Origin of the sequence: Moraxella boevrei DSM 14165 (genome assembly GCF_000379845.1) — a bacterium.
GTDB lineage: Bacteria > Pseudomonadota > Gammaproteobacteria > Pseudomonadales > Moraxellaceae > Faucicola > Faucicola boevrei.
Genome location: NZ_KB903770.1, coordinates 1 through 57,671 on the forward strand (window position 1 = coordinate 1; position 57,671 = coordinate 57,671).

At 39.4% G+C, this 57,671-nt stretch carries 54 protein-coding genes (1 of these 54 running past the window's edge); 23 read left to right on the plus strand and 31 right to left on the minus strand.

All coding sequences use genetic code 11. The features are described from left to right. The 6 genes from A3G3_RS12760 to yajC form a co-directional block, all read right to left on the minus strand. A partial coding sequence (locus A3G3_RS12760; protein ID WP_040630983.1) for a hypothetical protein occupies positions 1-607 on the minus strand: 607 nt, incomplete at its 3' end. A 136-nt stretch (positions 608-743) separates the two neighbouring features. Further along, complete coding sequence (locus A3G3_RS0100010; RefSeq protein ID WP_019518487.1) at positions 744-1,085, minus strand: AzlD domain-containing protein; 342 nt, start codon at positions 1,083-1,085, stop codon at positions 744-746. Between the two features lie 21 nt (positions 1,086-1,106). Then, complete coding sequence (locus A3G3_RS0100015) at positions 1,107-1,778, minus strand: AzlC family ABC transporter permease (protein WP_026212750.1); 672 nt, start codon at positions 1,776-1,778, stop codon at positions 1,107-1,109. A 110-nt stretch (positions 1,779-1,888) separates the two neighbouring features. Next, positions 1,889-3,088 (minus strand): protein translocase subunit SecF, encoded by a 1,200-nt coding sequence (secF, locus tag A3G3_RS0100020; protein ID WP_051076903.1) that lies wholly within the window; start codon positions 3,086-3,088, stop codon positions 1,889-1,891. A 90-nt stretch (positions 3,089-3,178) separates the two neighbouring features. Further along, positions 3,179-5,074: a protein translocase subunit SecD gene (gene secD / locus A3G3_RS0100025; RefSeq protein ID WP_026212751.1), complete on the minus strand. Its 1,896-nt coding sequence runs from the start codon at positions 5,072-5,074 to the stop codon at positions 3,179-3,181. A gap of 87 nt (positions 5,075-5,161) precedes the next feature. Then, positions 5,162-5,500: a preprotein translocase subunit YajC gene (gene yajC, locus A3G3_RS0100030; protein ID WP_019518491.1), complete on the minus strand. Its 339-nt coding sequence runs from the start codon at positions 5,498-5,500 to the stop codon at positions 5,162-5,164. A 286-nt stretch (positions 5,501-5,786) separates the two neighbouring features. Here yajC and A3G3_RS0100035 point away from each other — a divergent pair, with 286 nt between their 5' ends. Beyond that, entirely contained in the window at positions 5,787-6,266 is a 480-nt protein-coding gene (locus A3G3_RS0100035; RefSeq protein WP_019518492.1) for a hypothetical protein, read from the plus strand. A 117-nt stretch (positions 6,267-6,383) separates the two neighbouring features. Here A3G3_RS0100035 and A3G3_RS0100040 read toward each other — a convergent pair whose 3' ends face one another. After that, positions 6,384-6,692, minus strand: coding sequence for an HU family DNA-binding protein (locus A3G3_RS0100040; protein WP_019518493.1), 309 nt, complete (start codon positions 6,690-6,692; stop codon positions 6,384-6,386). Between the two features lie 434 nt (positions 6,693-7,126). On the opposite strand from A3G3_RS0100040, the gene A3G3_RS0100045 reads away from it, so the two are divergent. The 6 genes from A3G3_RS0100045 to A3G3_RS0100070 are packed head-to-tail and all read left to right on the plus strand — an operon-like array spanning position 7,127 to position 12,192. Next, complete coding sequence (locus tag A3G3_RS0100045; protein ID WP_019518494.1) at positions 7,127-7,837, plus strand: hypothetical protein; 711 nt, start codon at positions 7,127-7,129, stop codon at positions 7,835-7,837. 49 nt (positions 7,838-7,886) lie between these two features. Then, the gene (locus tag A3G3_RS0100050) at positions 7,887-9,089 is read left to right on the plus strand and encodes an oligosaccharide flippase family protein (protein ID WP_019518495.1); all 1,203 of its coding nucleotides are present in this window, start codon (positions 7,887-7,889) and stop codon (positions 9,087-9,089) included. Beyond that, positions 9,090-10,085: a glycosyltransferase family 52 gene (locus A3G3_RS0100055; RefSeq protein ID WP_019518496.1), complete on the plus strand. Its 996-nt coding sequence runs from the start codon at positions 9,090-9,092 to the stop codon at positions 10,083-10,085. Beyond that, a complete protein-coding gene (locus tag A3G3_RS0100060; protein ID WP_019518497.1) occupies positions 10,078-10,923 on the plus strand; it encodes a beta-1,6-N-acetylglucosaminyltransferase in 846 nt (281 codons plus the stop codon). Before A3G3_RS0100055 ends, A3G3_RS0100060 begins: the two co-directional genes overlap by 8 nt. Then, positions 10,920-11,729: a glycosyltransferase family 2 protein gene (locus A3G3_RS0100065; RefSeq protein WP_019518498.1), complete on the plus strand. Its 810-nt coding sequence runs from the start codon at positions 10,920-10,922 to the stop codon at positions 11,727-11,729. Before A3G3_RS0100060 ends, A3G3_RS0100065 begins: the two co-directional genes overlap by 4 nt. 13 nt (positions 11,730-11,742) lie before the next feature. Further along, positions 11,743-12,192, plus strand: coding sequence for a hypothetical protein (locus A3G3_RS0100070; protein WP_019518499.1), 450 nt, complete (start codon positions 11,743-11,745; stop codon positions 12,190-12,192). A 1-nt stretch (position 12,193) separates the two neighbouring features. On the opposite strand, the gene mnmD is transcribed toward A3G3_RS0100070, so the two are convergent. Genes mnmD through ispZ form a run of 3 tightly spaced genes read right to left on the minus strand, consistent with a single transcriptional unit; the run spans position 12,194 to position 15,211 of the window. Further along, positions 12,194-14,278, minus strand: a complete 2,085-nt coding sequence (gene mnmD / locus A3G3_RS0100075) for a tRNA (5-methylaminomethyl-2-thiouridine)(34)-methyltransferase MnmD (RefSeq protein ID WP_019518500.1) — start codon at positions 14,276-14,278, stop codon at positions 12,194-12,196. Further along, entirely contained in the window at positions 14,278-14,646 is a 369-nt protein-coding gene (locus A3G3_RS0100080; RefSeq protein WP_019518501.1) for a hypothetical protein, read from the minus strand. The genes mnmD and A3G3_RS0100080 overlap by 1 nt, the downstream gene beginning before the upstream one ends. A gap of 10 nt (positions 14,647-14,656) precedes the next feature. Then, positions 14,657-15,211 carry a septation protein IspZ gene (ispZ, locus tag A3G3_RS0100085; protein ID WP_019518502.1) on the minus strand — a complete coding sequence of 185 codons (555 nt, stop codon included), beginning with the start codon at positions 15,209-15,211 and terminating at the stop codon, positions 14,657-14,659. An 86-nt stretch (positions 15,212-15,297) separates the two neighbouring features. On the opposite strand from ispZ, the gene A3G3_RS0100090 reads away from it, so the two are divergent. The 4 genes from A3G3_RS0100090 to guaB all read left to right on the plus strand — a co-directional run bounded on the left by A3G3_RS0100090 (position 15,298) and on the right by guaB (position 18,808). Next, the gene (locus A3G3_RS0100090; RefSeq protein WP_026212752.1) at positions 15,298-16,224 is read left to right on the plus strand and encodes a PHP domain-containing protein; all 927 of its coding nucleotides are present in this window, start codon (positions 15,298-15,300) and stop codon (positions 16,222-16,224) included. Next, positions 16,224-16,379 carry a hypothetical protein gene (locus A3G3_RS14370; protein WP_019518504.1) on the plus strand — a complete coding sequence of 52 codons (156 nt, stop codon included), beginning with the start codon at positions 16,224-16,226 and terminating at the stop codon, positions 16,377-16,379. The genes A3G3_RS0100090 and A3G3_RS14370 overlap by 1 nt, the downstream gene beginning before the upstream one ends. 144 nt (positions 16,380-16,523) lie before the next feature. After that, a complete protein-coding gene (locus tag A3G3_RS0100105) occupies positions 16,524-17,108 on the plus strand; it encodes a cob(I)yrinic acid a,c-diamide adenosyltransferase (RefSeq protein ID WP_019518505.1) in 585 nt (194 codons plus the stop codon). 230 nt (positions 17,109-17,338) lie between these two features. Next, on the plus strand, positions 17,339-18,808 hold the full coding sequence (gene guaB / locus A3G3_RS0100110) for an IMP dehydrogenase (RefSeq protein WP_019518506.1): 1,470 nt from the start codon (positions 17,339-17,341) through the stop codon (positions 18,806-18,808). Between the two features lie 292 nt (positions 18,809-19,100). Here guaB and sixA read toward each other — a convergent pair whose 3' ends face one another. The 4 genes from sixA to A3G3_RS14375 are packed head-to-tail and all read right to left on the minus strand — an operon-like array spanning position 19,101 to position 21,567. Continuing rightward, entirely contained in the window at positions 19,101-19,565 is a 465-nt protein-coding gene (gene sixA / locus A3G3_RS0100115) for a phosphohistidine phosphatase SixA (protein WP_019518507.1), read from the minus strand. Positions 19,566-19,581: 16 nt separating this feature from the next. Next, positions 19,582-20,823 carry an NAD(P)H-dependent glycerol-3-phosphate dehydrogenase gene (locus A3G3_RS0100120; protein WP_019518508.1) on the minus strand — a complete coding sequence of 414 codons (1,242 nt, stop codon included), beginning with the start codon at positions 20,821-20,823 and terminating at the stop codon, positions 19,582-19,584. A gap of 3 nt (positions 20,824-20,826) precedes the next feature. After that, positions 20,827-21,390, minus strand: coding sequence for a nitroreductase family protein (locus A3G3_RS0100125; RefSeq protein WP_019518509.1), 564 nt, complete (start codon positions 21,388-21,390; stop codon positions 20,827-20,829). Positions 21,391-21,399: 9 nt separating this feature from the next. Beyond that, the gene (locus A3G3_RS14375) at positions 21,400-21,567 is read right to left on the minus strand and encodes a hypothetical protein (RefSeq protein ID WP_019518510.1); all 168 of its coding nucleotides are present in this window, start codon (positions 21,565-21,567) and stop codon (positions 21,400-21,402) included. A gap of 299 nt (positions 21,568-21,866) precedes the next feature. Between A3G3_RS14375 and tkt the strand changes: the two genes are divergently transcribed. The 4 genes from tkt (at position 21,867) to A3G3_RS0100160 (ending at position 27,752) form a co-directional block, all read left to right on the plus strand. Continuing rightward, complete coding sequence (gene tkt / locus A3G3_RS0100135; RefSeq protein ID WP_019518511.1) at positions 21,867-23,864, plus strand: transketolase; 1,998 nt, start codon at positions 21,867-21,869, stop codon at positions 23,862-23,864. A 72-nt stretch (positions 23,865-23,936) separates the two neighbouring features. Beyond that, positions 23,937-24,653 carry an SMI1/KNR4 family protein gene (locus A3G3_RS12765; RefSeq protein WP_019518512.1) on the plus strand — a complete coding sequence of 239 codons (717 nt, stop codon included), beginning with the start codon at positions 23,937-23,939 and terminating at the stop codon, positions 24,651-24,653. Between the two features lie 348 nt (positions 24,654-25,001). After that, on the plus strand, positions 25,002-26,414 hold the full coding sequence (gene cysS / locus A3G3_RS0100150) for a cysteine--tRNA ligase (RefSeq protein WP_019518514.1): 1,413 nt from the start codon (positions 25,002-25,004) through the stop codon (positions 26,412-26,414). Between the two features lie 144 nt (positions 26,415-26,558). Continuing rightward, complete coding sequence (locus tag A3G3_RS0100160; RefSeq protein WP_019518516.1) at positions 26,559-27,752, plus strand: amino acid aminotransferase; 1,194 nt, start codon at positions 26,559-26,561, stop codon at positions 27,750-27,752. 87 nt (positions 27,753-27,839) lie between these two features. On the opposite strand, the gene A3G3_RS0100165 is transcribed toward A3G3_RS0100160, so the two are convergent. Then, positions 27,840-29,708 carry a SurA N-terminal domain-containing protein gene (locus tag A3G3_RS0100165; RefSeq protein ID WP_019518517.1) on the minus strand — a complete coding sequence of 623 codons (1,869 nt, stop codon included), beginning with the start codon at positions 29,706-29,708 and terminating at the stop codon, positions 27,840-27,842. A gap of 275 nt (positions 29,709-29,983) precedes the next feature. Here A3G3_RS0100165 and A3G3_RS0100170 point away from each other — a divergent pair, with 275 nt between their 5' ends. From A3G3_RS0100170 to A3G3_RS0100190, 5 genes are all read left to right on the plus strand, one after another. Then, on the plus strand, positions 29,984-30,682 hold the full coding sequence (locus tag A3G3_RS0100170) for an FFLEELY motif protein (RefSeq protein ID WP_019518518.1): 699 nt from the start codon (positions 29,984-29,986) through the stop codon (positions 30,680-30,682). 84 nt (positions 30,683-30,766) lie between these two features. Then, positions 30,767-31,678, plus strand: coding sequence for a bifunctional demethylmenaquinone methyltransferase/2-methoxy-6-polyprenyl-1,4-benzoquinol methylase UbiE (gene ubiE / locus A3G3_RS0100175; RefSeq protein ID WP_019518519.1), 912 nt, complete (start codon positions 30,767-30,769; stop codon positions 31,676-31,678). 105 nt (positions 31,679-31,783) lie between these two features. Then, on the plus strand, positions 31,784-32,470 hold the full coding sequence (locus A3G3_RS13845; RefSeq protein WP_019518520.1) for a hypothetical protein: 687 nt from the start codon (positions 31,784-31,786) through the stop codon (positions 32,468-32,470). Positions 32,471-32,610: 140 nt separating this feature from the next. After that, on the plus strand, positions 32,611-33,630 hold the full coding sequence (locus A3G3_RS0100185) for a helix-turn-helix transcriptional regulator (protein ID WP_040631012.1): 1,020 nt from the start codon (positions 32,611-32,613) through the stop codon (positions 33,628-33,630). A gap of 69 nt (positions 33,631-33,699) precedes the next feature. After that, a complete protein-coding gene (locus A3G3_RS0100190; RefSeq protein ID WP_019518522.1) occupies positions 33,700-34,656 on the plus strand; it encodes a TerD family protein in 957 nt (318 codons plus the stop codon). Positions 34,657-34,681: 25 nt separating this feature from the next. On the opposite strand, the gene A3G3_RS0100195 is transcribed toward A3G3_RS0100190, so the two are convergent. The 15 genes from A3G3_RS0100195 to tsaA all read right to left on the minus strand — a co-directional run bounded on the left by A3G3_RS0100195 (position 34,682) and on the right by tsaA (position 49,287). After that, a complete protein-coding gene (locus A3G3_RS0100195; protein WP_019518523.1) occupies positions 34,682-35,092 on the minus strand; it encodes a diacylglycerol kinase in 411 nt (136 codons plus the stop codon). Positions 35,093-35,143: 51 nt separating this feature from the next. Further along, positions 35,144-36,721, minus strand: a complete 1,578-nt coding sequence (creC, locus tag A3G3_RS12775) for a two-component system sensor histidine kinase CreC (RefSeq protein ID WP_019518524.1) — start codon at positions 36,719-36,721, stop codon at positions 35,144-35,146. Between the two features lie 17 nt (positions 36,722-36,738). Further along, a complete protein-coding gene (locus tag A3G3_RS14385) occupies positions 36,739-36,891 on the minus strand; it encodes a hypothetical protein (protein WP_156802053.1) in 153 nt (50 codons plus the stop codon). Between the two features lie 253 nt (positions 36,892-37,144). Continuing rightward, positions 37,145-37,483, minus strand: coding sequence for a hypothetical protein (locus A3G3_RS0100205; protein WP_156802054.1), 339 nt, complete (start codon positions 37,481-37,483; stop codon positions 37,145-37,147). Positions 37,484-37,523: 40 nt separating this feature from the next. Then, positions 37,524-38,612, minus strand: coding sequence for a tRNA preQ1(34) S-adenosylmethionine ribosyltransferase-isomerase QueA (gene queA / locus A3G3_RS0100210; protein WP_019518526.1), 1,089 nt, complete (start codon positions 38,610-38,612; stop codon positions 37,524-37,526). A 16-nt stretch (positions 38,613-38,628) separates the two neighbouring features. Then, on the minus strand, positions 38,629-38,760 hold the full coding sequence (locus A3G3_RS14795; protein ID WP_267283243.1) for a hypothetical protein: 132 nt from the start codon (positions 38,758-38,760) through the stop codon (positions 38,629-38,631). Positions 38,761-38,931: 171 nt separating this feature from the next. Next, on the minus strand, positions 38,932-39,489 hold the full coding sequence (locus tag A3G3_RS0100225) for an acyl-CoA thioesterase (protein ID WP_019518529.1): 558 nt from the start codon (positions 39,487-39,489) through the stop codon (positions 38,932-38,934). A 101-nt stretch (positions 39,490-39,590) separates the two neighbouring features. Further along, positions 39,591-40,085: an META domain-containing protein gene (locus A3G3_RS0100230; RefSeq protein ID WP_019518530.1), complete on the minus strand. Its 495-nt coding sequence runs from the start codon at positions 40,083-40,085 to the stop codon at positions 39,591-39,593. Positions 40,086-40,157: 72 nt separating this feature from the next. Further along, entirely contained in the window at positions 40,158-41,531 is a 1,374-nt protein-coding gene (locus A3G3_RS0100235; protein ID WP_019518531.1) for an MATE family efflux transporter, read from the minus strand. Between the two features lie 105 nt (positions 41,532-41,636). After that, the gene (locus tag A3G3_RS0100240) at positions 41,637-42,704 is read right to left on the minus strand and encodes a DUF3426 domain-containing protein (RefSeq protein ID WP_019518532.1); all 1,068 of its coding nucleotides are present in this window, start codon (positions 42,702-42,704) and stop codon (positions 41,637-41,639) included. Between the two features lie 148 nt (positions 42,705-42,852). Then, positions 42,853-43,767 carry a 50S ribosomal protein L11 methyltransferase gene (prmA, locus tag A3G3_RS0100245; RefSeq protein WP_019518533.1) on the minus strand — a complete coding sequence of 305 codons (915 nt, stop codon included), beginning with the start codon at positions 43,765-43,767 and terminating at the stop codon, positions 42,853-42,855. Positions 43,768-43,836: 69 nt separating this feature from the next. Further along, a complete protein-coding gene (gene mrcB / locus A3G3_RS0100250) occupies positions 43,837-46,320 on the minus strand; it encodes a penicillin-binding protein 1B (protein ID WP_019518534.1) in 2,484 nt (827 codons plus the stop codon). A 234-nt stretch (positions 46,321-46,554) separates the two neighbouring features. Next, the gene (locus A3G3_RS0100260; RefSeq protein WP_019518536.1) at positions 46,555-47,739 is read right to left on the minus strand and encodes a D-alanyl-D-alanine carboxypeptidase family protein; all 1,185 of its coding nucleotides are present in this window, start codon (positions 47,737-47,739) and stop codon (positions 46,555-46,557) included. 182 nt (positions 47,740-47,921) lie between these two features. Further along, on the minus strand, positions 47,922-48,332 hold the full coding sequence (locus A3G3_RS0100265; protein WP_019518537.1) for an MCR_0457 family protein: 411 nt from the start codon (positions 48,330-48,332) through the stop codon (positions 47,922-47,924). Between the two features lie 214 nt (positions 48,333-48,546). Continuing rightward, the gene (tsaA, locus tag A3G3_RS0100270; protein ID WP_019518538.1) at positions 48,547-49,287 is read right to left on the minus strand and encodes a tRNA (N6-threonylcarbamoyladenosine(37)-N6)-methyltransferase TrmO; all 741 of its coding nucleotides are present in this window, start codon (positions 49,285-49,287) and stop codon (positions 48,547-48,549) included. 215 nt (positions 49,288-49,502) lie between these two features. Between tsaA and A3G3_RS0100275 the strand changes: the two genes are divergently transcribed. Further along, complete coding sequence (locus A3G3_RS0100275) at positions 49,503-50,282, plus strand: ferredoxin--NADP reductase (protein WP_026212756.1); 780 nt, start codon at positions 49,503-49,505, stop codon at positions 50,280-50,282. 119 nt (positions 50,283-50,401) lie between these two features. On the opposite strand, the gene A3G3_RS14575 is transcribed toward A3G3_RS0100275, so the two are convergent. Further along, positions 50,402-51,094 (minus strand): hypothetical protein, encoded by a 693-nt coding sequence (locus tag A3G3_RS14575; RefSeq protein ID WP_019518540.1) that lies wholly within the window; start codon positions 51,092-51,094, stop codon positions 50,402-50,404. Positions 51,095-51,224: 130 nt separating this feature from the next. Between A3G3_RS14575 and A3G3_RS0100285 the strand changes: the two genes are divergently transcribed. Together A3G3_RS0100285 and A3G3_RS0100290 are read left to right on the plus strand one after the other, a co-directional pair. Beyond that, positions 51,225-55,262 carry an exodeoxyribonuclease V subunit gamma gene (locus A3G3_RS0100285; protein ID WP_019518541.1) on the plus strand — a complete coding sequence of 1,346 codons (4,038 nt, stop codon included), beginning with the start codon at positions 51,225-51,227 and terminating at the stop codon, positions 55,260-55,262. A 22-nt stretch (positions 55,263-55,284) separates the two neighbouring features. Beyond that, positions 55,285-57,671, plus strand: the 5' portion of a protein-coding gene (locus tag A3G3_RS0100290) for a UvrD-helicase domain-containing protein (protein ID WP_019518542.1). 1,834 nt of this gene lie beyond the right edge of the window; 2,387 of the gene's 4,221 nt are visible here — the first part of the coding sequence; it begins with the start codon at positions 55,285-55,287; the stop codon falls past the right edge of the window.

A 57,671-nucleotide genomic window follows, 5' to 3' on the forward strand; every position in this document is an offset into this window, starting at 1 on the left:
TAGGGCTGATAGTTTCTACAGGCGGTTTTGGTGCAACAGGTGGTTTTGTTTCTTCTTCTGTTGGTGCTGGTTTGGTTGTTTCGTCTTTGGGTGGCTGTACTGGTTTTGAAACTTTGTTCTTTTTACCTGCACTAACTGCTACGCCAGCGACACTAATACCGCCAACTACCCCCAATATCGTACCTGTACTTATGCTTGCATTAATGGCGGATGTGGTAGTGGTTGCCCACCATGCTGATGTTGTAGGATTTGCTCCCAAATTTTGGATTTGAGCGAGATTTTGCGGTAATTCGTTGAGTAAATGACTGTTAGAAAAATACTGGTAATAGCTTCCATCTTCTGCCAATCCTAAAATATTGGCATTATGTTGATAATAATTTTCTAAAATTAAGTCTATTTGTTTACTATCTTCAAACGATAATAATAAATCGTCGCCCGTACGTTTGGCAATCACTTTTTTTGGGGCAAGTCCTGTAGTTTGGTCAATTAATTCATAATTTACATTAGATTGTGCTTGGATTTTATCAACCAAACTGTCTTTGCTTTGCAATACTTTTTGTGCAAGGGTTTTGTTGGCGGTGTTGGTTTTAACGATGATATTTTTCATAAAAGCCCTAAGTGTTAAAAATATTAAATAATGGTTGTAGATTATTAAATTATAACGAGTATTGGGCAGTTTAACAACAAAAAAGGGGGTAAATGTTCTTTTTATAAGATTAAAGGTTATTTTTGTACCAAATTTATTAGCTTAATCGTTGTAGAAAAACATTCACAAAGAGAATACCAATAATCATACTCACAAACATCTGTTTCCAAATATGATAGCTGATGAGTACTAAAATCAATGCTAAAATTTGGGCGGTTAATAATGGCGATAGGCTAAATTGTTGATTTTTGTCAAGCCAAGTTAGCGATGTTAAAATCAATAAGGTCATTACTGCCAAAGGTAACCCCTTGTTCACAGCCAATAATAATGGTGAATTGAGTAATTTTTTTGGTAAAAAAGTTGGCATTAAGCGGATAATAAAAGTTACTATCGCCATGCTTAATACAGATAAAATAAAATAAAGTTGGGTATTTTGCATAAAAGTTTCCGTTGGAATTTGTTAGCGATGTTGCCAAAAAAAACGGGTGATAATCATCAAGCTACTTAGCACAATGCCACCGAGCAATACCCATGACGGCATCAGCCATATCGCAACCAAAAAGGCGATACAGGCAAAAACAATCGGATAAACTGCCTTTACGCTTTTAAATTGTTCATATGCCAAAATCGCAAATAAACACACCAAGGCAAAATCCAAATTTGGTACTAAGTCATTTAAACCTGCACCGACCACCAAGCCTAAAATCGTACCAACTAACCAATAACACCAATTTAACACACTAATCGGTAAAATTAGCTGAATGCGTTGTTGTGGCGTTAATGTGGTTAATAATGAAAAAGTTTCGTCGCTTAAACAAAATAAACAAATCAAGCGTGCGGTTTTATGCGTGGGGAGTTGATGAATAATCGGAATGCCGTAAAATGCCATGCGTAAATTAATGGCAAAAGTGTTACTGGCATGGGTAAAAATACCGACACCACTCGCCAATAGCGGAATAGATGCGTATTGAGCCACCCCTGCATACAGAATAACACTGGAAAAAATTGCCAACCATGCAGGTAAGCCCGCTGCCACGAATAGCACACCATAGGCAATCCCTGCAGGAATATAACCCATTGCGACAGGCAAGGTTAATCTTAAGGCATCTCGCCAATCAGAAGTTGCTATCATGTGAATAAATTTTTAGAATGATTAATATTTTAATAATAAAAATTTTTTATGATGTTATTTTTTCAAAGTCAAAAATACCCCGTTAATCAACAGGGTGTTTTTATTTATGATTAAGATTTATTTAAGTTATTTGGGTTAAGTTCTAACACTTCAGCGTCATAAATTGGGGCGTTGCGGTCTTCAAAGACCACTTCTTCTTCCACAAATTCAGGCTTAACTTCCACGATAAAGTCTTTACGGCTCATGCCCATCCACAGCGGAATAGTGGCTGCGATATAGATAGATGAAAATGTTCCCAAAATCAAACCAATAAATAACGCCACCGAGAACCACCGCAAACTTTCGCCACCCAAAAATAACATGGCTAACACCACTAACAACACGGTTGAGATAGTCATAAAAGTACGGCGTAACGTTTCGGTTAGTGATAAATTGATGATTTGGGTTGGGCTAATGCCACGCACACGGCGGAAGTTTTCACGAATACGGTCAAATACCACAATGGTATCGTTGATAGAATAACCAATCAATGACAATACGGCGGCCAGAACCGTCAAGTCAAACGGCCAGCCAAATAATGCAAACAAACCCACGGTAATAATACTGTCGTGGAATAACGCCAGTACCGCACCAAATGCGAGTTTGGATTGGAAACGCACCGCCACATACAGGAACATACAAATCAATGCAACCGCCGTTGCACCAAAGGCACTTAGGTAAATTTCATTACCGACTTGGCTACCCACCACGTCAAGGTTTTTGATAGTGGCATTATTGTTTGGCAAATCAAGGGCTTTGTCTAAAGTTGCACTTAAACCGTCAATTTTTTCTTGGGGTGGCAAGCGTAACAAAATTTCTTTGTTGCTACCCAAATATTGTACTGCACCGTCATTAATTTGGTGGCTTTGTAAAGCGGACTGCACTTGGGCTTGCTCTACAGGTTGTTCATACACCACGTTCGCTGACACACCGCCTGTAAAGTCTAAACCTAAATTTAAGCCTTTGGCAAAAATCGCAATCAACGTAATAATCGTTAAAATTGCCGAAAAAATCGCAAACGGTTTGGCAACTTTCATAAAGTCAATGATACGCCGTCCGATTAGGGTTTTTTCACCACCAAAATCTTGCCCAAAATCATCATTTGCTACATTTGGATTTTCTACCAATTCAGTCGTAACTGGAGTTTGTGCAGGCATTTCAGTTGTTTTTGGATTTTTGCTTAAATTTTTGTTTACCCCTTTACCATTACGGCGTGGGGTACGGCGTTCACGTTTCACGCTTTTATCTTGGGAGACTTGATAAACCCCCATGTGTTGCAATTTTTGTTTAGCGTTTTGTTTGTCAACGCTGTCGGCATTGTCTAAGTCTAAATCTAAATTTTCGTTACTCATGTTAGCTCCTTAACCAATGCTCAAACGTTTGACAGATTTGCGATAGCCATAAAAAATTTGCACCAGTGCACGAGTTACCGTAACCGAAGTAAAAATTGAACTGGCAATACCAATCGCAAGGGTTACCGCAAAGCCTTTAATCGGGCCTGTACCAATGGCAAACAGAATAAACGCCACCAATAACGTGGTAATTTGTGCATCAAAAATACTGGTAAACGCACGATTAAAACCTGCGACAATCGCTGATTTTGGTCTTACACCACTGGCGAGTTCTTCCCGAATACGCTCAAAAATTAATACGTTCGCATCCACCGCCATACCGATAGTTAACACGATACCTGCAATCCCTGGTAAGGTCAATGCTGAACCCAAAACGGACATAATTGCCAAAATCATCATCAAGTTAAATGCCAACGCAATATTGGCAATCAAACCAAACACACGATAAAATACGAGCATAAATAAGAAAACCAATAAATAACCAACTTGTGTCGAGAAAATCCCTTTTTCAATGTTGTCTTGACCGAGTGAAGGTCCAATCGTACGCTCTTCTACAAAGTACATCGGTGCTGCCAACGCTCCTGCACGCAATAATAACGCCAATTCGGATGCTTCGGCATTATTGTCTAAGCCTGTGATTTGGAATGTTGAACCAAATACGCCTTGAATGGTTGCTTGGTTAATAATACGGCTTTCAGAGTAGGGCGTACGTACTTCTTTGGTTTCACCTGTGGTTGGGTCTCTTTCAAAGCTAACACGTTGTTTATTTTCAATAAATAACACTGCCATCTGTTTGCCCACTGACTTTGCGGTAGTGCTTTGCATGAGTTTACCGCCTTGATTATCAAGGGTAATACTCACTTGGGGCATACCATTTTGGTCAAGCCCTGCTTGGGCATCTTGGACATTTTGACCTGTTACCACAGGCTGACGTTCTAACAAAGATTTTTGTGGGCTGTCCACTTCACCAAAAGAATAGCTTTCTGTCCCTGCAGGTAAAATTTGGGTTGGATTGGCTTGCCAGCTGTTATTTTCATCGGCAACCATACGAAACTCAAGATTTGCCGTACGTCCAATCACCCGTTTGGCTTCGGCGGTATCTTGCACCCCCGGTAATTCTACCACGATACGGTTCGCCCCTTGCGATTGTACCACCGCTTCGGCAACGCCTAGCTCATTGATACGATTTCGCATGGTGGTTAAGTTTTGGGTAACCGCATCTTGGGAAATCTGTGCTAAGGCGGTTTCAGTCAAGGTCATATTAATACTTGCACCGCTATCGCTAATCACAGGTTGCAAATTATAACTCGCCCCAAAACGGCTACGCAGGAGATTTAACGCTTTATCACGTTGGGCATTATCGGCAAATACCAATCCAAGCCCATTATTAACGATTTTCAACTGACTAATCGCCACTTGTTGTCCACGCAACTCATTTTTTACGTCTTGACTCACTGCTTCTAAACGTTGGTTAATGGTCTTACTCATGTCTACTTCCATGACAAACCGTACGCCACCACGCAAGTCAAGCCCTAGTTTAACAGGATTTGCACCGATTTTGCGTAGCCATTCAGGTGTGGTTTGAGCAAGGTTTAACGCTACCACATAATTATCGCCAAGCTTTTCACGAAGAACTTGTTGGGCTTTAATTTGGGTTTCGCTAGACTCATCTGCCATTCTTAACAACGCTGAACTACCGTCAAAGCTATTATTAACGGTCTTGATACCTTGATCGTTGAGAATTTGTTCAGCTTGAGTTAACACATCATTGGTTAACACCGTACTGGCAGACGAGCCTGTTACTTGCACCGCAGGTTTATCAGGATAAAGATTGGGTAAGGCATAAATGCTACTAATCAACAGTATAATGCCAATTAACACATATTTCCAAGCAGGATATTGCATAACGTGAACTTCTTAATAGTGAAAATAAAAAGGTTTTGCGAAAAAATTAACAGCTAAAAATTTATCATTTTTTAATAATATTTTAAATTATTTTAAACTATCAATCGTACCAACAGGCAACACCGAAATAATAGACGCACGTTGCACCATGACATCTTGGGTCGCATTTAACGCAATCACCGCATATTCACCTTGGGTACGTTTTACCTTGCCCATTAAACCGCCTGCAAACACCACTTCATTGCCTTCTTTAATCGCATCAATCATCTGACGATGCTCTTTGGCACGACGGCTTTGCGGACGGATAATCATAAAATAAAAAATCGCAAAAAACGCAATCGGTAATAACAACTGCATAAACATTGACGGAGCAGACGCCGTTCCCGTTGCAGGTTCAGCAAAAGCAGACTGAATAAATAACAACATAATACAACCTTAAAAATAAAATAAACAAAATAACTGACAATAATAACCGATTTATGGCTATTAATAAATAAATTAAAAGTAAAACCGGTAAAAAATTATCAAAAAAATTAAAAAACCAAAAAAAAGTTGATAAAATTTTGCCCAATTTTTAGCATTACAGCGAATAAATAACCAAATCGCTGATAAAATATAACAAATCCTTAACAATCAATTGGCAAAATATGCTATGCTACTTGTAACAAATTATTTCTTTTTTTAATATTTTTTGCCAGGAAAGTGAAACTGCATGAATAAATCCATTTTTAACGCAATTAACCCTACAACTAGTTTAACAGTTTTTATGCTTGGTTTAGGTTTAATGAACAATGTTGCGTTTGCTAACATCAGCGAAGGTGATGTAGAGCAATTTGCCCAACAAATGCACCAATCCGCCAATAGTAAAAGCATCGCCCAAGTCAGTCGCCTTATCAGTGATGATGCGTTAATCTCTATCTCTCGGCGTGGGACGACCAGTACGCTTGACAAATCTAGCTATCTAAACCTACTACAAACCAACTGGGCAAAAGCTACCGATTATCACTACACAATCCGTATTAACAACGTGATTAGCACAGGCAATCAAGCCAAAGCCGACATTGTTACCACCGAAGTTATCACCGAAAACGGCAAAACGCTCAATATGACCACCACGTCCCGAGCCACCTTCAGCCAAACCCCAAGGGGGTTAGTATTAAGCCGTGCGATTAGTCAACTAACCATTCAATAATTTTTAATAAAATTTAAAAAATAAAATAATTTTTACATCATCTTTTAAAACATTGTCTCATAAAAAAACGCACATATTCATGTGCGTTTTTATTTTAACAATTATCGAAATGATAAATTATTTCTTTTTAGCTTTTGTAGGAGCTTTTTGTGCAGGGTTTACCGCATCTTTTAAGCCTTTACCTGCTTTAAAACTTGGTACTTTGCTGGCAGGGATTTGCATTTCGGCACCTGTTTGTGGGTTACGACCTGTACGAGCCGCACGCTCTTTGACAGAGAATGTACCAAAACCAACCAATGCGATGCTATCGCCTGCTTCTAGTGCTTCACCAACGGTGCTGATAAAGGCGTTCAGAGCGTCTGCTGATTGAGCTTGGCTTAAACCTGATTTTTTTGCAATGCTTGCAACTAATTCTGACTTGTTCATAAGGGTATCCTTTGTTGTCGTGGTACAATCAACTTGTACATAAACTAATTTTACAAAAAACCAAAAAAGATTTAGCATTTTTGCGTTGTTAGGGATTATAAGTAAAGTTTTGCCAATAAACAAGTGTTTTTCAAAAGTTTTTTAAAAAAAAGACACATTTTGTGAAAATTTTTGCAAAAAATTGATAAAAAAATGTATGGCCTTGGCAAAAAATTATCTCAACGGCTTATAGATTAAGGGTTTACGCAAAAATAAGCAAGCAAATTTTGTAATTTTTTGCCAATTTTCTACAAAAAAATTAATTTTTCACATTTTTTGCCTATTTTTTACCAAAAAAAACGTTTTTTAACGAGTTTTCATCATTATTCTATTGTACTTAGGTCTTTGGCAATGTATCATTATGACAATTTTTTTGTTTAGAGTGAAAAGCGACCGTGTCTGATGATTTAACCAAAACTGATAGCCAATTACCGCCGATTTCGCAAATTGGTGGTAATCGTGAGCAAAATCCTGAACCTAACGCACAAACGCTCAGTAAAACAGCGTTAGGTGTGGTACTTGTATTGTTAGAAACCTTGCTTGCATTGTTACTGCGGTTTGATGCCAATTTGCGTCAAGTGATGTATCCGCTTGCTCAGCGAAATTTGGTGCTGTGTATCCGTAGTTATGTGCCACACGTGACGATTTATGCAACATTTACCGTCAATGGTGTTTTGTTAGACAGTGAATTACGTCCCAATCAGCAAGTGGACGTGACAATTAATGGTTTTAGTTTTCAAGTGTTACAGGCATTGTTTGGTAATAAACCATCGGTGCTAAAACAGTTACAATTTCGGGGTGAGTCTGCTGATGTTATTGATGTTAAAGCGTTTTTCACCGCCGTTGCGATTAGTAAAGTGGTGCAAGAGCTGATTGCTAAATTTAAAGGAAAATCTAAAGATAAGCCTGAAAAGCCGAAAAGAAGCGTTGAAGAATACCAACAAAAAATCGAAGAGCAAAAACAACAGATCAATGCGTTAACCGTCAAAATCGCCGAAGCCGAAACCGCTTTATTACAAGTAAAAAGCCAAAATAAAATCCTAAAAATCAGTCTCGGCGTGGCGGTGCTTATCATTGTAGTGCTTGCGATTGTTGCCATGCGATAATTTAAAAGCAACAACTTGAGAATCGTCAAATAAAAATCCTATTAAAATCATGAGGTTGTTAAAAGATAGCGTCATTTATGTCATTGGCGAAATGCTTGCAAAAGCCGTTCCCTTTTTGTTGTTGCCGTATCTGACACGCACGCTTGGTACGGATGGTTTTGGTGAATTATCCTACTATCTGTCACTATCGGCATTTTTGCTTATCGGCATGAGCTTATCGCAAAACGGCTCGCTAAGTCGTTATTATTATGTGTACGGCAAGCAGGGTTTAGGCAGTGTGCTGTTGGCAGGTGGGCTATATAGTTTTGCGTGGTTAATAGGTGGGGGGATGCTGAGTTGGTTGCTTGGCAATGATTTGCTATGGTATTGTTTTAGCATGACTTTTTTGCAGACCTTACTCCAAAATCAGCTCGCCTTACGCCAATGTCAAAAATTACCATTGCATTATTTTGGCGTACAAATTACCTTGAGTATTGCTAACTTACTATTAACCATTATTTTATTTAATCTATTTAATCAAGATGTCAAAATGCGGTTAATTGCCATTAATTTGGCGTATTTATTTAGTTTTACCGTGGCATTTTTGTTGACAAAACGGCAATTTAACTTAACGTTTCGCCCAACTCGCCAACGCTTGATACTAGCCATGCAGTATCTGCTTGGACTGGGTTTGCCATTGTTACTTCACGCTTTGAGTTATACCACCAAAGGGCAGCTTGACCGTATTTTGATTTATCAACAATTTAGCGAACATGAGTTGGGTATTTACTCGGCAGGCGTACAGATTGCCAGTAGTCTAAGCATTGTGATTATGGCAATTAATACTGCAAGTATTCCTTATCTGTACGAAAACTTAAAAAACAATAACATTAATTTAGCCAAACTTCACCGATTTTTTTGGTTTAGCCTAAGCATACCACCTATTATCACCGCCATTACGTGGCTCGTGCCTGATGTGGTATATGCGTGGGTATTGGGGGGAGATTTTGTTGCCAGTCGTTATTATACAGTGGTGTTTTTTTTGGCGTTTGCTTTGACGATACCGTATTTGTTGTTGGTGAATTTCTTATTTTATCATGGTAAAAACCGCTATATTGCCACCAGTTCGGTGCTATCAACGCTCGTGTATTTAGTTGCTTTGTGGGGATTTAGTCAAATAAAGTTGATTTATGTGCCATTTGCAAGCGTGCTAAGTAATTTGGCAATTTTGCCATTATTATATTATTTTACAATAAAAGTGAATAAAAACTAAATGAAAACGAATTTGATTATTTGTATGACACCGCTCCAAGTACTGATAGCGTTACGCATTATTGAAGCACACGCAGGCGATTTTATCGGCATTTATTTGGCAGAAACGGATAATGACAAACACCGTTTTTATAGTGAAAAATTGGCAGACAGATGCCAACGCCATGCCTATTTGAATTTAAATAACAATGATGAAGCACAAAATAATTGTCAAAAACTATCGGCAAAATTTCAGCATTTTACAAAAATCAAAGAAATATTGATTGGTTTAAATGTCTGGCAACAACCTGTGGCAACGGTATTTTTGGCAAATTTGGATTTAATTGTCACGCAATATATTTTAGCAAAAGTAAATTATATTCGCTTGCATAGTTTTGATGACGGCACAATTAATATTTTTCCGACCAGTCGTTATTTTTTGCCAAAACAGCAAAGTTTTGCTAAGTGGCTATTTAAAAAAATGTTAGGAATTAAAGATGATAATCTTGCCAAAATTTTAGCAAAAATATCCAAACATTACACAATTTTTCTAAATAAAACCAATATTGTTGCTAATCCAATAACGATAAATTTGTTTAGCCAAACTTATCAAAATATTCCAAAAATTAATAAAGTAGTACGTATTTTACTCGGACAACCGTTTGATGATATTATTGGGGAAAAAAACTATCAAACCATGATTTTGCAAACAGTTAATACCTATCAAATTGATTATTTTTACCCGCATCCACGGGAAAAAAATCGTTTTGATGATGTATTAAATGTGATTAATACTCAAATGATTATTGAAGATTATCTAATTAATCAGCTTGAACAACAGCCTAATACGAGATTTGAGATTTACACCTTTACCAGCACTGCTATTTTTTCGTTACAAGCCTTGTCAAGGGTAACGGTCTTCGCGATTTTTCATAATATTTTGCAAGCGGATTTTACCCAAAGTTATACGTTTTTACAGACACAAGGCATTACAATTTTGGGAAAAGATAATGACTAAAGTTACCCGAAAACATGCCTTACTAGTCCAAGCTCATAAAAATTTGGATTATTTTATTCAGCTTGCCAATGATGAAAAAAATCTAAATGTTTATGTACATTTGGATAAAAAATCTGCTGAATTTGAATGTTTAAAAAATCAAGATTTGCCTACCAATTTTTATATCCTTGAGGACAGCATTTCGGTGATTTGGGGTGGATTTAGCCAAGTGTTGGCGACTTTAAAATTGTTTCATAGAGCGATGTTGGATAGTGAAAATCAGTTTTTTCATTTGGTAAGTGGCGAAGATGTGGTATTACAACCCTTTGAAATGATTGAGAAAAACTGGCAAGACGTGTATCATTTTGCTCCTATGTTAATTTGTGAACAAAATTCTAATTATTTCTATCGTTTCTTTTGCGATACGCTTCATGCGAATACGCGTTGGCAACGCAGTTTGGGAGGGAAAATTTTAACTAAAATCCAACAAATTTTTGCAAGAACGTATTTGCTATTTACCAAGCCACAGCCTGTGTATTTTGGTTCTCAATGGTTTTCTATCACACGAGATGATTGGCAAAAAATTCAGCCTTTTTTACAAAAATATCAACAATTTTTTGCCAAAAAGCTGGTTCCTGATGAGCATTTTTTTCAAACATTACTAAAAAATGAAACACAAATCCAACCGAGCAATGTAAATCAACGCTATATTATTTTTGATAAAAAAATAAACAATGGTAACAGTCCAATTTATCTTGATTTTGTACAATTACAACGTGCCAAACAACAGTATCATTGGTTTGCCCGTAAGGTTCATCAAGATGTGGCGAATGAATGGCTGAATAAGGAGCACGTATGAAATTTTCGGTTTTGATGTCGCTCTATCCCAAAGAACAACCAAAATTTTTACAAGAATGTCTATTAAGTTTATCTAATCAAACTTTGCAAGCCGATGAAATCGTTTTGGTATATGACGGTGAAATTGATATAGAATTACAAAAAATTGTTGATAAATTTCTAATTAAATTACCGTTAAAAATCATACAATTACCCAATAATGTGGGTTTGGGGAAAGCGTTAAATGCTGGACTGGAATACTGTCAATTTGAGTGGGTTTTTCGCATGGATACTGATGATATTTGTGTGCCAGAGCGTTTTGCTAGTCAAATAAACTTTATCAAAAAGCACCCAAATGTTGATGTGGTGGGTGGGCAAATTATTGAATTTGAACAAGATTTTTCACAGGGTAAAAAATCCCGCACCGTTCCTACATCGCACGAGCAAATTGTGAAATACGCTAAGACTCGCAATCCAATCAATCACATGACGGTGGCATTCAAGAAATCGGCAGTACAGGCGGTCGGCAGTTATCAGCACGCCCCTTTGTATGAGGATTATGATTTATGGGTGCGATTATTAAGTAAAAATTATCAATTTACTAATTTGCCCCAAGCTTTGGTGTATGCAAGAGCAGGGCAGGCGATGTATGAACGGCGTGGCGGTGTGAGATACGTCAAAAATGAAGTACAAATGCAGGTAAGATTTTGGCGATGGGGGTTTTTGTCAGCTTGGCAACTGGCGAAAAATTTGGTAATTCGGATACCTGTTCGTTTGCTACCGAATGGCTTGCGTTCGCTTATTTATCAAAAATTGTTGAGAAAATAAGGTTATAAATTGCATGAAAAAATTACAACGCCTCAAAAATATGCAAAAAGCACGGCTAAAACGCACCTTCAAAATTTGGCGAAAACCGTTTATTATCATCTTATTGATTGGGTTAATCTTGCGTGGTTGTATCGGATTTCTTGGTTCATTTGGCGACCCTGTGAGAAATATTGGTTTTATCAATCATACTGGTAAATCTCTTACAGTCGTGGTGGAATATGTGGGCAAAGAAATACCTGAAATATTTGATTTAAATGACAAAAATAAAGAAGAATTGATGATTTTTGGCGTGGGTTATTGGGACAAAGATGAGCTGTTAAGTCGCAGTGAAACTATCAAAAAAATCACTATCAAAACCGAAGAAAAAACGTTGGTCTATGAACAGTCTCAAATTTTACCATTACTGCAAAAAAACTTGCAGACAGGGACGAACGCTCATAACATTGATATTCATATTGAGTAAATTAGCACTGTAATATTTGCCGATTTGGATTTAATTTTTTAACCATGGTTTCGCTTAACGGTAAAATTTCACCACAAATCAGCCCAGCGATGAGTTCACTACAAATCGGTGCATACGCATAACCCTTTGAACCCAGAGCAGAAAATGTCCATAAATGCGAATTTTTACCAAAATCCGTCTGATAAACTTGACCGACAAGGGGCAAATAATCCACCGTTTGACAGCGAATACTCGCTCGCCCTTGCCAATTTTCTAAATTTTGTTGAAAAATTTCCTGTTTCGCCAAATCTGGCATAAAATCTTGCAAATCTTTGAGATTGCTCATTAAATCATCAATTTTTGGCGTAATATCCAACGTATCACGCACAAAACTCGCCCCTAGCATGACAAAATTCTGTTTGGTTTTTTTGTCGTAAAAAGTCGCAAAATAACTGCCGTATTTTAGGGGAATTTTTGGTAAAATTTCTGCCGTTTTTATATCAATTGGTAACCAAGAAACTTGCCCACGACTGTGATTAAATGCTTTAAGTTGCGGTAAAAAATCACAAGTCGCTAAAGCCGTGGTTAAAATTACATGGTCAAAACTGTGGTTGTGTTGAATTTGTTTAAAACTAACCAAAATTTGTTGATTATTTTGCTCAAAACTTTGCAGTTCAGCTTGTCTAAAGTGAATATTTGGTAAAGACAAAACCGCTTGAGCAAAGTTTTTGGTATTGATTAACCCAGACTTTGGGGTAAAAATCGCTTGTCCTAAATTAAAATTGGTGCTTTGTTTTGTCAAATCGGTATCATAAAATTGGGCAAGTTCTTTAGGAAAATTAAATCCTTTGTCCAGATTTACACGATTGTGCGATAACAAATCCAAACAGCCTGTAGTTTCTAAAATCGGCGTTGCCAAAACCTTCTGTGCAATTTTTTCTAAAGTGGGATAAAAACGGCAACTCGCCAAAAATCCGATGGTATGCAAGTCATTTTTTAGCCGATGTAACTCGGTGAGTTTTGGGGCGAGTACGCCACGAATATTGCCAGATGCCCCAGAAATCGGAGCATTTTTATCAAAAATCGTAACGTCATGCCCACGCATCGCCAACGCAAAAGCACAGCTTAAACCTGCAACGCCTGCACCGATAACACTGATTTTTAATGGTTTTTTGATATCATTTGGATAAATATTCGGCAAATAAAAAGCGGGATTTTTTGGAATTTTTTCAATTTTTTTGCGAGTTTTTGGCGTTTGTAGAAAGGGAATTTTTGTCCAAAAAGGGGGGATTTTTTTATTATATCTAAACTTAATTTGATTAAATTTAGCAGAATTTTGTTGGCTTATTGCTAGGTTTTGGGTATCATTTTCAGTAAAAAAAGCGGTCAGCATTTCTCGTTTTTTGCCAAAACCTTTCACTTTTTTTAAATTAAAACCTTGGTTTTTTAAGTTGTTTTTTACCAAACTTGCTACGCTAAAAGTTGCTAAAGTCGTGGTAGGTTTAGATAATTGTTTTATTTGATTAAATAAATTTTCCGCCCACAACTCGCCATTACATGCAGGGGCAAAACCGTCCAAAAACCATGCATCAACCTTTTGCTGACCGATGAGTTGGCTCAAACTGTCGCACGCATCGCCTAGCCATAAGTCAAGGGTTAATCTATCTTGCCAAAAATTTAGGCGATGACAACCTGCCAAAGGCGGTGGATAATTTGCCAAGAGTTGTTCGGAAAACGGGGTTAATTCTTGCCAAATGGATAAAGCTTGTTGTAAATCTTGGCGTTTTAAGGGAAATTTTTCGGTGGTAATGATGTGTAACCGACTGTTTGTATTGGGATTTTGTTGAACAATTTTTTGCCAAAGTTGCCAAACTGCCAATACATTTAAACCCGTGCCAAAACCAACTTCGCCGATAACAAAAGTTTGATAATCATCAAGATTTTCTAATCTTTTCTGTAAATTATTTTGCTCAATAAATACATATCGGCTTTCGTTTAGCCCATTTTCTTTACAAAAATAGACATCGCCAAAATCGGCAGAAACAGGCACGGTTAAGACGTTTTTGTCAATTTGCCAATCCAAATTTGCATAAGTAATTTTGCTCATTACCAACCACGTTTACGTCCAAGCACAAAAAAGCTTAATACCGCTCCTGCAATAAAACTTAGCAAGGCGGTAAACGCCCCATAAATAAACAATTGTCCGCTAAAATCATGGGTTAATACGCCAACTTGGGCGTTTAGGCTGTCAATTTCTCGTTGTAATTCGGCATTTTTGGTTAATAATTGTTGGTTTGCTTGGGAAAGTTGGCTGTCGCTTGGCTTGGTTATTTGGGCTAGGGTGGGTGCGGGGGGGGCAATCGGTTGCCCTGTTTTTGGGTCATTGACGACCACGTCCACTGCAAAACTTGGCATGGCATAACTGATTAATGCGGTAATCGTGAGCATTGTGGCGGTTTTTTGTAGGGTTTTCATGTGCCTTTTCCTATTTTTTTTGTATTTCGTTTTGTAATTCTGGATTTAGGTGATTTTTTAGCACAATAAATTGTCCTATCATAAAAATCAGCATAACAGGTATCCAACCATAAGTTTTAAAATTAATCCACGTTTCATTACTGGTAAAAAAGGCAAAATAATATTGCAAACCTGCCATAATCACAAAATAGCCGACCCAAGCTAGGGTTAAATTTTGCCAACCTTTGTTGGATAATTTAAAAAATTGTTTCATTGCAAGCTCTAATAATGGCTTATTAATGAGAACACTTATCAATAAAGCGAGGGCAAAAATAGCGTTAATGACGACAGATTTCCATTTGATAAAGGCATCATTATTAAACGCTAGACTAAGCCCGCAAAAAACGACGGTTAAAACCAAAGTAACCCACTGTTGTTTGTTGAGTTTGCCTTTTTGTTTGGTAAAGTGTACGACATAGACAGCTAGGGTGGCGACCAACAACGCCCCTGCACCTGCAATCACGCCTTGAGTTTTGGCAAAATAAAAAAACGCAAAAAGTGGAATTAAATCAAGTAGAGCAGTCATAAAAAATCTCAAAGAAAATAATGTGGTTAGTTTACACAACTGTGTTAAAATTGCAAATGAAAAATCAATTGTTTCTTGGAAAAAATATGCCACAACTTGACTGTACAGATTTACTTAACCAAAGCCCTACTTACACCACGTTACCGTTTGATATGCACTGTCATAGCACGTGTTCGGACGGTACATTTTCGCCAACCGAAGTTGTGCAAAAAGCTTTTGACAATGGCGTAAAAATCTTGTCTTTAACCGACCATGACACGATTTTGGGCATAGATGAAGCCAAACAAACGGCAGAAAAGCTCGGCATTTTTTTGATAAATGGCGTGGAAATTAGCTGTCGGCATCGGATCATTGGTGGTTATAGCAAAAAGCCCGCTCAAGTGGAAAAAGTCATTCATGTACTGGGCTATGGCTTTGATAACCTTGATAAGATGAACGCTCGGCTGTCCGCCATTCAACAATCTCGTGAAACCCGTGGGCGAGCCATGTGCGAAAAAGTGGCGAAAACCTGTCAGTTGGATTTTGACGAATTTTGGCAAGCGGTTTTGCTAGAAGCCAAAGGTAACCCGCAAGCGGTTGGGCGAGTGCATATCGCCAAAGTCATGGTAGAAAAAGGCATTGTCAATGACGTGCAAAAGGCGTTTTCTGGCTACCTTGCCGACCACAAAAGCTGTTATGTGGCATTGGACGGCTTGAGTTTAAAAGATTGCGTGGACTTAATCCATACCTGTGGCGGAAAAGCCTCGCTTGCTCATGCCACACGCTACAATTTGACAGCCAACAAAACTCGCAAATTGATAGCTGATTTTGCTAAAGCAGGAGGCGATGCGGTGGAGTTGCCTGCGACCAACGAACCGCAGTCCACTCGCCACATGATAGACAGATGTATCAAGGAACATGGGCTGTTGGTATCAGTTGGCAGTGATTTTCATGGAATAACTATGCCGTGGCGGACGCTGGGCGTTGTACCAAAACTACACGAAGGACAAATTGGGGTTTGGGAAAAAATTTGATGAAATTTATCAAAAAATTGGGCTTGGTGTTTTGTATGTTGGGCGTTGCGGTTGGTGGCAATACAAAACCTGTGGTGATTCACAAGTTATCTGACGATGAAAAAACATCTGGCTGTATCAAACCACAAACAAAAGAGAATTTTGATATTGCCTGATGGTCTTGTAATTGTGGTTAAGCGAGATTGAGAAAATAATCCGATGTTGGGTGAATTGGGCATAGATAATGATAAAACACTATTATTTGATGTGAATGGTAAATTTATCAAACAAACTGACTAAATTCCATAAAAGGAGAAACTATGGGCAATCGTTTATCAAAAATTTACACACGCACAGGCGATGACGGCATGACAGGCATGGCGGACGGTTCACGTCTATCAAAGTCAGATTTGCGTTTTGATGCCATGGGCGTGATTGATTATTTGAACGCTAAAATTGGCTTAATTCATGCGTTGATTGGCGAAAAAAATGAATTTGAACACAAAGACAAGCTCACCGAGCAATTAAGCCAAATTCAGCATAAACTGTTTAATATCGGTGGGGAAATCGCCCTACCAAATCATGCTCAGATTGGTTATATTGCCATTACACCTGATGATATTAGCATACTTGAAAACTGGATAGATGCGTATAATAATAATTTGCCCTATTTAAAGGAATTTATTTTGCCTGCTGGCTCGGTCACTACTGCTCACACGCATATCGCCAGAACCTTGTGCCGAGATAGTGAGCGGACGTTAATCCGTTTAAACGAACGGGATAATAATGTAAGTCATGAAACTCGGCAATATATCAACCGTCTGTCGGATTTTTTGTTTGTGTTGGCACGAGTCATTGCAAGAGCGGATAATGGGGCGGAGGTGTTTTGGCAAAAGGATTGGTGAAAAATAATTGACAAAACCACCCAAAACCGCTACAATAAATCGCTAATTTTTATTTGAAAAGTTTAAATCATTCAATTTGGGATAAAAAATTGGCGACACCGATTCAAAAACTTGTATTTATTTTATGAATAATCAAAGGCTAGGCAAATTGTGCTTAGCCTTTTTTGGTTTTTATCTGCCCAATTTTTTTTAAATAATTTTAGAAAATTACTGTTAAAAAAGAGGCTGTTATGTTAAAAATTGTCAATGAAGCACTGACATTTGATGATGTGTTGTTGCTCCCTGCGTATTCAGAAGTTTTGCCAAAAGTGGTGAACTTGCAAACGCGTCTGACTCGTGAAATTACGCTAAATTTACCGATGATTTCGGCGGCGATGGACACCGTGACCGAAGCTAAAATGTCGATTTCGATGGCACAGCTTGGCGGTATGGGCATTATCCACAAAAATATGGACATTGACCGTCAGGCCCGTCAAGTCCGTCATGTCAAAAAATTTGAAGCAGGGACAGTGGCTGACCCGATTACCGTTAAGCCAGATGCCACCGTTGGCGAGCTTATTCAACTTACCAAATCCTACAAAATCAGCGGTGTACCTGTTATTGATGACAATAAAAATGTGGTGGGGATTGTGACCCACCGTGATTTGCGTTTTGAAGAAAATCTAAATCAGCCTGTCAAAAACGTCATGACACCAAAGGACAAACTTGTCACCGTGCGTGAAGGCGAATCTACCGAAAACATCAAGCGACTACTACATGAACACCGTATTGAAAAAGTGATTGTTACCGATGATAATGGGCGATTAAAGGGATTAATTACCGTTAACGATTTTACCAAAGCAGAAAATAACCCCAATGCTTGTAAAGACGACAAAGGTCGCTTGCGTGTCGGTGCAGCGGTGGGTACAGGGGCGGATACGGAGGCTCGTGTGGAAGCTCTTGTGGAGGCGGGCGTTGATGTTATCATCGTGGATACTGCTCACGGACATTCCAAAGGTGTGATTGAGCGTGTGAACTGGGTGAAGAAAAATTTCCCACAAGTGCAAGTGATTGGCGGTAATATCGCAACGGGTGATGCGGCGTTGGCATTGCGTGATGTTGGAGCGGATGCGGTAAAAGTGGGCATTGGACCGGGTTCAATCTGTACTACTCGTATTATTGCTGGCGTGGGCGTGCCACAAATCTCAGCAATTGACAATGTAGCGACTGCCCTAAAAGATAGCATTCCGCTGATTGCTGACGGTGGTATTCGCTTTAGTGGTGACATGGCAAAAGCGATAGCGGCAGGGGCAAGCTGTATTATGGTAGGTTCATTGCTTGCTGGTACGGAAGAAGCCCCTGGCGAAGTGGAACTCTTCCAAGGTCGCTATTACAAAGCGTATCGTGGTATGGGCTCACTTGGTGCGATGAGTGGCTCAAATGGTTCATCTGACCGTTATTTCCAAGATGCCAAAGATGGCGTTGAAAAGCTCGTGCCAGAAGGCATTGAAGGGCGTGTACCCTACAAAGGTCCTGTGACAGGGATTATTAATCAGATGGCAGGCGGTTTGCGTTCTAGCATGGGTTATACGGGCTGTGCCACCATTGAAGAGATGAGAACCAAGCCTGAATTTGTACGTGTTACATCGGCAGGCATGAAAGAATCACACGTTCATGATGTGCAAATTACCAAAGAAGCACCTAATTATCGTCAGGGTTAAGTTAATTGATATTACATAGAATTGATTATTTGCAATCTTAAGAAACGTAATTATTTTTGTAAAAATAATTAATAAAAATTTACTTTTGCACAAAAACTGGTGAAATCTTGCTTTTCTAAGTCAAAAGTATGTTTGATAGAATAACGATTAACTTGCGTTTTTTTCTTGAAAAGTGAACGATTTATCGCATTTTTCATTGTAAAAACGTTATGGATACGATACAGTTTGTAAAAAACGCTCTAAGAAATTAGGGCGTTTTTTGTGGAGATTAAAAAAAATGACTAGGGTGCGACTAATTTGGCACAAACTTTCCAATTTGAGTTGCCAAACCATTTGACAAAACGTTGGTTTCCAATATACGAGCTTCTGCAAGGCCAAAGCTTTCAGGCTGTTCACCTGTTAAAAGTCCTGCCATATATGCAATGATATTCATATGGCACACAATCACAACACAGTCATCGTCGTTCATATTTGCTAACAAATCTGCCAAGCCATTTATCGCCGTTTGTGCGTCGTCGTCAGGTGTGATGTTGGCAAAAATCTGATGTTCAACATCGGCAAATGCTTGTTTAACAATTTCACAAGTTTGCATCGCTCGGTTATAGGGACTTGAGATAAATAGGGTTGGGTTGGCGTTTTGTTGTAGCCATTTGGCAGTTTTTTGGGCTTGGGCTTTGCCAATCTCTGATAAATTGCGTTCACTGTCGGGGTGTGTGTATGCCCCTGCATCACCGTGTCTGATTAAGATGAGTTTCATTTTTTCTCCTTTATCTTTATTTCATATTTTCATGTGGCATGACAAATTCTACATCACTTTTAAAACCTTTTTCCATCAGCTCCATCGCCACGCTAAATGGGGTTTGTTCATTAAAAATCACATCGTACATGGCGTGCGTGATAGGCATATCAACGCCTTCTTGAATGGCTTTTTCATGTACTTGTCGAATGGTATTAATGCCTTCAGCCGTTTGCCCCAGTTTTTTTACCGCTTGTTCCAAATTTAAGCCCTTACCGAGCATATTGCCGACTTGATAATTTCGGCTAAGCGGTGAAGCACAAGTGGCGTACAAATCACCCACACCCGACAAGCCCAAAAACGTCAAAGGATTTGCCCCAGCATGGACTCCGTAACGGCTCATTTCCGCCAATGCCCGAGTGAGTAACATGGCTTTGGTATTTTCGCCCACGTTGTAGGCTTCTGCCATACCCATGGCAATCGCATAGATATTTTTTAACGCACCGCCTAGCTCCACCCCAATCACATCATCACTGCCAAACACCCGAAAAAATGCCCCATGTAACGCCACTTGTACCGCATGACGTACCATTTCAGACTCGCTGGCAATCACGGTTGCCGTAGGCATATTGTTGATGATTTCTTTAGCAAGGTTTGGACCGCTCATCACGCCAAAAGCCACATTTGGCAATTCTTGTTTAACCACTTCACTCATCAGAGCGAAAGTGTCTTTTTCCATGCCTTTTGTTAAAGAAACAATCACTTGAGATGTGATAAATGGTGCGATTTTTTTTAACGTTTCTCTAAATGCGGAACTTGGCACAGCGACAAAAATAATGTCTTTGCATTTGACTGCTTTTTGCAAATCATGCTCAAATTTTAACCGTTTATCCAATTTAAAATCAGGCAAATATTTTTTGTTAATATTTGAGCGTTGCATGGATTTGACCGTCCATTTATCACGCACCCATAGTGTCGTATCACAACCATTGCGACTGGCTAAATTTGCCATCGCCGTACCAAAACTACCCCCGCCCAAAAACGCCAATGTCAAAGGTGCGGTTAAACCTTTGTTATCTTCACTGGGAAATTGCAAATGTTGTTTACGATTTTTAAAATTTTGAAGCATTTCACTTAACATTTTACTGGCTTTTTCAGTACCATGTTGAATTTTTTCTAAATTTTGATGTAAGGCTTCATTGTTTTCAAGGCTTTCTTTTAGATTTAAGGCTTCACTTTTTAGCGTTTCTAAGCTTAAACTTTCTAACGGTTTTTTCATAGTTTATCCCTGAAAACTCACAAAATCATCAACATTAATCGGCTTTCTTTCTGGTAATTCTGCTCCTTTTGTACCGACATAGATAAAACCAACCACATCATTTTGTTCATTAAGATTAAAAAAATTCTTAACAGCAACTTCATTCATCAAGTCGCCACTTCGCCAAACACTGGCAAAACCTTGGGCTTCTAATGCCAATAACAGATTTTGCACGCCTGCCCCTGCGGATAATAATTGTTCAAATTTTGGTACTTTTGGGTGGTTTTTATAATCGGTTACACAAGTGATAATCATGGGGGCTCGTTTTGGGAGCATTTTGGCTTTATCAAGGGCGGTTTGGTCGGTTTCCCCTTTGTCAAGTAAAGCTTGATATAATGCCAATCCCAAATCGTCAAGGGCTTGATTCTCAAGAACGACAAAACGGTAAGGACGCAACATTTTATGGTCTGGGGCGGTCAAGGCGATTTTGACCGCATCACGCACTTGGGTATGCGTTGGGGCAGGTGAAAGTAGCCGTCCCATAGAACGGCGTGAAGTGATAAAATCAAAAATTTGTTGGGTATTCATTATTATTCCTTAATTGGATTGAATTTGGTAAATGTGTGCAAGCGTTAAGCCTGTTAATTGGCTAATCATTTCATCGCTTAACCCCATTGCTTTGGCATTTTGAATAGTCAATAATTTTTCTTGTTGAATGCCTTTTTCAATACCTGTTTCAACACCTTGTTGAAAGCCGTCTTGCACCGCTGTTTTGTTTTAAGGACACTATTTGTATCCCAATATATTTTTAGGGTTGGTCGGTATTGGCTGATTGCTTGGTAATCTCCTTCAGCAGTTGCTTTATCAATTTTATCAAATAATTGTTTAAAATCATCATCAGAATAGGGGTGGAAAGATTTTGCTTGCATAAATATTTTCCTTCTTTGATGATTGTATCATACCTTAATTTGTTTATTTTATTAAGCTATTTTTTTGATTAATGAAAAGTATAGTCAAAATATGCTAAAATAGCAAACTTCTTGCAAACTTAATAAGGAAACCTTATGCCAACCCCAATCAACGAACGTAAACTTGCCAACGCTATCCGAGTGCTTGCCATGGACGCTGTTCAACAAGCCAATTCAGGACACCCTGGTGCCCCTATGGGTATGGCGGACATTGCCGAAGTGTTGTGGCGTAAATTCTTAAAACACAACCCCAAAGACCCAAACTGGCTAAACCGTGATAGATTTGTGTTATCCAACGGACACGGCTCAATGCTCCAATACGCCTTGCTTCATTTGTCAGGCTATGATGTGAGTATTGATGATTTAAAAAGTTTTCGTCAATTACACTCAAAAACCCCTGGACACCCAGAATACGGCTATACCGCAGGCGTGGAAACCACCACAGGACCTTTGGGGCAAGGGCTTGCCAATGCGGTGGGCTTTGCCATTGCCGAAAAAACCTTAGCCAGTCAATTTAACCAAGACGGTTTTGAGATTATCAATCATCACACTTATTGTTTTGTGGGCGACGGCTGTTTAATGGAAGGTATTAGCCACGAAGTTTGCTCGCTGGCAGGCACGCTAAATCTTGGCAAACTCATTGTGTATTATGATGACAATGGTATTTCTATTGACGGTGAAGTAGAAGGTTGGTTTTCGGACGACACCCAAAAACGCTTTGAAAGCTATGGCTGGCAAGTGCAAAAAATTGACGGACACGACAGCAATGCCATTAGCCAAGCCACCCAAAACGCCCTTAACGAGACACAAAAACCGTCTTTGATTATCTGTAAAACTGTGATTGGAGCAGGCTCTCCAAACAAACAAGGCAAAGAAGATTGCCACGGCTCGCCACTTGGGGCAGATGAAATCGTACTTACTCGTGAAACCTTGGCTTGGACAGATAAGGCATTTGAAATCCCCCAAACGATTTATGATGCGTGGAATGGCGTTGCCAAAGGCGAGACATTACAAGGCAACTGGCAGGCTGATTTTGACAACTACAAAAAAGCCTATCCACAGCTTGCCAAAGAATTGTTACGCCGTATGAGTGGCGATTTACCAGATGATTTTGAGCAAAAAGCGACCGCCTTTATCAAAGATTGTCAAGCCAATCCTGAAAATATTGCCACTCGTAAAGCCAGTCAAAATGCGATTAATGCTTTACAACCGTTATTGCCTGAGCTTTTGGGCGGTTCGGCAGATTTAGCAGGGTCAAATTTGACTTGGTTTAAAAACGCCAAAGCCCTAGAAACCGACCCTGCGGGCAACTATATCCATTATGGCGTGCGTGAATTTGGAATGACCGCCATTGCCAATGGCATTGCCTTGCACGGTGGCTTTGTGCCTTATGTGGCGACTTTTTTGATGTTTATGGAATACGCCAGAAATGCGGTGCGAATGTCAGCACTCATGAAACAGCGAGTTCTGCACATTTACACCCACGACAGCATTGGGCTTGGCGAAGACGGTCCGACACATCAGCCGATTGAACAACTTGCCAGCCTAAGATCCACACCAAATCTGCACACTTGGCGACCTTGCGACACGGTGGAATCTGCGGTGGCGTGGGTACAAGCCATTAAAGCCAAAACCACGCCGTCAGCCTTGATTTTTAGCCGTCAAAACCTACCACATCAAGCACGAGATGACGAGCAAGTGGCAGGCATCGCCAAGGGTGGTTATGTTTTGGCAAAAGAAAAAGGTGAATTGCAAGCCGTTATCATTGCCACAGGCTCAGAGATTGCCCTTGCGATGAGTGCTTATGACACGCTGTCTGATGAAGGCGTTGGTGTGCGTGTGGTGTCTATGCCGTGTGCCGAAGTGTTTGTCAAACAAGACAAAGCCTATATTGAAAGCGTTCTGCCAAATGCTATCCGTGCAAGGGTTGCGGTAGAAGCAAGCCATACAGACTATTGGTATAAATTTGTGGGATTGGACGGCAAAGTCATTGGTATGACGACTTTTGGCGAGTCCGCCCCTGCCAAAGATTTGTTTAAACATTTTGGTTTTACGGTTGAAAATGTGGTCAATGCGGTTAAAGAAGTGATGTAATACTTTAATTGTGTTTAAAAAATAAAAATGGTATTATAGAAATATAATGCCATTTTTTTTAGGTTTAATATAATGCGTTTTGTAGTGGTATTTTTATTATCTTTATTCTCTATTGTTGGCTATGCCAATGAGAGTAATCTTAACGCCAATCATTTAAATGTAACAAAGGAGCAAAGTGCAATGTCATCAGAAAATACAAAACAACTTTGGGAAGGCTGGAAACAGGCTATTTTAGCTGTTGTGCCAGAAAGTAGCGAATATTATAACTTGACTGATGGCGTTACTGATGAGCAAATTCAAGACTTGGAAAGTCAATTAGGATTTGCATTACCGCCTGTATTGGTGGATTTTTATAAAACACATAATGTTAAGTATAATTCTGTTACTTCAACCTTTTCATTAACTGGCGTTGATAAAATGGTATATTATTTATTGCCTTTTGAGCAGATTTTTGATACTTATATAGAAATTTTAGAATGGAATGATGAATATGCAGATGAGGATAATCCAACTGAGGGATATGATGAAAAAATTCATTGTGAAATTTATGCTAATCCAAAATGGATACCATTTGCCGAAAATCTTCAAGGCGATTATTTTATGATTGATTTAGACCCAAGTGAAAAAGGCAATATGTATCAAATTATTGATTTACAAAATGATAGTTGGAAAAGAATTGTAATTGCTGATTCACTAGAAACTTTGATTAGAGATAATATTAGAAAAATCAATAATAAAGAAGATGAGCGTTTTGAGTTTATTTTATCCAAATTAGATAGTGAAAATTAAATAATCTGTATTTATTTACGCATCTTGCAGATTAACAGATTAAAAGCGTGTTTTGAAAATTTTAAACAATTTTATCAAAATACTTTAAAGAATAATCGCTCGGTGTTGATTACGATTTGGTAAAAACTGCTTGTGTTTTAAATAGAACATGACTGCCTAAATGAACCCTATCCCAAAGGTTGTGTATCTAATTTTTCGAGGGTGGCTTAGTAGAATGGATTTTTTAACCCAACAAAAAACGCAATCTAACACAGTTTTTATTTTGCATAAATTCAAGCGAAAAATTGGCATTTTTATAAAAAATTGGTTATCATAACGCGTTTATTTTGTTAAAAAGTGCAGACGATTATGAGCCAATTACACCTTTACAACACCCTAACTGCCCAAAAACAGCCCTTTACGCCCATCACTGCTGGTAAAGTCGGACTGTACGTCTGTGGTATGACGGTCTATGATTATTGTCATATTGGACACGCCCGTGTGATGGTAAGTTTTGATGTGATTTATCGCTGGCTATCTCGGTTTTATGAGGTTAATTATGTGCGAAATATTACCGACATTGACGATAAAATCATCAAGCGGGCGGGTGAAAATGGCGAGCGTATTTTTGCTTTAACCGAGCGATTTATCAAAGCCATGCATGAAGATGCCGATAATTTGGGCTGTTTGCGTCCTACCCACGAACCAAGAGCAACCGAGCATATCCAAGAAATGCTTGATATGATAAAAATATTACAGAACAAAGATCTAGCTTACCAAGGTAGTGGTGGCGATGTCTATTATAAAGTGGAAAATTTTGCCGATTATGGTAAGTTATCCAAGCGAAAACTTGCCGATATGCAGGCAGGTGCAAGGGTTGATACGGTTGATGATAAGCAAAATCCCTTTGATTTTGTGCTGTGGAAATCTGCCAAAGATTCTGAGCCTAGCGAGACCAAATGGCAAAGTCCATGGGGCGTGGGCAGACCTGGTTGGCATATTGAATGCTCGGCAATGAGTACTTGCTGTTTGGGCGAGAACTTTGATATTCACGGCGGTGGGCATGATTTACAATTTCCGCACCACGAAAACGAAATTGCCCAAAGTGAAGGGGCGACAGGCAAACCTTACGCCAACAACTGGCTACACGTGGGCTTTGTCAATGTGGATGGCGAAAAAATGAGCAAATCGCTGAACAATTTTTTTACCATTCGTGATGTGTTAAAAGATTTTCATGCTGAAACCATTCGATTTTTTATCTTGTCAAGTCATTACCGCAGTCCGATTAATTTTTCCGATACCGCACTAAAAGAAGCACACACCGCTTTATCACGCCTGTATCATGCGTTAAAACTCTTTGATATGAATGAAATTACGATTGACGAAAGCCTTTGGCATAGCGAGTTTGGACGAGAGTTTACTACCGCGATGAATGATGATTTTAATACATCAAAAGCGGTAAGTGTGCTGTTTAACTTGGCAAGTGAAATCAATAAAGCGGTAAAAAACAATGAGATGGATACCGCCAAACACTTTGCTAAAATCCTAAAAACCTTAGCAGAGCCACTGAATATCGCCCAAGCTAACCCACATGAATTTTTGCAAAAAAGCCTAAGTGATGATGGCTTGTCTGAAGATGAGATTTTGGCAAAAATTGACGAGCGTAAACAAGCTAAATCGGATAAAAATTTTGCCTTAGCCGACCAAATCCGTGCAGAACTCAAGCAAAAAGGGGTGGAATTAGAAGACAGCCGAGCTGGGACGACGTGGCGACGGATTTAACCGACAGTTTGAGCAAATTTTTTGCAAAAAATGTAAAAAAATATTGTGTTTTTTGCTATCGTGGTTTATGCTTGTCAGGCAATAATTTTATTACCATGCGGTGGGTAGATTTAGTTGCTACCACTGTAAAACCAAGGAGTTATCATGTTTAATCATGTTGAACACTATGCAGGGGACCCAATCTTGGGTCTGATGGATAAATTTGCCAAAGACGACCGCCCAAACAAGGTCAATCTTGGCGTCGGTGTATATTATGACGACAACGGCAAATTGCCTGTGCTTGAGTCGGTCAAAAAAGCGGAAAACCAAATCGCCAATCCGCCAAAACCGCGTCCGTATTTGCCAATGGATGGTTTGATTGGTTACCGTACTGCGTGTCAAAATCTACTATTTGGCAAAGGCTCACAAGTTTTAGGCGATAAGCGGGTTGCCACCATCGCAACTATTGGCGGTTCAGGAGCGTTGAAAGTTGGAGCGGATTTTATTCATACTTGGTTTAAAGACGCTAAATGCTATGTGTCTAAACCAACATGGGGTAACCACATCGGTATTTTTGAAGGGTCAGGCTTTGAAGTTGGTGAATATCCGTACTACGACAAAGACACCAACGGCATTAAATTTGATGAATTATTGGCGTTTTTTAACGGCTTAAACAAAAACGACGTAGTGCTATTACACCCATGTTGCCACAACCCAACGGGTGTGGATTTGACCAATGAACAATGGGATAAAGTGCTAGATGTGGTTAAAGCCAAAGAGCTAATCGCCTTTATGGACATCGCTTATCAAGGCTTTGGGCAAGACATGGATGCTGATGTTTATGCCATTCGTAAAGCGGTAGATTTAGGTCTGTCGTTCTTTGTGAGCAATTCATTTTCTAAAAACTTGTCATTGTACGGTGAGCGTGTCGGCGGTTTATCGGTCGTTTGCCCAACGGCAGACGAAGCTAAGTTAGTACAAGGTCAATTGCAGTTTACTGTACGTCGTATCTACTCAAGCCCACCTAGCCATGGCGGTCATGTGGTGGATATCGTGATGAATGATGAAAGCTTATTCAATGAATGGGTGTCTGAAGTGTACGTTATGCGAGACCGTATCCGTGAGATGCGTCAAAAATTGCGGGACGTGCTAGAGGCTAAAGTTGCTAATAAAAGCTTTGAATATCTTACCACTCAGCAAGGTATGTTTAGCTTTACAGGCTTAACGCCTGAGCAAGTGCAACGCCTGCAAGATGAGTTTGCGGTGTATATGGTGTCAAACGGTCGTATGTGTGTAGCAGGGCTAAACTCTAGCAATATTGACTATGTCGCAAATGCGATGGCAAGCGTTTTAGCTTAACTTAAAACCGATTGTCAAAAGTCAAAAGCAAAAACCCCTTAATTGGTTTAAGGGGTTTTTGCTTTTGCTTAACATTTTCAACATAGATTATGGATTTAGATTTTGCTGATTGATTTTCACTTCGTGCGTATCACGCAAGTAAGCTAAATAATCTTCAAACTGCGATTGCCCTAGGTTATCACGGAGCATTTGGGCGGTGTCTTGGCGGATTTTAGCGGTTACTTGGCTGTTGTCATTGCTGATTGAACCGCCAACGATGATACTAACCCCTTGTTCGGTGGTTTGGCTAACCACCGATAATTTGCCATTTTCCGCAGGTTTGCTAAATGCCACACCACGCTCTTCGTCTAGCAACGCAGGATTAAAGCGATTGGTTGTCCCAAGATTTTGGAACGGAATACTCGCATTTTGCAAACTGGTGATATCACCAATACTTTTGGCAATGGTTTCTGCTTGTTTTAATGCCAACGCTTTGGCTTTTTCTACCGTTAAACGCTGTTTGATAACAGGCATGGCTTCGGCTTGGCTGAGCGGTTTTTCGGCACGGTGATTGCTCGGTTGTAGCCATACCATACGATTTGGCAATTCCACGCCCACCGATGTGCCACCTTCTTGTAATAAACTCGGTTCAAATGCGGTTGCGATTACGGTAGGTTGGTTTAACTCGCTCGTATTCCCGTGTTTGGTATAGTTTTTTAGATTATGGCTCGTAAGTTTGTAACGGTTTGCTAGTTCTGCCACGCTTGAGCCTGATACCGCATCATTATTGATTTTGCCAATCAATTCTTGGTACATATTTTCACGTTTTTGTGTGTTAATTTGTTCAATTAATTGAGCTTTAACGCTGTCTAGGCTTGGTGGATTTTGTCCATTTACTTTGACGAGCTGAAACAGATGATAACCGTAGTTGGTTTGAATTGGGGGGGTAACTTCACCCACCTTTAAGCCTTGTAAGGCGGTTTGGATTTTGGCAAAATCATTGGGAAACATACCTTGGCTAATCGTACCGATTTTTCCACCGTCATTTTTACTGCCCTCATCTTGCGAATATTGTTTAGCAAGCGTGGCAAAGTCAGCTTTTTTCGCATCAAGCTGTTGTTTGATATCCGTTAATGTCGTTTCGGCTTTATCCCCATTGACCAAAATCATCGCCACATCATAGCTAGTTTGGTTACCTGTTTCGCTTAAATAATGTTGGTATTGTTGTTCAATTTCTTGCGTGGTTGGTGCAGGGATACTTAAATTATTTTTATCCAAAATTAAATAATTTAAATCCATCATTTCTTCACTATTAAGTTTATCTTTATTTTTTTGGTAATAGTCATTAATCTCGGCATCGGTTATGCTCACTTGTGGGGCAAAACTTTGCCAATCAAGACGTGCTACCCACAGCGGACGCACTTCGGTTTGCATGTTGATAAAACGTTCTACGCCCGCATCGGCAAAAATCCCTGTAGTGACAATGCCACGCCCAAACGCAGGCACGATTTCGTCATCTCGCAAAATTGCAAATAATTGGTCTTTATTAATGCCTTGCGAACGTAAATAATTGCCAAAAATCTCATTGGAAAATTTACCGTCCGCCCCTTGAAAATTCGGGTCGGTGGCAAGCATTTGGGTTAGGCTTGCATCCGAAATGGTAAAGCCTAATTTTTTGGCTTGTTGCAACAACAATGCACGGTCAATCAATCCGCTCAACATCTGATCACGCAATACGTTGTCATTAATCAAACTTGCGTTGCCATTCACGCTTTGTAACAAGGTTTCACGGCGTTGGTTCACCGAGTTTTGTAGGGCGGACGCACTGATATTTTGCTCGCCTGCTTTGGCAACCACATTTGGGTCGTCGCCTTGATGCACGATAGACTCAAAACCTGTAATCGCTAAGGGCAACAAAAATAAGATAAGCAACCCTTTGCCCATCCAACCTTTTAAAAATGCTCGTAATGCTTCCATTGTGGCTCGCTTTATTCACTATCAAAAATGACGAAATATCAAAAAAAATTAACCCAATATTCTAATCTATTTGGCTAAAAAAAGCTATGAATAACAACAATTTTTTACCAATATATTAATAAAATTTAATTTATAATAAAAATCTATTGTTAAGATTGTTTTTAAACAAGCATTTGGGCAACAATTTAACACCATTTTATCATTGTAATTTTGGCAAAATTGGTTTACCTTAACCGAGACTTTTTAAATTTCATCACATCTTTAACCTTAAATTTATGAGCATTTTAACTGATTTACAGCAAAATTTAACCGAATTTTGGCAATTAGAACATCATCATAATGCCGAATTAAACCAAACTTTACAAGCGGTGCAAGCATGGCAACGCAAGCGATTGTTAACCACGCACCAAGATTTATTTGCCAAAAAAGAAAACCAATTAATGGCAGATTTTTTGATTGGGCAACTGTATGCTGGTGAAAAATTTGAATTGCTTGCCAAACAGCTAGAACGCATGGCAAAAAAAGGTGAAAAATTGGAAAAATTTATTCCGCAAAAAAGCTTAGAAACAGGCGTCATGGGTGTGAATGAAGCGATTTTGGTGGTAAAACTGGATTTGCAAATTGCCAAATATTTATTTGAAAATAACTTAACAGTCAATGAAGAAAATATGATAACCGCTTATCAAGCGGTGAATGCCAAAACCGCAAGGGAAGCACAACTTATTAATTTGGCGAATATGTGTTATTTGACCCAAAAACATTTAAAATCGTTTTTGTTACAAAAAACCTTTGGTTTAGCAAAACCGCTCGCCCAAAAACATGGGTTTGATGTGCTGTATCAGTTTATTGATGATGGTTTTATGGCGATAAAACCGATTAAAAACATGGCGGATTTTATTGAGCCGTTTTGTGCCAAAGAACGTCAAATTATTGACAATGTCCATTCACAGAAAAATTTACCTTTTACCGTGTAGTTTCGGTATAATATACTTGAATTTTTCGCAAACTTTTAACCATCTTACAACTTTTTTTAAAATAATCTAACTTAAGGCAAAATTATGACTGAACAAAATTTTAGCAACTCACAAGGTTTACCGCCATCAACCCCACAAGGGCAACAGTTAACCCGTGAACAAATTAACCAATCAAATAGCTCAAACACTGAAAAATCAGTGACAGGTTTTGATAAATCAGCGATTTATAACCCACACACTGCCGAAACGGATGGTAATGAAGACACGCATTTTGGCTACCAAACGGTAAAAAAATCCGAAAAACAAGAAAAAGTCGCCCAAGTGTTTACCTCTGTCGCCAAAAAATATGACATTATGAACGACTTGATGTCATTTGGTATTCATCGTTTGTGGAAACGTTACGCCATTAGTCTAACAGGCGTGAGAGCAGGGCAGAGCGTGCTTGACATCGCAGGCGGGACAGGTGATTTGGCAAAAGTGTTTAGCAAAGAAGTCGGTCGCACTGGGCGTGTGGTGTTGTCGGATATTAACGAAGCCATGCTAGAAGTGGGGCGAGAGCGTCTGATTAATGCAGGTTGTAACAATGTGGATTTTGTGCTTGCGAATGCCGAAAATCTTGAACCATTTGCCGATGAAAGTTTTGATTTGGTAACCATTAGTTTTGGTTTACGCAATGTAACTGACAAAGAATCTGCCTTAAAATCCATGCACCGAGTGCTAAAAAAAGGTGGGCGACTGCTCGTGCTTGAATTTTCAAAACCTGTGTTTGAACCATTGTCAAAAGCCTATGATTTGTACTCATTTACCGCCTTGCCATTAATGGGAAAAATCGTGGCAAACGACAGCGAAAGTTATCAATACCTTGCTGAGAGTATCCGTATGCACCCAGACCAACGCACGCTAAAAGCCATGATGGAAGAGGCTGGCTTTGTCAATTGTGATTATCACAATTTGACAGGCGGTATTGTGGCGGTGCATCGTGGTTTTAAAAAGTAAGTTTTGTAAAATTAAATAATGAAGAGTAGGTTAGCAAAGCGTAACCCACCAGCATGATTAATATAATAAAATATAATTGTAAAAAATTCTAAAAGGTAAATCAAAATGCTTGCTGTGTTATCTCTTGTTATTGTTGAGAAAATCATCAATACCGCCATTGCCAGCGACCCCATTACTCAACTAAATTTACAGGCATTAACTGGCAAAACGCTACGCATTGTCATCGGTGAGCCACGCCTAAAACTTGACGTGTTATTTAATGAAAAACACATTCGCCTTGAGCCTGTCCTACAAAAAACCGCAATTTTTGAACCTAAATTTGAACCAAATGCCGTAGAAAATAGGACAAATAATTTGCCAAATGCGACGATTTTTGCCAAAAATTTTGCCGATTTATCGCAACAATTTCAACAAAATAGCCTAAGCAAATATCCAAATATTTATCCTAATGATATTAACCCAAATGAAAAAAGTGAAAACCAGTTTTTGGCACAGGTTGAGCAAGTATTGTGTCAATTTGAACCTGATATCGTGGGTAAATTGCAACCCATTATGGGTTTGCCGTTGGCAAGTCAACTGGCTAATATTGGTGGATTAGGCGGTTTTACCGATGTGTTCAAAACATTTAGCAAATCTGACAATGAAGTTGAAACGTTTGAACCTGATGAGTTGTTAAGTGATGTGCAAAAATTGCAAAAAACGCAACAACGTTTAGCAAATTTGCAACAGCAACTAGAACAACTACAACAACAAATTCAACAAGAACAGCAAAAATTATCGCAATTTACCTAATAAAATCGTATTACAATTATTTAGGATTGATGATAAATGTTTACACCAGAGAAAAAGGGTGAAATGTCAAAATTTATTGCCAAATTTTTATGAAAAGTCATGTTAAAATAGCCAAAAATTTAAGCCCAAAACCGATAAATATGACAAAAACCAATCTACAAACTGCTACCGCCACCACTGCTCGCCAATGGCAAATCCTGTCGCAACTAGAGCGTAAGCGTTGGCTTGGTACGCAGTACATCAACGAACAACTGCAACTCATAGGTTTTGATGTGAGTATTCGTACCATTCAGCGAGATTTGAACGCCCTTGCCGAACGCTTTCCTATTGAAAAAAACAATGCCAATCCGCAAGGTTGGCGGTGGCAAGAAGACGCCCCAATGCAGAGCCTGCCCCATATGAATTTATCGCAAGCGGTGGCATTTAGTATGGTAAAAGACAACTTGACTCAGCTGTTACCGCCTGCCGTGCTAGATGAGTTGTTGCCATGGTTTGATCTTGCTAAACGTCAGTTAAAGGAAAGCAAAATTGCTAATACTTGGTTAGATAGGGTGCGGATTTTGTCTGCCAATCAGCCACTTATACCGCCGAATGTGGACAACGATGCCAAGGAAGCGATTTATGAAGCCTTATTTAAAAACAAACAATTATCGGTAAAATATAAAAAACGGGGGGGCGATGAAGCGGTGGACTATCGCCTAAATCCGCTTGCCATTGTGCAACGTGGTGTGGTGATTTATCTGCTTGCGACACGTGATGATGCCGATGCTAACATTCGCCAATTTGCCCTGCATCGCTTTAGCCAAGCGGTGGTATCGGATAGCGATGCCAAAGGTGTGGCGGATTTTGACCTTGATAAGTACATTGAAACAGGAGCAATGGGCTTTAATTTCCCATTATTTAATAGTTTAAAAACTGAGCAAAATCAAGGGAAACCCACTTGCGATGTGCATCTAATTTTTGAGCCAATCGCTGGCAATGGTTTGCTAGAAAGTCAGCTAAGCCATGACCAACAAACTTGGGAAGATGAACAAGGCTTGCACGTTACCGCCACGTTAATGTTGACATCGCAATTGGTGTGGTGGTTGCGTGGTTTTGGCAAAGGGTTACGTTCGGTCAGTCCTGAGATTTTGGCAATGGCGGTATTTGAAAATGCCTAATTTTAACTATTTATTAAAAAATAAATTGATTTAAATTTAACAAGAATTGATAAGGAACTTGGAAAAAATATGACAAATATTGATAAACCTAATCCAAACAGCGAGCAGAATACTCAAAAAGCCATAGAGATGTTACAACAAATTGAGGAACAACAGCGTCCCACTATTAAAACTCGGCTATTAAACAGCCAATTTGAGCCAGAATATCAGCAAAACTTTGTCAAAAATTTTGATGATAATTTGAAAAAAATCAAATTAAATCAATCAGTTATTATAAAAAACGGCTTAAATAGAACGCTACAAGGCGAAGAATACACCGACAATCAAATTTTGATTGATAGTGGACAATTAGCCAATGACAGCGTTGCTCAGCTGATTGATAATCAAGAAGATTTAACCAAACGAATCGGTGTGGCGGTAGAAAGTTTAGACGTGAGCTTAAAACAATGGCAATTTAGTGTACATTGGCAAAAAACCAAAGTGCTAAAATCAGGATTGATAAACCGCCTAAAAAAACGTGAGCAGCCCATGGATTTGGATTTATCCTGTTTACTATGTAATCGTTATGGCGAAGTGGTGGAACGTGTGTGGTTTAAAAACGTGCGAGACCAAGCCGAAGCCATACGCTATCAAGGGGATGAACTAATCGGCGATAGGGTGTTGCATACCAAGCAGTCGAACGATGAACCTGAACACATCGCAGAAAAACGAGAAAGCATTGCCCTGTTTTTGGCTCGTATCCCACCGCATATTTATCAAGTGGCATTGGTGCTATCGTCCTATACGGGGCATGAGCTGAACCAAGTTCAACAAGGCGAATGTCTGTTGAGCGATGATGAAGGTAATATTATCTTAAAACTAAATTTACCAAAAGTACAAGCTGAAATCCCCGCGATTTGGGTAGCGACAATCAGCCGTTCTGCCAATAGTTGGCGATTGGTTGAACAAGTACAAGGATTAAAATCATACCAACAAGCAGATTTTGAAAAAGAAATTAGCGAACAATTAATCCGTAACGCTCGTTAACAATTTATCAATCTGTTAAATAAACTTAACCAAAAAATGCCATTAACCATAAAATAGCTAACAAACATAAGGCCAAAAATTGGGCCGCCGAGCCGACATCTTTGCCAATTTTGGCGAGTGGGTGGCGTTCGGTGGACGTGTGGTCAATGGCGGCTTCTAGCCCGGTGTTAAACAATTCCACTACTAATGAAAATATGCTGGCAAATATCAATACCATTTTCACAAGCAACATAAATGGCATAAAAACCAATAAGATAAGCAAAATTAAATTTAGCCAAAATACTTGACGAAAGGCAGGCTCTTGCCGATATGCTGCCAAAAAACCATCCCGAGAATAGCCTGTCGCTTTCACAATGCGAGCAAATCCTGTTGTGCCCTTAGCTTGTTGGGCATAGCCTGACAAATGCTGGTGAACTGGTTGTTTTTCATTTTCCATGCTATTTTTATCCAAAGTTAAATTTATTCTTAAATAAATGTTAAGTTGCGATTAAATCGGTAAGTAAATGCTTAATTTTACCAAATTAGCATCCTTTTTTAAAGGTAATTCAATCGGCTGAGTAGGACGATTGACCAACTGCTCTTGATAGTTTTTGACGGTTAATTGGTCAAAGGTAACTCGCCCGTGATGTCGTTCAATTACTTGTTTTACCAAGGTTAAACCTAAGCCTGTGCCTTTATTTTGACGATGGGTTGGGCTTTGACTATCATTGGGATTGGGCTGTATATCCACGCTAAAATACCGCTCAAAAGCTTTTTCTAATACATAATCAGGCAACATCTCGCTATCGTTTAACACGTCAATACATAACCCAGTTGGCGTTGAGAATACCATGATGACAATGCAAGATTGGCTAAATTTGATGGCGTTATCAATCACATTTTGCAAGGCTTGTTGTAGCCAAAATTTATCCAACAATAATGTATTATTTTCAGAAATATGCGAACAGATTTGTAAGTTTTTTTGTTTTATCCGAGCGTGTTGATTAGCAATGCTTTGTTTAATTAATGGCGTTAAGCTGTATTTTTGTAAGTTTAGCTTGAAAGTTGGTTGTTCTAATTTGGCAATGATTAATAATTTTTCCACTAAAGTTTGCAATTTATCCGATTGTTGCAAAATGGTTTGGCTAAATTGTTGCCGATGCGTGGTGGACATTGCTTCTGCGAGCAACTCGCCACTGGCACGGATGGCGGTTAATGGGCTTTTTAACTCATGGGTAAGTGTATGTACATAGTCAGTGACATAGGCTTTGTTTTCAATGGTATTTTTCATGACGTGGATAGCATTGACAAGCTCATTTAATTCTTTACCAAGATAAAAGTGCGGTGGGGTATCATTCGCCAAATTTTGGGTATAACGGTTCACCGCTTGCACACTATGGCGTAACCACCAAGCCATTAATCCTGCAAACAACAACCCAAGCCCTGTAATATACAACATGGTCTTGATAATTTCGGCACGGCTCAGCTCAATATAAGGGCGTAGGCTTAGCACAGGTTTACCTACACTCACAACACCAATAAGCTCATTTTTAGAATTACGAATGGGTGAGGCAACATACATGATAGAACTATCAGCAATTGTTGGGTCTTGTTTGGTGGATCTTGCCCCATATTGCCCTTTTAAGGTCAAATAAACGTCATTCCAACGGCTAAAATCCTTACCAACCGCTTGTTGTTGACTGTCATAAATTACGATACCACGCTTATCGGTGACATAAACGTGCAGTTGGCTTTGGGTTTTTTGGTCGTACCAAATGGGAAATTGTGGGCGTTCAGGGTCAAATGGGGCGAATGACTGGGCGAATTGCATTTGAAAATCAGGCTGATAAATTTGCCCAGATACCACTGCAGGGTTTAAAGCCACTGCTAAAATCCGTGAAATATCTACCAAGGTATCTTCCACAACACGCTGTGCGGACGGCTTAATGGTTTTTTGTAATTGGTAAGTCGCCAAGCCAGTCGCAAGGCTAATCAGCAACGCAAATGCCAACCAAATCCGAAAAAATACGCTAAAACTTAGGCGCTGTTTAAAGATACTATCTAAAAATTGATGAAAATTGTTCACAGAATGATTAAGTTAAATTAATGGATATGACGATTAAGCCATTGTCTCACGATTTGGTAAAGCCTACGGTGAAAGTAGGATTTCTGTGAATTTTGGCTTAATTTTTTGGTCAGATAATGACGAATGGCAAGTTTGATTTCTCGTTTAATAAAATTATCTTGATTAGCCATAAAGTGCCTGTTTTTTAAAGTGTGATAAAAAGGTTTAGTAAATGTTTATCCAAATAATAAGTTTAGCCATTTTATAAAAATTTTTTTAAAAAAGCAATCGGATTAATCCGTTTGTTTTGCTGGTACTGTATCATCGTCCATGCTAAAAATCCACCGACAAGCGGTATAAATATACAAAAAAATCCCAATAGCTATGAACATCGTGTTACGAATGGCCCTGTTTTTATTTTTAGTTGACTGTTGCAAACTTTGTTCATAAGTTATATTGTGGTTGGTTATCAACGCTTAACTCAAAAATTTTTCGGTTACTGCTAAATCTATCATTGGTTTTTGGCAAACACCAACCAACTTTAACAGTTCTTTTGTGTAACTCACGGATATCTTTAGGATATAAGATAGTATCGTAAAACTTTAATTCGCTACCTGTCCCAATAGAAAGTTGAAGGCTTGGCGTGCATTTACCTGTACAAGGAAAAAGTGTGGCTTGTGCCAGTCCTTGTGTATAACCTAATTCATTTTTTAAAGGTTTTTCATAAAAAAATGTGGACTTATCAGTCCAAATATTCACAAACAAGGCAATGATACTACTCATTATTGCAACAATAATACTTAAAGATTTGGTTGATTTCATGTTATTCAAGGCATTTACCTGCCGATTTATCAATCATTTTATCCAAAATCATCGCATCCCCATAACTAAAAAACCGATAATTATTCGTAATCGCATGAGCATACGCATTTTTGATATTTTGTGTGCCGTTAAAGGCGGACACAAGCATAAGTAGCGTGGATTTTGGTAAATGGAAATTGGTAATCAATCGGTCAATCACGCCAAAGCGATAAGACGGATAAATAAAAATATCGGTATCACCTGCCCAAGCTGAAAGGCTTGGATTATCAAAGCTTGCGGTTTTGTTAAAAGCCGTTTCTAACACACGAGTAACGGTTGTGCCAACAGCAATAATTTTACCGCCATGTTGTTTGGTTTGGTTAATTAAATCGGCGGTAGCTTGCGGTAATTCGGCGTATTCACTGTGCATTTTGTGGGCTAAAATATCATCCGTTTTGACAGGGGCGAATGTACCAGCCCCAACGTGTAAAGTGACAAAGGCGGAATTTACACCCTTACTTTTTAATTCACTTAAAATTTTATCATCAAAATGCAAACTTGCGGTCGGGGCAGCGACACTGGCGAGCTTATCAGGATTGTGAAAGATCGTCTGATAGCGAGTTTCATCATCGCTGTCTGCATGGCGTTCAAAATACGGTGGAATGGGTAATTCACCATGATTTTCTAAAATCGGTAAAATCGGCTCACTAAACGCCAACATAAATAAATTATCCGCTCGTCCCATCATTGTGGCAGTCACTTTACCATCAGCAAAATGCAAGCTTTGTCCAAGTTTTGGGCTTTTGCTCGCTCGGACGTGACAAAATGCTGTATTGGTTTGGTTTTCATCATTTGGCAAAATCCGCTCCACCAAAATTTCTACTGCTCCGCCTGTGTCTTTTTGCCCAAATAGCCTTGCTTTCATTACTTTGGTATCGTTAAAAACTACCAAATCGCCAGCGTTTAACAAATTTGGCAAATCAGTAAACTGTAAATCTTGCGGATTGCCGTTGGTGTTGACATAAAGCAAACGTGATGCAGAACGCTCGGCAAGTGGATAGCGTGCGATTAAGTTTTCAGGTAAGTAATAATCAAAATCAGAGAGTTTCATGTTTTAGGCTTATTTTTTAATCAGGTAATTCGTTTACAAATTCAACTTCAATGGCTTTCATGTAGTCTTTAGCCTTTTCAATTAACGCAAGCCACTCATTTTCTGGTTTGCCTGTGATGTGGCTGTTAATTAATGCACTTTCCAACAAATCGGTTAACGCCCAAATTGATTTTTTTTGTTGGCAAATCCAAATTCTCGAAGCGATTTAAATCAGAAAAATTTTCTGACAAGCTGTGCCAAGCCAACAACGCATGACCAAGCGTCATTTCAATGGTTATTGATTGTTGAAAATTAATGACGTTATCCGTAATATCAATCACTACAAGGTATTTGCAACGGTGGGGAAAGGACGCAATTTATCGGTATCCGCCCACGCTTGCACCCAGTCATCAAGGGGCATATCAATATCATGATAGCCCAACGTCTCTAGCACGGTTTTTGTGTCTAACACTTTGCCTGTTTTTAGACTGGTTACGCCAGTGCGTAAAAGAGCGTGCGAGCAGGGCTTGCCATTCGCCCACATGGTCTGCTCCATATAAAACCAACGTTCATCCACGGCTTTTAGGTGCGTTTTAATGGTGACTTTATCAAACAGTCGCACACGCTTGCGGTATTGAATGGTGCTACCCGCCACCACAAATCCCCAACGATGCCTGATTAAGTTTTTGCCAAGCCCTGTGCGAATGGCAAAATCATTACGCCCCAAATCAAACAGCGTCAAAATACGCCCATTATTCATCTCTAAAAAATTATCCATGTCGCTGATATTAGCAACAAGTTTAATTTCGCTCGTGTCATGAATATCAAGGGCATTGCCTTTTTTGTAATCAAGGCTACTTTTAATCATGTTAGTGGTCAAGCGGATAAAGGGATACATGATAAAATTCCAAATAGGTTAAAAATTTTCAATAAAAATGGCGGATAATGATACCAAAAATCCGCCAAATTTGCATTAACTATTTTAACATTTGGTTAACATCAGTTTTTTAAATAGGGCTTAAACACGCTAATTAGCTTATCGCTTGTTACGGTCAGCACAGGTTCACCGTCTGCCCCTTGCGTGAGTTTAAACTGTCCTTGTAGCACGCTTGGAGCTAGGCTATCAAACTGCATTTGGGCAGGCTCGCACATCATACGAGTACCAATTATATCACCAACTACCACATTATCGTTGGTAAGCATATAACTGGCAGAAAGGTTGTTGCAGGTATTACCAAGCGTCAAACGTCCACCTGTGTGAAAGCTGAGTTGTAGTGGTGGTAATTTTTTGTCAAAGAGTACTTCGGCGGTGGGCTTACCTAATTTATCGGTTACCGACGTTAATTGCCAACGATAATGTTGTAATTTTGCATCGGTTAGGGGTAACACGATGGTATTTGTAGAATGAGTGGTCATACTCGATAAAGAATGGCACGCGGTGAGTGATAACGCGGCCATCAGGCAGGTTGCCGTAAATAAAGATTTGGTTGACATTGGCCATTCCTTGATTGTGATTATGGTAGCGGTATCTTAACACAAGTTTTGGTGACTACGTGTTAAAATTGGTTAAAATTTCCAACGCTTTTTTAAGGTTTTTTGTTGCCACAATAAACGACTACCAAGCAACGCTGATGCCAAGCCCAATGCGGTTACCAAGCCAACCCAAACCCCTTTTGCTCCCATATCGGTAAAACGCACCAAATACGCTCCAAGCGGAATTGCCACGCCCCAATAACAAAACAACGTGATAAACATCGGTACGGTGGTATCCTGCAATCCCCGTAAAATTCCTGCAAAATTCACTTGCCACGCATCAAATAACTGGTATGCCAACGCAAACCATAACAATACGCTTGCCTGTGCGGTGACTTGCGGATTATCGCTAAAAAAACTTGGCAACTGGGTACGAAAAATCGCCGTTAAGACCATGGTTAGCACTGCTAGGCTCGTCGCCACGAGTACGCCTAACAATTTTATTTGTTTTAAACTGGCATAATCCTTTGCCCCATAACGGTTGGATACCAAAATGGTTAATGCCATTGCCACCGAAAATGGCAACATAAATAATTGTGACGAAATACTCAAGGTTACTTGATGACTGGCAACGGCAATCTCACCCAGCGGACTGATAATCAGCGATGCCAAACTAAAGGCACTCACCTCAAAAAAAATAGAAAAACCAATCGGTACACCAATCGCTAATTGTTTGGTAAGTGGGGCAGTTTTGGGTCGGCTAAAGCGTTGAAAAAACCGATGTTTGCTAAAGTCTTGGTGTTTTGAAAAACTTAAATAGCCAATTAGCATCATTAAGTTTAACCACAAACATACCGCTGACGCATAACCACAACCTGCCCCGCCAAACGCAGGCAAACCAAGCCAATCCACGCCATGAATAAACGCATAATTAATCGGAACATTGAGCAACAGTCCAACCACGCTAATTAGCATAACCACCGTCGGATGTTTTAAGGTTTCAGTATAACAACGTAGTGTGGTATATAGACACACCGCAGGAAAACCAAAGGCAATGCCAAATAAATATTCTTTGGCAATTGGCTGAATGTGACTTGGCACACCCATAAGTGCAAATAGATAATGTAATTGATTGGCAATCACGATACCAACAAACCCAATCAGCACCGCTAACCATAATGATTGTTGGGTAATAAATGGGATTTTTTCAGGTTGTTTTTGCCCAATGACTTCACCGATTAACGGCGTAGTCGCAAGAAAAATCCCTACCGCCAATAACATCAGTGGCATCCACAGCCCACCGCCAATCGCCACGCCTGACAAATCCAAGGCGGATACTTGCCCTGCCATCATGGTGTCAATCAAGCCTAGTCCTGATTGGCAAACTTGGGTGATTAAAATTGGTAAGGTTAATAAAAAAAGTTGTTGTAAATCTTGGAGTTTTCTTGGTTTTTTAACAATTTGCATAAAAATCAATCAATTTAATTTATTAAAATATAAAAAATTTACCCGTTTGACCGAACAAACGGGTAAATGAATAATTTTTTGCCAAATCTTAAATATTTATTAAAATTAATAAAATGGTTCAATATTGGCTTGTTGAATATCTGATTTTGGATAATCAATGCGTAACTTTACCGCTTTAATTTGCTCAGGCATCAGATAGCCGTTATCGGATAGATACTGCTCAGGTGTGACAATGGTCTGGGCTTTGATATCATTACCATCACGCAGGCTGATTTTAAGATTTGGGTAAATCATTTTTTGGCTCGTGCTATTTTTTAGGGTAAAGGTCAAATCGGTTTGTTTGGCGTCTTTGGCTTTTTCTAATTTTAACGTTTCGGTGGCTAATAAACTGACATTGGCAGTCGGCAGATTACATTTAAAAATCGCACAGGCTTGTTGTAAATTTTTGGCAGTGTCAGGGTTTTTGAGCAGATTATCAAGGTTAAACGCCACGTGTTGTACCGCCAGTAAGCCAACCAATAACAAACTACCCACACCCCAAACGAGCATCATACCGATAGGCATTTTCACATTTTTCTGTGATGCCACTTGGGCGTTAAATCGCTCGTCTAAGCGTTGGCGATACTCATCACTTTCCAAACTTTGCTCATGAGCCACATCTACCCCAAGCTCATCGAGCATATCTACAACGGTATTATTACGCCCAACTTTGGTTAATTTGTCATTATCAGGCATATACTGCATAGCTTCTTCTTTGCGTTTTTCTTCTTCTAACAAATCCGCAAGCCAATCTTCATCTTCTGTCTTTGGGGTGGTATTGCCGATTTTGCTAGTTGGCAAACTGTCAAAATTATCAATAATTTCAAAATCATTGCTCAAATTTGAGTGATTGGTAGCGTCATCAAAATCCAACTCTGACCCTAAACCTGCATTGTCATCAAAGGTCAAATCGCCATCTGCAGGGGCTTTTTTTACCCGTTTGATTGATTGTCGCTCAACCATGTTGGCAGACGGAGCGGATTTTTGGCTAACTAAGCTTGTCAAGTTGTCAATCGCAGAAAAAATCGCTTTACACTTACCACAACGAGCGTAGCCACTTTTTAAACTCAGCTGTTCATCAGAAATTTCAAAGCGATGTTGGCAATTTGGGCATTGGGTTTGATGTATACTCATATTTTCTGCTATCCAAAATATTACAAAACGTTAAAAATTTTACACAAATGTATTGCGATGTATTAAAGCCTTAAATGCAAAAAAAGTCAACATTTTACCGATAAAATTATGGTGAAATGTTAACCTTTTGATAAAATTTAGGTAAAAATCAACGCTTGTCGGCTTTTTTCCCTGATAAACGGTGCCAATGTTTGTCTTCTTGACTGCTAAAGGTAAAATCGCTTTCCATATCAAAAAATGCTTGATAAGCGGTTTTGACATCATCTACTTGATTTTCAATCAAGCCTGCCAACACAATTTCACCATTTGGCTCAAGTAAGGTAGCAAAATACGGTGCAAGGCTGATAAGCGGTTTGGCTAGAATATTGGCGGTAATCATTTGGGTAGGTAATACCGCACTATTTTGGCAAAATTGTTCAAATTCTTGTGGCAAAAATGCCTGTAATTGGGCGAGAACGCCATTACGTTCCGCATTTTGTTTGGTAGCAAGTACCGCTTGTGGGTCAATATCCACCGCATACACCGCTTTTGCCCCAAGTTTTAATGCCACAATTCCTAAAATTCCAGAGCCACAGCCGTAGTCAATTACCACTTTATCTGTCAAATCTTGTTCGGTTAACCAATCAATGCACAGCCGAGTGGTGGCATGATAGCCTGTGCCAAATGCCAACCCAGGGTCCATTAAGATGTTAATCGCATCAGGATTTGGTGGGGTTAACCATTTTGGCACAATCCATAAATTGTTGGCACATTCAATCGGATGATAGTTTTTCATCCATTCACGTTCCCAATCTTTGTCATCAACGTTGGATTGCCAAACACGGGTGGCGATGACTTGCTCGGCAATGGATTGGCTGATGTACTCAAGGTTTACTGACGTGTCAAATAAGGCGGTAATAACCACATCATCCCACAATGGCGATTCCCCTGGTAACGGCTCAAATAACGGTTGATCGCCTGCATCATTAAGACTAATGCTTAACGCATCGGCTTCTAACATCAGTGTTTCAGCGAGTTCTGCTTGGGATTTTTCACATTGGATATGAAGTTGTTGCCATGCCATAAATTTTTTCCTTTTACAAGTTTGTTTAAATCATATGATTATATGAATATTGTTTTAAATTTAAGTTGATTAATATAGGTCTGATTGTAAACCATCGTTGGTTAAGGTGCTAACACCCTTATTTTCATTGCTTTCACCGCTATTGGTTTCGCTATTGCTATCAGATTGTTCTAAATTATTTAAACGTTGTTGTTCGCTCTCATATAACTCTTGAGCGTCAACTTGTTGTTGCTTGGCGATTTGGGCATCTTGCTGTTGACGGCGTAACTCATTGGCACAGCCGCTTGCATTTTCAGGCGGATAGCGGATATCAGTCGGTACACGAATGGCATTGGGGCAGTTTTGGTTAGATAGCTCGCCTGTACCATTTTCTAGCCATTGCCATTGAATATCGGTAGGCTCTGCCAGTTGTACAGGGTTGAGTTTTAAGCGTTGCATAAAATTCACCCACATCGGCAACGCCCCGTTACCACCGCTTAAGCCTGTAGTTTGGTTATCATCAAGCCCAACCCATACCACGCTGACATAGTTGCCACTATAACCTGCAAACCACGCATCTCGGTAATCGTTGGTCGTGCCTGTTTTCCCTGCTAAATTTAGATTTTCGCCTAAGGTTAACGCCGATTTTGCTGTACCATTGCTAATCACTTTTTGCATGGCGTAATTGGTCAGATACGCAGATACAGGATTAATCACTTGGCGTTGTTGAAAATTCGCCCCTTGGATAATCCGACCTTCTTTGTCCACCACGCCACGAATGGTGTGAATGTTGTGTTTGACACCACCTGTCGCCAACACTTGATACACATTTAACATATCCATGGGTGATAAATCGACCGCACCGAGTAAGGTGGCAGGGTAGTTGGGAATGTCTTTTTGAATGCCCATGCGTTGCAGGTTGGCAATGACATTTGATACGCCAACATCTATGCCAACCCGTACCGCCGCTTGATTATACGAGTTTGCCAACGCACTCATCAACGGCACAACGCCATGGCTACCACCGCCATAGTTGGCAGGTTTCCATGTTTTACCACCTTGTACGATTTCTACAGGACTGTCATCGACGCCACTGGCAAGGTTATACTTGCCTTGTTCAAATCCTGTAAAATAAATAATCGGTTTTAACAATGAACCGACTTGACGTTTGGCATCTACCGCACGGTTAAAGCCTGTAAATGCTGAACTACTGCCAACCACGGCTAATAACTCGCCATTTTGCGGATTGGCACTTACCAAGGCAGATTGTAATTGTCCAAGTTTTTTGGGATTGGATTTTTTGAGTTGTTGCAGACTTTCGGCGACTGCATTGTCAGCAGATTGTTGCACATTTGGGTTAAAGCTTGTAAAAATGCGTAAGCCTTCGTTTTTTAAATCATCGGCATGATAACTTTGGTTTAATTCACGTTTGACAATATCTAAATAGTCAGGAAAACGACTTTGCCCAATGGTGGGTTTTTTTACCACATCTAACGGCATTTGAATGGCATTGTCATAGGTTGCTTGGTCAATTTTACCTGTAATTAGCATATTTTGCAACACCACATTTCGCCGTTGCAAAGCCAATTCTGGGTAACGAATCGGATTGTACTGAGTCGGGCCTTTTGCCAAACCGACCAATAACGCCATTTGGTCAAGGCGTAACTCTGCCAACGGGCGGTTAAAATAAAACTGCGATGCCAAGCCAAAGCCATTAATGGAGTGATTGCCATTTTGTGCCAACGTGATTTCATTCATATAAGTTTGCAAAATCTCTTGCTTGCTATAATGACGTTCAAGCAGTAACGCCATCATCGCCTCGTTGGCTTTACGCTTTAAAGTGCGGTCAGAATTTAGATAAAAATTTTTAATGAGCTGCTGGGTAATGGTTGAACCGCCTTGCCTTGCACCGCCTGACAAATTGCTATAAATCGCCCGTGTCGTGCCACGCAACGAAATACCATGATGCTCAAAAAAACCACGGTCTTCGGTAGCAATCAACGCATCAATCAACGGCGTGGGAATTTGCTCTAACTGCATGACAATGCGGTCTTCGTTATTATCAGGATAAATGCCACCAATCAAAATCGGCTCAAGGCGGACTTTACCAGACGCATTGCGTTCGGTGCTTTGTAAATTGATGATTTGATTATCGGCAAATTCTAATTTGACAATTTGCTTTGGCTCAACATCGGTTTGGGAAAAATTGAACGAACGGGTGTGAATATAATAGGTATTACCCTGTTTTTGGTAAGTACCGACTGATTTGTAATTATCCGATGCTTGGTAATTAAGCCAATTAAGCCAGTTTTCTAGTTCCTTGGTGGTTAATGGTGTGCCCTGTTTTAAATCAAGCGATTGCGAATAGACTTTAGCAGGCAAATTCCAACGTTTGCCTTCAAATTTTTGCGTGATAATGCGGTCTTGTTTGATAAGATAAAGTGCCAACACAATTAAGCTGACCAATATTATCACCACAAAAATAAAACTTAGCAAAAAGCTACCACGTTCAAATGGCTTGATTGGACGCTTGGTTAAAGTCGGATTAGCATTGGTAACAGCGGTTGATTTCATAAACAATTTGTCAAAACTAAGATAACGCTATCATGACTGAAATTGCCAAAAAATTCAATGCCAAATCATGGAAAAATGATGAAAAAATTATCAAAATTTATGGTTAATCTGATTTATCCGTTGATTGGGGCAAATCAACCTGTACAGGAATGGGGCTATCGTACCATTGATAACGATAACCCGTACAGCCTGTTGTGAACACAAGGCTGATTAGCATTACGGCAAACAGACGCATTAGCCGAACAAACCTGTGATATATTGCCAAATACGTTTAAAAATTCCCGATTTTTCTACCGCAACATCGGCAACAAGTGGGGCAGAGGCGACTGCTTTACCGTTTAGCATGGCAATGACCTCACCGACTTGCTGTCCTTGTTGAATCGGTGCCTCCACGTTTTTGGGTAAATTTACCACTGTTTGGATATTGTCTTGGTTAATCTTTTCTAATAAAACTTGTAAGTTAGAACCTGCTTTTACCGTAACATTATCGGCTTGACCGTATTTAATCGCCACATCACCAAAACTTTGTCCCATGGGTGCGACGACTTTGGTGTTAAAATGCCCAAATCCCCAATTTAAGAGTTCTTTGGATTGCTCGGCACGGGCTTTTTCTGACTTTGTTCCCATAATCACCGAAATCAATCGCATATCGCCACGTTTACTTGATGCAACAAGACAAAAGCCTGCTTCTTTGGTATGTCCTGTTTTTAAGCCATCTACGGTATTATCAGTAAATAATAAGGTATTACGGTTAGGTTGGGTGATTTTGTTATAGGTGAATTGTTTTTGGCTATAAATTGGATAATACTTGCCTGCGTCTTTGATGATGGCTTGGGCGAGTTTTGCCAAATCTTGCGGTGACGCTTGATGTCCTTCGGCAGGCATGCCTGTTGCATTCACAAAGTGGGTGTTGGTCATGCCAAGTTTTTTGGCTTCGGTATTCATCAGCTCGGCAAAGGCTTGTTCACTGCCTGCAATATGCTGTGCCATGGCTTTGGCAGCGTCGTTACCTGACTGGATAATAATACCTTTTAACATATCCAATGCGGTGGCGGTCGTGTTCACAGGCACATACATACATGATTCGGTATTACGCCCACGACACCACGCATCTTCGGTCATCATGACAGGTTGGTTTTCTTGTAATTTTCCCGATAACAGCTGTTGTTCAATGATGTAGCTCGTCATCATTTTGGTGAGCGATGCAGGCGGAAAAGGCTGATTGGCATTTTTTTGTGCCAATACGGTGCCTGTATCATAATCTATCAAAATATAAGCGGTGTTATCCAAAGTCGGTGCATCAATCGCATACGCATTGCCCATGCCAAACACGCTTAACGCACTGGCAACCAAGCCAATTTTTAAGCCAACTTTGATTTTTTGTTGAAAATGAGCTTTATTTTTTGACTGATACGACACGATGACACCTTTTTAATTTAATCAAAACATATGAAAATAAACACATTACCGCAAAGCGATACAAAGACCGCCTATCTTACCAAAATGTGACAAAAGATAAAAGCCTAAATCAACAAGATGTTGGCTTTTGGTTTATTTTTATGACAGATTATCGCAACCAATGAGATTTTAAGCTTAATGAGTTATTGAGCTGAGCTTGCCAACTCGCTACATACTTGCTTGTTTTCAGCATTAGAAAAGCTAAGCGTCCAACGGCGAGTTTCATCCAAAATCTGTTTATAATCTTGTTGTGTTGACAAATATTGCACCGCCATGCGTGGGTCGCTGATGCTTGGCATTAGATTTTTTAACTCGGCATTGTAGGCGGTGGCAAAACCTTTTTGTTGTTTTTGATTAAGCATCGGCGGGCAAATTTCGGAAAAAACCTGTAACACTGCCACTTCTTCTTTGGTGGTGGTCAACGTTGATATATCAATCGCAATCGTGCTTGGCTCGATTGGCGTCTCTTTATCGCTTGCAGTGGCAAACATCGCAACCGATAACGTGCTAACCGTGAACAAATTTTTGGCAAGGGCAGAGAGCATATTATTCATAACAAATATCCTGTGATTTTTGGTAAAAATAAGTATTAAAATAGTTGTGGCATATCATACCGAAGTTTGGCAAAAAAAACCTTAAAAAAATGCGATAAAACAGTGGTTTTTTGTGAAAAAATCGGCAATTTTGGCGTAAATTAGCAATAATTGTGTAATAATTCCTTGTGTAGATTAGGGAATTAACTTTTTAAACCAAACGTTTTGCCAAATATCAAATTTTATTATCAATTTTTACGGCGGATAAAATTTGTAAATCGCCATTTTCTAACAGACAAAAACGGATGTCAACTTGTTGATATTTCAGGATAAATTCCCGATGAATTTCATTTTTCCGATACGCAGGGCGTGGGTCTTGGGCGATTAATTCACGAATGGTTGTAATGTCATTTTTAGTTAACAAATTTTGATAAACTAAGTTGGTAAAATTTTGTTCGGCATTTTTGCTGATTTGCACGGTTTTTAACACAGGTTTTTCACTGGCAAAACCGCTCACCGCATGGGGTAGGCTATCGCTATAGGCGATGTACGGCTTGATGTCAATAATCGGTGTGCCGTCCACTAAATCCGCCCCAATAATATGCAATTTTACCCGATTTTCCACGATTTCAATCTGCGATAACTGTACCACCGAAAGCCCAATATTGGCAGGGCGATACATACTGCGAGTGGCGAAAACCCCAATTTTCTCATTTCCGCCCAAACGTGGCGGACGCACTTGTGGGCGAAAAGGCGTGTCGGCGGTGGTTTTGTTTTGGTGAAATTGCCAAAGCAACCAAATATGGCTAAACGCCTGTAAGCCATCAAAGGCGGAAGGGTTGTCAAACGTTGGCACAAACTCAATCACGCCTGCCAAATTTACCAAATTGGGCTGGCGTGGCAAGCCAAATTTTTGCGTTAATGGCGAATGTAAATAACCGATAATCGGAAACGTTAAAGTTTGATTGTTTATCATAATGAATAGATATGTTAAATTTTATAATAATAAAAAATAGGTATGAAAAATTTACCTATTATTATGCCATTTTTTTGACAATAAAGTCGCCCATTTTGCAAAAAATTTGTTATTATATGCAAGTTTTCACTGGTACTTTTTGTACTTTATTTTTGCATAACAATTAACAAAAAGGTGTTTTTATGTCGGATAATAATGAGATACGTGCCAAAATTTTGGCAAAATTCTATGAAGAAACCGTGACTTATGTTCATCATTGGAATGAAACTTTGTTTACCATTAAAACTACTCGTAGTGATGGGTTGCGTTTTCGTAATGGTGAATTTGCCATGATAGGCTTGGAAGTGGACGGTAAACCGCTGATGCGTGCTTACTCGATTGCCAGCCCAAATTATGATGAAGAATTGGAATTTTATTCGATTAAAGTACAAGACGGTCCTTTGACATCGGTTTTGCAACACATTCAAGTGGGCGAAAAATTATTGGTCAGTAAAAAACCGACAGGTACGCTGGTGCTTGATGATTTAAATCCAAATGCTAAACATTTGTATATGCTGGCAACAGGGACAGGGCTTGCACCGTTTTTGTCGTTGGCAAGAGACCCAGAAGTGTATGAAAAATTTGACAAAGTTGTGCTAGTGCATGGCGTGCGGTATGTCAGCGAACTTGGTTATCGTGAGATGTTTGAAAAAGATTTGTTTGAAGATGAATTGCTTGGTGAGTTTGTCAAAGATAAGTTGATTTATTATCCAACGGTAACTCGTGAGCCGTTTCACAATACTGGTCGAATGACGGATTTGATGAAATCTGGTAAGTTGTTTGAAGATATTGGCTTGCCACCGATTAATCCCGAAAATGACCGTGCGATGATTTGCGGTAGTCCGTCTATGAATAAAGACGTTGCGGAGATTTTGGACGGTTTTGGGTTGAAATGCTCGCCACGTATGGGCGGTACGGGGGATTATGTGGTTGAACGTGCGTTTGTTGAGCAGTGATTTAGGTAGATTGATAAAATTTTGTGCAAATTCTAAAAATGGGTTTGCACAAAATCCTTGATAACATTAGCTCGGTTATTTCTATTCTACATTTCCTATCATTAATTTTTTTAAAACAATTATAACTGATGCAACAAATCATCTAACATATCATCAAACGCATCATGCGTTTGATTGGTTTTATTCGGTGTTGTCGGTGTCGTGGGGCTTGACACAGGTTTTTGCTGTGCGACACTTTTTTGCGGTTGCGGTTGCGGTTGCGGTTGCGGTTGCGGTTGCGGTTGCGGTTGCGGTTGCGGTTGCGGTTGCGGTTGCGGTTGCGGTTGCGGTTGCGGTTGCGGTTGCGGTTGCGGTTGCGGTTGCGGTTGCGGTTGCGGTTGCGGTTGCGGTTGCGGTGCTTGGGCAGGCGTGTTCGCCACTGATTGCACGGCTGATTTTTGCCCTTTAGCAAGGTGGTCTTGGGCGAGTTGGGCTTTGACTTGTTTTTGGCGAGCTTGTTTTACCGCCATTTCTTGTTTAAAATCATACCAATTTTGTCGCCACCAATGTTCAAATTGGTCAACATTTCGCCCATGCACCGACTCGGGCAAATCCACGGTTAATAACTGAGAAATCAATACCAAATCATTGCTATCTAACGTTTGTTCAGGTGATACAAAAATATGTTCACGACTGCCTTTATACGCTTTTTTATAAGTGAGCGACTGTCCGTCAAATTCTAGTTTTGGTAATTGCCAAAGTTTACCATTTTGATAAATGACGGTAAATTTTTTGACGGGGTGTTTAAAAATCACATCAATCGGTCGTAGCATGGTTTTTTCCCTTACATTTAAAAGAATAAATTAATGGGAATAATGTAGCATAATTTGGCAAAAATTAACAGAAGATATCCGACCAACGTGTTATAATTTTGACGGTTTAGCAGACAAAAAAGTGGACTTTATGAACGATTTAACAACACGCCGAGTCAATACAGGTTTTAACATTATTCAAAGCAATAAAATTGAGAAATTACTTGAAAATTTTTTAAATTTATATCAACAATCTAGCAACGAACAATCTATTTTTCAGCCCTTTCAAGTTATTGTGCCGTCTCAAGTCATGGGCGATTGGTTAAAAAAACAAGTGGCTAATCAATTTGGCATTAGTACCTTGGTAACCACCGAGTTTTGGGGACGTTTTTATTGGCAGTTGTTAAAAAAAGTGGTCAAAAATGTGTCAGATGAAGCTCCCTTGTCAAAAAATGTGATGCAATGGCAGATTTTTTCTTATTTGTTGGGTGATTATAAGACGATTGTCAACGATGAAAAGCACCCACTTTTTGTGTTTATTCAGCCGATGTATGAAGATATACAAAAAATTGAGCAAGCTGACATGCTAGATTTTAGCAAGCAACAAAATCAAAGCGAGCCACTTGAGTTGCAGGGGCTTGAGCAACGTTTTTGGCAGTTTGCAGGCGATATGGCGAGTATGCTCAACCGCTATATGACCTATCGTACGGATTGGTTGGCGTTGTGGGGCAACGGTAAAATGCTGAATGTGGCAGAATTGATTGCCAAAAAAGACGTGTTACAAAGTAAATTACAACATCATGCAGTAGAAACGCCTGAGTGGTTAAAGGAGCATTATGAGATTTTGGAGAAAGCCCAACGCTTTTTGTGGTGTGAGTTTTTCCAAGAAACTTATGAAAAACGTCAAAAAGTGCAACAAGATTTTTGGCAAAACATTGAACAAAATTTTGAGCGATATGATTTGCCCAGCCAAGTGATTTTGTTTACGGTGCAACAGTTGCCCCCCAATGAATTAGATGAGTTACGCCGTTTAAGCCAATATATGTCGGTAACCTTGTTGCACTTTAATCCGTCTGAGCAGTTTTGGGCGGATATCGTGGATAAAAATTGGTTTTTGGAACAGCAATTAACCAATCCTGATGCCATTTATTTAAAAGATTATGGACATAGTTTGTTGTCAAGATTTGGCAAACAATCTCGAGAAGTGTTTGCGTTGTTGGCAAATTATTCGGGCAATGAGGATAATACAGAATGGCATGATAATTTTGTGGAAGATGTAGGGGAAATGTCGTCAAAAAGTGTGTTAGCCCAACTACAAAACGATATTTTAATGCTTGATGAAACCGATACAGCACAAAAAATTGGTGAGTTAGTACACATTGGCAAAGACAATGAGAAATTACAACAAAAACGTGAATACGAAGAAGAAAAATCCAAACAAGCATGGCGATTACACCAAATAGAGAGTAAAATTGATAATAGCCTTGCTATTCATGCCTGTCATAGCATCGTGCGACAGTTGGAAGTGCTTCGTGGGCAGATTGTGGCTTGGTTAAATGCGGATAAAAACCGAGAATTATCGGATATTTTGGTGTTGTTGCCCAATATTGAACAGGCACGCACCGCCATTGAAGCAATTTTTCCCAAAGATAAGGGAGCGGACGGTTTTACCTTGCCCGCCAAAGTAACGGGGGTAACGAACCAAGCGGTTAATCAGCTTTGGCATTCGGTAACGGGCTATTACACTTTGTTAAATCAAGTCGGGGCAAGGTTTAACCGTGCGGATGTCTTTGATTGGTTGATGTTACCGCCGATGTATGAAAGTTTTGGGCTAAGCATGGAACAAATGCGACGTGCCTGCTTATTACTAGAAAGTGCAGGGTTTGCGCGGGGGTTTGATGAAACGCACTTACGCCAATCCTTACACCGCCATGATGACGATTATCGCTATACCTTTGCTTATGCTTTAGAGCGGTTGGTGGCAGGCTTGCTCATGCCAAACAGCGAAATGGTGCGATTCGGGCATTATCAAAATTTGGCAGGCGATGTAGAAAGTATTGAACCATTGGCAGGGTTAAGCCTTGCGGATAAGCCGATTGTGATTGCGTTGTGCGATATTTATCAAACGTTGCAACAAAATCGTTCTCTGTTAGGTATTAAAAAACCGATACATGATTGGCTAAATGATATTGAAAGTTTAATGCAAGCAAAATTTAGCATTTTTAAACAATTGCAAGCATGGAAAACGATTTTTGCTTCACAAAATCAAATCAAAAACCAACTTAAAGCCAATCACGTCAAAGCTAATCAACCGAACAAGCAAAATCCGTCAAATTTACACTTAAATTTAAACTTTGTGCTACACAGTATTGACGATGCGTTGGTAACGCAACAAGTCCGTGCCGAGCCGTCAGGTATGATTACGTTTGCTCGTATCGGTGCGGTGCGAAATATTCCGTATAAACTTGTTGTTATGCTAAATTTGAATTTAAGCGAATTTCCGCAACAAGAACCACCGAACCGCTACAATCTCATGCAAGCAGGTATTAGCAAACGTGGCGATAGATTTCGGGAAGATGATGATTTGGGAGCGTTTTTAGATGCGATTTTGTGTGCAAGGCAGGCGTGTTGGCTGTTTTATAATTATAAAAGCATGAGCGACACCCACGAGCATTTACCTGCCAGTCCTGTTCAAGAATTACTCGGTTTTTTGCAAAATCAAACATGGCAAAGCGACAATGTTCATTTAACTGAAAATTTTGGCAAACAAGTGTTGGACTACTTTATCACCGAACATCCAGCCTTGCCGTTTGACGAACAATACTTTAGTGCTTTTTTGCAAAACAATTTACAAAGCAACTCGCCAAAAAATGCGTTTTGGCAACAAAAAATGGCGAATAATCCCCCTGCAAAAACTTGGTATCAGCTGTACCATGCCTTGCATCATTTATCTAATAAACAAGCTGATGACAAGGTTGAATCATGGCAAAAGTCTAAATTGGAACAATGGCTAAAACATTGGCAAAAACAACAACTTAACCTAAATGCGTTGTCAATCCATCAACAAAATCATCACGATGTACAATTTCTCCAATTAAACCAGCTCATAAAAGCAGGGCAAAATCCTGCCCAAAGTTTTACCCAAGCTCAAAAATTGTTTACGTATCGGTTTGGCGACATCAGCGAAGCGTATGAAAGTTTAAATTTGGATAGCCTAAGCAAATATGCGTTAAATGATGCGTTAATTACAGGGTTAAGCCACGCAAACACGGCGGATACTGCGATTAATTCGGCGTTGGCATTTAACGATATTTTGCCATCAGGGGTAAACCGTTATCACGCCTTGCAACAACAAGAAACCGAATTTCAACAGGCGATGCAAGATTTTTATGAGCAATTACAACAAATTGGTGATTTTTTGGAAAATAGCCTAAGTAATAAAAGTTTTAAAAATTTACAAAACCAAGCAAAACAGCTTGACAGGCAATCCAAAAATTGGTTGACAGGGTTAATGACAGCGACAGAGCCGAAAACCTTTGCGCTGAACATAATTGAATTAAACAAAGACGGCAATTTTGATAAAGCTGATTTTGATAAACAAGCAATCAACAAAATCATGATAACTGCCAATTTACCAAACGATGAAGCCGATTATTGGCTAAATTATTTGCCAAACAGCGGTGCAGAACGGCATCAATTGGCATTTTGGTTACAGCATTTGTGTTGGCAAGTGGCACGCAAAACCAGCGAACAACAAGTAACCGAGCAACACGGCTTTTCGTTATGGCGATATCAGGGCAAAACCTTGTATTTACCTGCGATTGCGTGGCAGACGGCGTATGCGTGGCTACAAGATTGGCTGATGTTTTGGCAACTAAGTCAGCATAAATTGCTCGTGTTACCGCCTAAGACCACGTTAAATTATTTGCGGGAAATGCTTAAAACAGAAAAACAACAAGCAGATGACAAAGCCCAAAAAACAACCGATTTAATTAAAGAATGGATAACAGGGAAGTTTGGCTCTAACAGTACGATTGAAAATTTTGATTTTGAAACATGGCAACAATTGATTGGCGAACAAAAACCAACGGTTATTTTACGCTTTCTGCAAAGTTTTGCCACATGGTTGTATCAGCCGTTGCAGTCGTATTTAGTTGATATCGGTGAACAAATCCAAAAAACCAAATAAATAAATTTTAATGGAAAAACACATGCAACAAACCGACAAATCCGAAAACACCACATTAGCTCCTGCTATTTGCTTGCCTTTATCAGGACGGCATTTGATTGAAGCATCGGCAGGCACGGGCAAGACTTGGACATTAACAGGCATTGTGCTACGGTTAATCGTGGAGCAAGGCTATCCGTGCGAACAAATCATCGCCACCACGTTTACTCGCAGTGCCTCTACCGAAATGCAAGAACGTATCCGTGGGCGGTTGCAGGATTTTTATCAAGTGCTAACTGTTTTTTTGAGCCAAGATTTTGCTGATATTTATGACAAAATGCGTGAAACAGTTACCAAACAAGTGCAAGAAAATTGGGCGGATAATGAACAAAATTGGCAAGCATTTTTTGAGCAGTTTGAAAAGAATTTTGAGCCATTTTTAAGCAAATACGCTATCAAAGAAATTTATGACGACCCGATTAATACGTTTTTGATACGCTATATTTTAAAGCAAAATTTAAAACACATATTGGTAAATACAGAAAGTAAAACACCGAATAAAATGCTAGATTTTAGTTTGGCGTTAAAGCGGACACAACTTGCGTTAAATCAGCTAGATAGGCTATTTGTTGGCACGTTGGATAGTTTGTGCCAAAAGTGGTTGCGTGAGTTTAGCAGTGAAACGGGTTTTTCCTCACAAATCAAGATTAGCAAGGATGTAACCAGCGTTATCCAAGGTATGGTAAATGACGAGTTGCGTGGGTTTTTGGCGTATTTGCATGAGCAATATCAGGCAAATCCGATGGTTTATCAGTGGGTGACAAGTGGTCTAAAAAGTACCGAAGATTATCGGCAAGTGGTGGAGCGGGCGTTAAATTTTTATACCGCTCCGATTGATGTTATGGCGATGCCAAAGCTGGATTTAAAAGGGATTGAAGCGTTACGTCAGCGAATTGTTGCTTATCCAAGTGATGGTTTTGCTGAGAATAATAAAGATAATTTGGGGTTAAATAAAGGTGGCTATGTTTATAAAAATTTTGGCAAAATTAAAGACGTGCAACAACAGCTTGCCAATCCAACCGATGTGATTTTTCAATTAGACCGCTTTGCAAAAGACAAAGCAATCAAAGATGTATTAAATACCTTGTATGAATTTAAATTTAATGATAAAGCTATTTTTAACAAAGGGGCGAACATTAGCCAAGATGATGTCAGTTTTTTACATGATTTGGCATTGTTGTATGATTATCAGATGCGTTTGAATACTTACAAAGACCAAATTAATGCATTTTTTACCCAGTTTATCAGCCGTTATGTGCGTCAGCATTTGCCAAACGTGCTAGAATACAAAGGATTGACGACTTTTGCCCTACAATTAGCAAAACTCAATCAAGCCTTAGACGGTTCACAAGGCAACGCCCTTGCTCAATATATTCGCCACCAGTATCCTGTTGCATTGATTGATGAGTCGCAAGATGTCAACACCGAGCAAGCCATGTTAATCAAGCGAATTTATCTGGATGATAGCAATGGACGAGTCAATACCGATAAAGGTTTTTTGTTGCTCGTGGGCGACCCAAAACAAGCAATTTATGGTTTTCGTGGTGGTGATGTACAAAACTATACTGCATTAAAATCGCTGTTTCCTGAAAAACCCAAACAACTCACGACCAACCGCCGTGCGTCTGAACATTTAATTAACAGTTTAAATAACTGGTATGGCGTGGTAGGCGATGATAATATAAATACCAATATAGACGACAATTCTTTGCCAAAAAAAATGGGCAATGAGATTTATTATCATAAAATTGATGCTGATAGAAAAACCGCTGATTTGGTGAGTCATAATCCGAATGACACAAAAACCATTCATTATTTACAAATTGCGTATAATCAGCCGTTTCCCACTAACGAAGATAGCCAATCAGATGATGAAATTGGCTATGTCCAAGAAGTCGATGTGATTTTGGCACAGATTTTAGCATGGTTTGATAGTCAGGCAGATGAGCGTGACCAGCTTTTTATGTTGGACAAAGATAAAGAACCACTTGCGTTACAATTATCGGATATTTGTATTTTAGCGGATAAAAATAAGTATTTAGACCAAATTGAACGCAAATTGCACCAATTTGGTATCGCAACCATGCGTGGCGGTAGTCAGAGTATTTTTGCCGAACAGATAAGCCATGATTTGTTAAATTTGATGGCGTTATTGCTCACGCCGTATCAGACCGATAAGCTACGTACCGTGCTAATGTCGCATTTTTATCAGTTAAAATTAAGCGATGTGAATGAACTATTTCAAGCCTTAGATGTAGAAAACTTAGGCGTAGAAATTTTGGATGTGGATAATGATAATGATAAAGATGATTTAGCAAATAACTTAAAAATTTTAAATAATCTACAAGCACAATTAAACCAAGCATCGCA

Coding starts and splice junctions, on each gene's coding strand:
- cysS (WP_019518514.1), top strand. CDS start 25,002: ATGAGCCAATTACACCTTTACAACACCCTAACTGCCCAAAAACAGCCC.
- A3G3_RS0100170 (WP_019518518.1), top strand. CDS start 29,984: ATGAGCATTTTAACTGATTTACAGCAAAATTTAACCGAATTTTGGCAA.
- A3G3_RS0100080 (WP_019518501.1), bottom strand. CDS start 14,646: ATGAAAACCCTACAAAAAACCGCCACAATGCTCACGATTACCGCATTA.
- A3G3_RS0100240 (WP_019518532.1), bottom strand. CDS start 42,704: ATGAGTATACATCAAACCCAATGCCCAAATTGCCAACATCGCTTTGAA.
- tkt (WP_019518511.1), top strand. CDS start 21,867: ATGCCAACCCCAATCAACGAACGTAAACTTGCCAACGCTATCCGAGTG.
- A3G3_RS0100035 (WP_019518492.1), top strand. CDS start 5,787: ATGAATAAATCCATTTTTAACGCAATTAACCCTACAACTAGTTTAACA.
- A3G3_RS0100125 (WP_019518509.1), bottom strand. CDS start 21,390: ATGAATACCCAACAAATTTTTGATTTTATCACTTCACGCCGTTCTATG.
- A3G3_RS0100160 (WP_019518516.1), top strand. CDS start 26,559: ATGTTTAATCATGTTGAACACTATGCAGGGGACCCAATCTTGGGTCTG.
- secF (WP_051076903.1), bottom strand. CDS start 3,088: ATGGGGGTTTATCAAGTCTCCCAAGATAAAAGCGTGAAACGTGAACGC.
- A3G3_RS13845 (WP_019518520.1), top strand. CDS start 31,784: ATGCTTGCTGTGTTATCTCTTGTTATTGTTGAGAAAATCATCAATACC.
- A3G3_RS0100070 (WP_019518499.1), top strand. CDS start 11,743: ATGAAAAAATTACAACGCCTCAAAAATATGCAAAAAGCACGGCTAAAA.
- A3G3_RS0100105 (WP_019518505.1), top strand. CDS start 16,524: ATGGGCAATCGTTTATCAAAAATTTACACACGCACAGGCGATGACGGC.
- A3G3_RS0100185 (WP_040631012.1), top strand. CDS start 32,611: ATGACAAAAACCAATCTACAAACTGCTACCGCCACCACTGCTCGCCAA.
- A3G3_RS0100190 (WP_019518522.1), top strand. CDS start 33,700: ATGACAAATATTGATAAACCTAATCCAAACAGCGAGCAGAATACTCAA.
- secD (WP_026212751.1), bottom strand. CDS start 5,074: ATGCAATATCCTGCTTGGAAATATGTGTTAATTGGCATTATACTGTTG.
- queA (WP_019518526.1), bottom strand. CDS start 38,612: ATGAAACTCTCTGATTTTGATTATTACTTACCTGAAAACTTAATCGCA.
- A3G3_RS0100165 (WP_019518517.1), bottom strand. CDS start 29,708: ATGGAAGCATTACGAGCATTTTTAAAAGGTTGGATGGGCAAAGGGTTG.
- A3G3_RS0100195 (WP_019518523.1), bottom strand. CDS start 35,092: ATGGAAAATGAAAAACAACCAGTTCACCAGCATTTGTCAGGCTATGCC.
- ispZ (WP_019518502.1), bottom strand. CDS start 15,211: ATGACTGCTCTACTTGATTTAATTCCACTTTTTGCGTTTTTTTATTTT.
- A3G3_RS0100090 (WP_026212752.1), top strand. CDS start 15,298: ATGCCACAACTTGACTGTACAGATTTACTTAACCAAAGCCCTACTTAC.
- A3G3_RS0100265 (WP_019518537.1), bottom strand. CDS start 48,332: ATGAATAATATGCTCTCTGCCCTTGCCAAAAATTTGTTCACGGTTAGC.
- A3G3_RS12765 (WP_019518512.1), top strand. CDS start 23,937: ATGCGTTTTGTAGTGGTATTTTTATTATCTTTATTCTCTATTGTTGGC.
- A3G3_RS0100010 (WP_019518487.1), bottom strand. CDS start 1,085: ATGCAAAATACCCAACTTTATTTTATTTTATCTGTATTAAGCATGGCG.
- prmA (WP_019518533.1), bottom strand. CDS start 43,767: ATGGCATGGCAACAACTTCATATCCAATGTGAAAAATCCCAAGCAGAA.
- A3G3_RS14370 (WP_019518504.1), top strand. CDS start 16,224: ATGAAATTTATCAAAAAATTGGGCTTGGTGTTTTGTATGTTGGGCGTT.
- A3G3_RS0100285 (WP_019518541.1), top strand. CDS start 51,225: ATGAACGATTTAACAACACGCCGAGTCAATACAGGTTTTAACATTATT.
- A3G3_RS0100225 (WP_019518529.1), bottom strand. CDS start 39,489: ATGTATCCCTTTATCCGCTTGACCACTAACATGATTAAAAGTAGCCTT.
- sixA (WP_019518507.1), bottom strand. CDS start 19,565: ATGAAACTCATCTTAATCAGACACGGTGATGCAGGGGCATACACACAC.
- mrcB (WP_019518534.1), bottom strand. CDS start 46,320: ATGAAATCAACCGCTGTTACCAATGCTAATCCGACTTTAACCAAGCGT.
- tsaA (WP_019518538.1), bottom strand. CDS start 49,287: ATGATAAACAATCAAACTTTAACGTTTCCGATTATCGGTTATTTACAT.
- A3G3_RS14575 (WP_019518540.1), bottom strand. CDS start 51,094: ATGCTACGACCGATTGATGTGATTTTTAAACACCCCGTCAAAAAATTT.
- guaB (WP_019518506.1), top strand. CDS start 17,339: ATGTTAAAAATTGTCAATGAAGCACTGACATTTGATGATGTGTTGTTG.
- A3G3_RS0100055 (WP_019518496.1), top strand. CDS start 9,090: ATGAAAACGAATTTGATTATTTGTATGACACCGCTCCAAGTACTGATA.
- yajC (WP_019518491.1), bottom strand. CDS start 5,500: ATGTTGTTATTTATTCAGTCTGCTTTTGCTGAACCTGCAACGGGAACG.
- A3G3_RS0100230 (WP_019518530.1), bottom strand. CDS start 40,085: ATGTCAACCAAATCTTTATTTACGGCAACCTGCCTGATGGCCGCGTTA.
- A3G3_RS0100060 (WP_019518497.1), top strand. CDS start 10,078: ATGACTAAAGTTACCCGAAAACATGCCTTACTAGTCCAAGCTCATAAA.
- ubiE (WP_019518519.1), top strand. CDS start 30,767: ATGACTGAACAAAATTTTAGCAACTCACAAGGTTTACCGCCATCAACC.
- A3G3_RS0100120 (WP_019518508.1), bottom strand. CDS start 20,823: ATGAAAAAACCGTTAGAAAGTTTAAGCTTAGAAACGCTAAAAAGTGAA.
- A3G3_RS0100015 (WP_026212750.1), bottom strand. CDS start 1,778: ATGATAGCAACTTCTGATTGGCGAGATGCCTTAAGATTAACCTTGCCT.
- A3G3_RS0100065 (WP_019518498.1), top strand. CDS start 10,920: ATGAAATTTTCGGTTTTGATGTCGCTCTATCCCAAAGAACAACCAAAA.
- A3G3_RS0100050 (WP_019518495.1), top strand. CDS start 7,887: ATGAGGTTGTTAAAAGATAGCGTCATTTATGTCATTGGCGAAATGCTT.
- A3G3_RS0100205 (WP_156802054.1), bottom strand. CDS start 37,483: ATGAGTAGTATCATTGCCTTGTTTGTGAATATTTGGACTGATAAGTCC.
- A3G3_RS0100040 (WP_019518493.1), bottom strand. CDS start 6,692: ATGAACAAGTCAGAATTAGTTGCAAGCATTGCAAAAAAATCAGGTTTA.
- A3G3_RS14385 (WP_156802053.1), bottom strand. CDS start 36,891: ATGGCTAATCAAGATAATTTTATTAAACGAGAAATCAAACTTGCCATT.
- A3G3_RS0100235 (WP_019518531.1), bottom strand. CDS start 41,531: ATGCAAATTGTTAAAAAACCAAGAAAACTCCAAGATTTACAACAACTT.
- mnmD (WP_019518500.1), bottom strand. CDS start 14,278: ATGAGCAAAATTACTTATGCAAATTTGGATTGGCAAATTGACAAAAAC.